39 protein-coding genes are annotated in these 46,532 nt (G+C 60.9%); 20 read left to right on the forward strand and 19 right to left on the reverse strand.

The features are described 5' to 3' along the window. Positions 1-199: 199 nt before the first annotated feature. The 8 genes from Q3C01_RS36445 to Q3C01_RS36480 all read right to left on the reverse strand — a co-directional run bounded on the left by Q3C01_RS36445 (position 200) and on the right by Q3C01_RS36480 (position 8,748). Positions 200-1,375 (reverse strand): Gfo/Idh/MocA family protein, encoded by a 1,176-nt coding sequence (locus Q3C01_RS36445; protein ID WP_458150111.1) that lies wholly within the window; start codon positions 1,373-1,375, stop codon positions 200-202. Positions 1,376-1,388: 13 nt separating this feature from the next. Next, complete coding sequence (locus tag Q3C01_RS36450) at positions 1,389-2,444, reverse strand: sugar phosphate isomerase/epimerase family protein (RefSeq protein WP_458150112.1); 1,056 nt, start codon at positions 2,442-2,444, stop codon at positions 1,389-1,391. A gap of 150 nt (positions 2,445-2,594) precedes the next feature. After that, positions 2,595-3,755, reverse strand: coding sequence for a Gfo/Idh/MocA family protein (locus Q3C01_RS36455; protein WP_458150114.1), 1,161 nt, complete (start codon positions 3,753-3,755; stop codon positions 2,595-2,597). A 14-nt stretch (positions 3,756-3,769) separates the two neighbouring features. Further along, a complete protein-coding gene (locus Q3C01_RS36460; protein ID WP_458150115.1) occupies positions 3,770-4,531 on the reverse strand; it encodes a sugar phosphate isomerase/epimerase family protein in 762 nt (253 codons plus the stop codon). Between the two features lie 27 nt (positions 4,532-4,558). Then, entirely contained in the window at positions 4,559-5,644 is a 1,086-nt protein-coding gene (locus Q3C01_RS36465) for an ABC transporter ATP-binding protein (protein WP_458150116.1), read from the reverse strand. A 6-nt stretch (positions 5,645-5,650) separates the two neighbouring features. Next, positions 5,651-6,535 (reverse strand): carbohydrate ABC transporter permease, encoded by an 885-nt coding sequence (locus Q3C01_RS36470; protein WP_458150150.1) that lies wholly within the window; start codon positions 6,533-6,535, stop codon positions 5,651-5,653. A 5-nt stretch (positions 6,536-6,540) separates the two neighbouring features. Next, positions 6,541-7,419, reverse strand: coding sequence for a carbohydrate ABC transporter permease (locus Q3C01_RS36475; RefSeq protein WP_458150117.1), 879 nt, complete (start codon positions 7,417-7,419; stop codon positions 6,541-6,543). Between the two features lie 75 nt (positions 7,420-7,494). Then, positions 7,495-8,748, reverse strand: a complete 1,254-nt coding sequence (locus Q3C01_RS36480) for an ABC transporter substrate-binding protein (RefSeq protein WP_458150119.1) — start codon at positions 8,746-8,748, stop codon at positions 7,495-7,497. 176 nt (positions 8,749-8,924) lie between these two features. Between Q3C01_RS36480 and Q3C01_RS36485 the strand changes: the two genes are divergently transcribed. The 11 genes from Q3C01_RS36485 to Q3C01_RS36535 all read left to right on the forward strand — a co-directional run bounded on the left by Q3C01_RS36485 (position 8,925) and on the right by Q3C01_RS36535 (position 20,550). Then, on the forward strand, positions 8,925-9,989 hold the full coding sequence (locus Q3C01_RS36485) for a LacI family DNA-binding transcriptional regulator (protein WP_458150120.1): 1,065 nt from the start codon (positions 8,925-8,927) through the stop codon (positions 9,987-9,989). Positions 9,990-10,232: 243 nt separating this feature from the next. Then, positions 10,233-10,952: an FCD domain-containing protein gene (locus Q3C01_RS36490; protein ID WP_458150121.1), complete on the forward strand. Its 720-nt coding sequence runs from the start codon at positions 10,233-10,235 to the stop codon at positions 10,950-10,952. A gap of 83 nt (positions 10,953-11,035) precedes the next feature. Then, on the forward strand, positions 11,036-11,791 hold the full coding sequence (locus Q3C01_RS36495; RefSeq protein WP_458150122.1) for an HpcH/HpaI aldolase family protein: 756 nt from the start codon (positions 11,036-11,038) through the stop codon (positions 11,789-11,791). Further along, positions 11,788-12,837 (forward strand): NAD(P)-dependent oxidoreductase, encoded by a 1,050-nt coding sequence (locus tag Q3C01_RS36500; RefSeq protein ID WP_458150123.1) that lies wholly within the window; start codon positions 11,788-11,790, stop codon positions 12,835-12,837. The genes Q3C01_RS36495 and Q3C01_RS36500 overlap by 4 nt, the downstream gene beginning before the upstream one ends. Positions 12,838-12,905: 68 nt before the next feature. Then, complete coding sequence (locus Q3C01_RS36505; protein WP_458150124.1) at positions 12,906-14,354, forward strand: extracellular solute-binding protein; 1,449 nt, start codon at positions 12,906-12,908, stop codon at positions 14,352-14,354. Between the two features lie 102 nt (positions 14,355-14,456). Then, on the forward strand, positions 14,457-15,335 hold the full coding sequence (locus Q3C01_RS36510) for a carbohydrate ABC transporter permease (protein ID WP_458150125.1): 879 nt from the start codon (positions 14,457-14,459) through the stop codon (positions 15,333-15,335). Then, entirely contained in the window at positions 15,332-16,171 is an 840-nt protein-coding gene (locus Q3C01_RS36515; RefSeq protein WP_458150126.1) for a carbohydrate ABC transporter permease, read from the forward strand. The genes Q3C01_RS36510 and Q3C01_RS36515 overlap by 4 nt, the downstream gene beginning before the upstream one ends. A 3-nt stretch (positions 16,172-16,174) precedes the next feature. Beyond that, positions 16,175-17,248, forward strand: coding sequence for an ABC transporter ATP-binding protein (locus tag Q3C01_RS36520; RefSeq protein WP_458150127.1), 1,074 nt, complete (start codon positions 16,175-16,177; stop codon positions 17,246-17,248). A gap of 10 nt (positions 17,249-17,258) precedes the next feature. Then, a complete protein-coding gene (locus Q3C01_RS36525; RefSeq protein ID WP_458150128.1) occupies positions 17,259-19,223 on the forward strand; it encodes a D-apionate lactonase family protein in 1,965 nt (654 codons plus the stop codon). Positions 19,224-19,394: 171 nt separating this feature from the next. Next, positions 19,395-19,532 carry a hypothetical protein gene (locus Q3C01_RS36530; protein WP_458150129.1) on the forward strand — a complete coding sequence of 46 codons (138 nt, stop codon included), beginning with the start codon at positions 19,395-19,397 and terminating at the stop codon, positions 19,530-19,532. A gap of 856 nt (positions 19,533-20,388) precedes the next feature. Further along, entirely contained in the window at positions 20,389-20,550 is a 162-nt protein-coding gene (locus Q3C01_RS36535; RefSeq protein WP_458150130.1) for a hypothetical protein, read from the forward strand. 206 nt (positions 20,551-20,756) lie between these two features. Here Q3C01_RS36535 and Q3C01_RS36540 read toward each other — a convergent pair whose 3' ends face one another. From Q3C01_RS36540 to Q3C01_RS36565, 6 genes are read right to left on the reverse strand one after another with little or no spacing between them, the layout of a single operon-like run. Then, positions 20,757-21,974, reverse strand: coding sequence for an acyl-CoA dehydrogenase family protein (locus tag Q3C01_RS36540; RefSeq protein WP_458150131.1), 1,218 nt, complete (start codon positions 21,972-21,974; stop codon positions 20,757-20,759). A gap of 30 nt (positions 21,975-22,004) precedes the next feature. Next, positions 22,005-22,433, reverse strand: coding sequence for a phasin family protein (locus tag Q3C01_RS36545; RefSeq protein ID WP_458150132.1), 429 nt, complete (start codon positions 22,431-22,433; stop codon positions 22,005-22,007). Positions 22,434-22,462: 29 nt separating this feature from the next. Continuing rightward, the gene (gene phaZ, locus Q3C01_RS36550) at positions 22,463-23,473 is read right to left on the reverse strand and encodes a poly(3-hydroxyalkanoate) depolymerase (RefSeq protein WP_458150133.1); all 1,011 of its coding nucleotides are present in this window, start codon (positions 23,471-23,473) and stop codon (positions 22,463-22,465) included. Continuing rightward, the gene (locus Q3C01_RS36555; protein ID WP_458150134.1) at positions 23,400-25,100 is read right to left on the reverse strand and encodes an alpha/beta fold hydrolase; all 1,701 of its coding nucleotides are present in this window, start codon (positions 25,098-25,100) and stop codon (positions 23,400-23,402) included. The genes phaZ and Q3C01_RS36555 overlap by 74 nt, the downstream gene beginning before the upstream one ends. Further along, a complete protein-coding gene (locus tag Q3C01_RS36560) occupies positions 25,097-25,576 on the reverse strand; it encodes a MaoC family dehydratase (RefSeq protein ID WP_458150135.1) in 480 nt (159 codons plus the stop codon). The genes Q3C01_RS36555 and Q3C01_RS36560 overlap by 4 nt, the downstream gene beginning before the upstream one ends. Positions 25,577-25,609: 33 nt before the next feature. Next, on the reverse strand, positions 25,610-27,262 hold the full coding sequence (locus Q3C01_RS36565; protein ID WP_458150136.1) for a fatty acid--CoA ligase: 1,653 nt from the start codon (positions 27,260-27,262) through the stop codon (positions 25,610-25,612). 375 nt (positions 27,263-27,637) lie between these two features. Between Q3C01_RS36565 and Q3C01_RS36570 the strand changes: the two genes are divergently transcribed. Beyond that, positions 27,638-28,705 carry an AraC family transcriptional regulator gene (locus tag Q3C01_RS36570; RefSeq protein WP_458150137.1) on the forward strand — a complete coding sequence of 356 codons (1,068 nt, stop codon included), beginning with the start codon at positions 27,638-27,640 and terminating at the stop codon, positions 28,703-28,705. Positions 28,706-29,193: 488 nt separating this feature from the next. Here Q3C01_RS36570 and Q3C01_RS36575 read toward each other — a convergent pair whose 3' ends face one another. Further along, positions 29,194-29,403, reverse strand: coding sequence for a hypothetical protein (locus Q3C01_RS36575; protein ID WP_458150138.1), 210 nt, complete (start codon positions 29,401-29,403; stop codon positions 29,194-29,196). Positions 29,404-30,183: 780 nt separating this feature from the next. Between Q3C01_RS36575 and Q3C01_RS36580 the strand changes: the two genes are divergently transcribed. Continuing rightward, complete coding sequence (locus Q3C01_RS36580) at positions 30,184-30,543, forward strand: hypothetical protein (RefSeq protein ID WP_458150139.1); 360 nt, start codon at positions 30,184-30,186, stop codon at positions 30,541-30,543. 81 nt (positions 30,544-30,624) lie between these two features. Here the strand turns inward: Q3C01_RS36580 and Q3C01_RS36585 are convergent, their stop codons facing one another. Further along, positions 30,625-32,109 (reverse strand): dihydrolipoyl dehydrogenase family protein, encoded by a 1,485-nt coding sequence (locus Q3C01_RS36585; RefSeq protein WP_458150140.1) that lies wholly within the window; start codon positions 32,107-32,109, stop codon positions 30,625-30,627. Positions 32,110-32,377: 268 nt separating this feature from the next. On the opposite strand from Q3C01_RS36585, the gene Q3C01_RS36590 reads away from it, so the two are divergent. The 3 genes from Q3C01_RS36590 to Q3C01_RS36600 all read left to right on the forward strand — a co-directional run bounded on the left by Q3C01_RS36590 (position 32,378) and on the right by Q3C01_RS36600 (position 39,435). After that, complete coding sequence (locus Q3C01_RS36590) at positions 32,378-32,692, forward strand: hypothetical protein (RefSeq protein ID WP_458150141.1); 315 nt, start codon at positions 32,378-32,380, stop codon at positions 32,690-32,692. Between the two features lie 334 nt (positions 32,693-33,026). Next, positions 33,027-33,659, forward strand: a complete 633-nt coding sequence (locus tag Q3C01_RS36595; RefSeq protein WP_458150142.1) for a response regulator transcription factor — start codon at positions 33,027-33,029, stop codon at positions 33,657-33,659. Positions 33,660-33,903: 244 nt separating this feature from the next. Next, positions 33,904-39,435, forward strand: coding sequence for a trifunctional serine/threonine-protein kinase/ATP-binding protein/sensor histidine kinase (locus Q3C01_RS36600; RefSeq protein ID WP_458150143.1), 5,532 nt, complete (start codon positions 33,904-33,906; stop codon positions 39,433-39,435). A 73-nt stretch (positions 39,436-39,508) separates the two neighbouring features. Here Q3C01_RS36600 and Q3C01_RS36605 read toward each other — a convergent pair whose 3' ends face one another. The 3 genes from Q3C01_RS36605 to Q3C01_RS36615 all read right to left on the reverse strand — a co-directional run bounded on the left by Q3C01_RS36605 (position 39,509) and on the right by Q3C01_RS36615 (position 41,082). Further along, entirely contained in the window at positions 39,509-40,105 is a 597-nt protein-coding gene (locus Q3C01_RS36605; RefSeq protein ID WP_458150144.1) for an HdeD family acid-resistance protein, read from the reverse strand. A 129-nt stretch (positions 40,106-40,234) separates the two neighbouring features. After that, positions 40,235-40,624, reverse strand: a complete 390-nt coding sequence (locus Q3C01_RS36610; RefSeq protein ID WP_458150145.1) for a PRC-barrel domain-containing protein — start codon at positions 40,622-40,624, stop codon at positions 40,235-40,237. Positions 40,625-40,653: 29 nt separating this feature from the next. Continuing rightward, positions 40,654-41,082: a hypothetical protein gene (locus Q3C01_RS36615; RefSeq protein ID WP_458150146.1), complete on the reverse strand. Its 429-nt coding sequence runs from the start codon at positions 41,080-41,082 to the stop codon at positions 40,654-40,656. Positions 41,083-42,138: 1,056 nt separating this feature from the next. Here Q3C01_RS36615 and Q3C01_RS36620 point away from each other — a divergent pair. The 4 genes from Q3C01_RS36620 to Q3C01_RS36635 all read left to right on the forward strand — a co-directional run. Next, positions 42,139-43,320 (forward strand): ATP-binding protein, encoded by a 1,182-nt coding sequence (locus Q3C01_RS36620; protein WP_458150147.1) that lies wholly within the window; start codon positions 42,139-42,141, stop codon positions 43,318-43,320. Continuing rightward, a complete protein-coding gene (locus Q3C01_RS36625) occupies positions 43,317-43,772 on the forward strand; it encodes a response regulator (RefSeq protein WP_458150148.1) in 456 nt (151 codons plus the stop codon). The genes Q3C01_RS36620 and Q3C01_RS36625 overlap by 4 nt, the downstream gene beginning before the upstream one ends. Before the next feature lie 39 nt (positions 43,773-43,811). Then, positions 43,812-45,701 (forward strand): adenylate/guanylate cyclase domain-containing protein, encoded by a 1,890-nt coding sequence (locus tag Q3C01_RS36630; RefSeq protein ID WP_458150149.1) that lies wholly within the window; start codon positions 43,812-43,814, stop codon positions 45,699-45,701. Positions 45,702-46,094: 393 nt separating this feature from the next. Continuing rightward, on the forward strand, positions 46,095-46,532 hold a 438-nt coding region (locus Q3C01_RS36635), incomplete at its 3' end, for a DUF5050 domain-containing protein (RefSeq protein WP_479684018.1).

Raw genomic sequence — 46,532 nt, forward strand, 5'->3', positions numbered from 1 at the left:
CTTTCCTGCAAAATCGAATACTAATCAGGACCAATTCTGCTTATTTCTCAGACCGATCCGTATTCTTCACGGATGACACGATAACCGAGCCCACAGACGCACCGGAACGGATTTTGCCGCAGGGACCTTGCTGCCCTCGGCGCAATGCCCCAATGGCATGAGCCCATTGCATTCCGGATCCTGCGCGACGCGGCGGCAGTTACGTCATCCGAACCCAGGTGCCTTGGCACGCCGAGGACTTTACAGCTGCATCGATGAACTTCACGCCTGCCAAGCCATCCTCAACGGTCGGGAAGATCACGTTGGGATCCAGCTTTTCACCGACCCTGGCCGCGCGGATGGCGCGCGCTGCCTCAGCATAAATTGTTGCGAAACCTTCGAGATAGCCCTCGGGGTGGCCGGAGGGGACGCGGGCGACGCGCGACGCCTCGCTCAAGGCGCCGGCGCCGCCGCGAGTCAGGAGTTGCTTGGGCCGGCCGTAGGGCGTGAACCAGAGATGGTTCGGATTCTCCTGTGCCCATTCGAGGCCACCTTTGCTACCGTAGACGCGCAGCGTCAGGCCGTTCTCATTGCCGACGGCGACCTGACTGGCCCACAGCATTCCCTTGGCACCGCCCTTCCACCTGAGGAGGATCTGGACATCGTCATCAAGGCGCCGCCCCTCGACGAAGGTCGACAGTTGGGCAAGCAATTCGTCGAGTTCGAGTCCGGTGACGAAGCAGGCGAGATTGTATGCGTGGGTCCCGATGTCGCCGATGCACCCGCCAGCGCCGGACCGGGCCGGGTCCGTGCGCCACGCCGCCTGTTTGTGGCTGCTTGCCTCCAATCGCTCAGTCAGCCAATCCTGGAGATACTCGGCCTGGACCAGCCGGATCTCGCCGAGATCGCCATTCACGACCATGGCGCGGGCCTGCCGGACCATGGGATAGCCCGTGTAGTTGTGCGTCACCACGAAGACCCGGCCCGTCTTCCTGACCAGTGCCACCAGCTCCTCGGCCTCGGCGACGGTCGTCGTCAGCGGCTTGTCGCAGATGACGTGGATGCCTGCTTCAAGGAAGGCCTTCGCGACCGGACTGTGCATGTGATTGGGCGTCACGATCGAGACTGCCTCGATGCCGTCCGCTCGCGCGGCTTCGGCCTTGGCCATCTCTTCGAAGGAGCCATAGGCACGATCATCGGCAATGCCGAGCTCCTTCGCCGAGGCCTTGGCTCGAACCGGATCGGACGCGAGCGCGCCGGCAACCAGCTCGAACTGGTCGTCGATGCGAGCGGCAATGCGATGGACTGCGCCGATGAAGGCCCCCTGGCCGCCGCCGACCATTCCTAGTCTGATACGAGCATGAGTGCCGGCTTCATTGCTTGCCTTGATCGACATTTGCTTCTCCCGCTCACGAAAGACCGAGCATCTTGCGGTTCGCTTCGTCGTCGGCGCCGGAGCCTGCATAATCGTCGAAGGTATTCTCTGTAACCCGGATGATATGGCTCTTGATGAACTCGGCCCCCTCGCGCGCGCCTTGCTCGGGATGTTTCATCGCACATTCCCACTCGAGCACTGCCCAGCTGTCGTAATCGTATTGCGTGAGCTTCGAGAAGATGGCGCCGAAATCGACTTGGCCGTCGCCGAGCGATCGGAAGCGGCCGGCACGGTCGACCCAGCTCTGAAACCCGCCATAGACGCCCTGGCGGCCCGTCGGGTTGAACTCGGCGTCCTTGACGTGGAATGCCTTGATGCGCTGATGGTAGATGTCGATGTAGTCGAGATAGTCGAGCTGCTGCAGCACGAAGTGCGAGGGGTCGTAGAGCAGGTTCGCGCGCTTGTGGCCCTTCACTCGGTCGAGAAACATCTCATAGGAGATGCCGTCGTGAAGGTCCTCGCCGGGATGGATCTCATAGGCGAGATCGACACCGTGCTCATCGGCATAGTCAAGGATCGGCCGCCAGCGCCTGGCGAGCTCGTCGAAGGCGGTCTCGATGAGGCCCGCCGGACGCTGCGGCCAGGGATAGACATAGGGCCAGGCAAGTGCACCCGAGAAGGTCGCTTGTGCAGTGATCCCGAGTCGTCTGGACGCCAGGATCGCGCGCTTGACCTGGTCGACGGCCCACTCCGTGCGGGCCTTGGCGTTGCCACGCACCTCCGGCGCGGCGAAGCCGTCGAATGCCGCATCATAGGCCGGGTGAACGGCGACGAGCTGGCCCTGGAGATGGGTCGAGAGTTCGGTGATCGCAAGCCCGTGGCGGGCGGCGATCCCCTTCACCTCGTCGGCGTAGTCCTGCGACTCCGAGGCTTTCTTCAGGTTGAAGAGCCGCCCATCCCAGCTCGGAATCTGAACCCCCTTGTAGCCGAGCGAGGCTGCCCATCCGCAGATCGAGTCGAAGGAGTTGAACGGCGCCTCATCGGCCGCGAACTGGGCGAGGTATATCGCCGGTCCCTTGATCATCTTCATCGAATGCTTCCTTCTATCCTGGACGCTCCAGCAGCAAGCGCCCGCTGAGCTCGATACCCCACCAAAACTCGCCTTCCCTTGCCGGTTCCAGGAACGGTGCATTTCACCCGAATGCCTAGACCGGCAATCACGTCCCGGGACGGTCCCGCTTCAGAACGTCTCCCCGGCCCACAACGCCATCGCATCGACGTCGGCCAGCGGCGCCGGTCGCTCGACGCGCGAACGCACTGCGATCTCGCCGCCTTCGACGCTGGCCTTGAGGATCGCGTGCTTCACCTCCAGCGCGTGGCTCGCCAGCGCGCCAGAGGAGCGGTGCGGCGTGCCGCGCAGCACTGCGCTTGCGAGCTCGGCGATGCCCAGACAACGATAGTTGGCCTGGTTCGGCATGTGATCGGCCCAATTCGGCGAGCGCCAGTTGGGCTTGCCGAACGGCCGGTCGTCGGCTGTGACCGAGATCCAGTCGCCGCCCTTCTCGGTGTATTGCACTGCGCCGCCGAAGAAGTTGGGGTCGGGCACGCGCAGCGAACCCTCGGTGCCGTAGAGCTCGATCGGCGGATGTCCGTGCTTCCAGACGTCCCAGCTCATCGTGAAGATGATGTCGGCACCAGACTCGAAATGCAGCAACGACATCACCGTCGTCGGCGTTTCCACCGCGATGGTCTTGCCGTTCATCGGCCCCTTCGAGCTGACGAGCCGCGTGGCGAAGCCGGCGCTCGCACGTCCCTGCACGAGCGCAACGGGCCCCAACAGGTTTATCAGTGCCGCAAGGTAATACGGACCCATGTCAAGGATCGGCCCGCCGCCCCGTTTGAAGAAAAACGTCGGATCGGGATGCCAGTGTTCCATGCCATGCGACATGAGAAAGCAGGTGCCATAGAGCACTTTGCCGATCCGCCCCGCATCCACGAATTCGCGTGCCATACGCCCGCCGCCGCCAAGGAAAGTATCCGGCGCGCAGCCGAGCTTCAGGCCGCGACGCGCCGCCTCCGCCACCAGCGTCGCGGCATCGTTGGCCTCGATCGTAATCGGCTTCTCGCCGAATACGTGCTTGTCTGCAGTCAACGCAGCGTGGCTTATCGCAAAATGCGCCTCCGGCGTGGTCAGATTAACGATGATCTGGATATCGGGACGCGCCAGCAGTGCGTCGATCGACAACGCCTCGATCTCGAACTTCGCCGCCTGGGCCTGTGCGGCCTCCGGCCGCTGATCCGCGCAGGCGACCAGCCTGAGATCGCGGAATTTCGACATGTTGTGCATGTAGATCGTCGAGATGTTGCCGCATCCGACGATGCCGACACCGAGCCTGCTCATGATCCGATCCCCCGTCACGTCCACGACGACACGGTCTCGCGCGCGCGGTGCGCGAAGCGGGCGACGTCGTTCGGTTTGTCGTGTTCAGCGACGAACAGAGAGACCCCGGCCTCCTTCATCGCCGCGAGCAGCGCCGGCCAATTCATGGTGCCGTGGCCGGGATCGGCCCAGCCATCCTCATCAGCGCATTCTCCCGATGGCGCGAGATCCTTGATGTGGCAGGCGACCAGACGCTGAGCATGCTTCTTGATCTCGGCGACGGGATCGCCGCCACCGCGCACGATCCATGCGAGATCGGCCTCCCAGGCGAGGTCGGGTGCCTCCTCGAACATGCACTCGAGATAGGTCTTGCCGCTCCGGGTACGGCCATACTCCCAATGATGGTTGTGCCAGCCGAATTTGAGCCCCTCGCCGGTCACCATCCTTCCGATCTCGGCAAGTTCGCGCCCGATGGCGCGCCAATGCTTTTCGTCGCCCTCGCGCTCGCCCAATGGCGGGGCTGGCGCGAAGATGGTCTCGATGCCAATCTCGTTGCACATCCTCGCCGTGCCGACCGCATCCTCGCGCAAGCGGTCGAGACCGACATGAGCGCTCGGGGCAGTCATGCCGTGGCGCCCGAGCAGCCGCTTCAGCGTCTCGGGATCGTTGAACAGCGCGCCCCAGGGCTCGACCATCGCGTAGCCGAGCCTGGACAGCAGCGCGAATTGCGCTTCGAGCGGGCTAATGGAGCGGGCGGAATAGAGCTGGATGGAGAATCTGTCGATGGGCTTGGTCATGTCTCGCTTTCGGCTGGGATGGGGGATCTAGAGGCGCTGTCCGCTCGTCTCATCAAACAGCGACAGGGCTTCGGCGGGGAAGCGGACGGCAAGCGTGTCCCCCACACGCACTTGCGCGTCGGCGTCATGGCGGAAAGAGAAGGGAGTGCCGTCGGCGAGGCGACACCAGATCAGCGTGTCGGCGCCCATCGGCTCAATCATCTCGACGCGCGCGGACACGGAGGATGGATCGCCGGACGCAGTCAACTCGATATGCTCGGGCCGGATGCCGAGAACGACCGGCGCGTCGGTCGGCTGGCTGCGGAAGACATAGCCGTGCAGGCCGAGCCGGTTTACGCCGGCGATGAATCCGAGCTCGCTGCCGCGCGCGAGACGACCAGGAATGAAGTTCATCGCGGGCGAGCCTACGAACGAAGCGACGAAGCGATTGACCGGCTCGCGATAGATCTTCCTCGGTGTGTCGAGCTGCTGGATCACGCCGCCCTGCATGACCGCGATGCGGTCCGCAAGCGTCAGCGCCTCGATCTGGTCGTGCGTCACATAGATCATGGTGGCGCCCAGCCGTGCATGAAGCCGCTTGATCTCGACCCTGAGCTCGGCGCGCAGCTGGGCATCCAGATTGGAGAGCGGCTCGTCGAACAGATAGACTCCGGCATGGCGCACCAGCGCCCGTCCAATCGCGACACGCTGGCGCTGGCCGCCGGAAAGCTCGCCGGGACGGCGGTCGAGGAGACTGGTAAGTCGCAGCATCTGTGCTGCCTCACTGAGGCGACGCTCGATCTCGCCCTGCGGCGTGCCGGCGACCTTTAGCCCGAACGACATGTTGCCTCGCACGCTCATGCGCGGATAGAGCGCGTAGCTCTGGAACACCATCGCGATGCCACGATCCTTCGGTTCTGCCCAGGTGACATCGCGGCCCCCGATATGGATCTCGCCACCCTTGACGTCGATGAGCCCGGCGATCGCGTTGAGCAATGTCGACTTGCCGCAGCCGGACGGCCCAAGCAGCACGAGGAACTCGGACGCCTCGACGTGGAGATTGAGATTCTCCAGCACCTTCAGGCCGCCAAAACCGATCTGCAGACTCCTGATGTCGACGTCCGATTTCTGCATGCTGCGTCAGCCCTTCACAGCGCCGGCGGCGATGCCGCGCACGAACCAGCGGCCGGAGCCGAAATAGACAGCGAGCGGCAACAGCGCAGTCAGCAGCGTCGCTGCCATGTCGACATTGTAGGCGCGCTCGCCTTGCGTCGAATTGACGATGTTGTTGAGCTGCACCGTCATCGGCAGATTGTCGCGGCCCGCGAAGACGAGCCCCAGAATGAAATCGTTCCAGATGCCGGTGGTCTGCAAGATCACCGCGACCACAATCATGGGCGTGGCCATCGGCATCATGATCCGCCCATAGATCTGGTAGAAGCCGGCGCCGTCGACGCGCGCGGCCTTGAACAACTCGACCGGCAGCGATGCGAAATAGTTGCGGAACAACAGCGTCATGGTAGGAAGGCCGAAGATCGTGTGGACGATCACGATGGTCAGGAGCGACTGCCCGAGCCCGGTGAAGGAGAACACGCGTACCAAGGGGTAGATGAACACCTGATAGGGAATGAAGGCGACCACCATCATCGCGCCGAACAGAAGGTTGGCGCCGCGCACACGCCATAGCGACAGCGCATAGCCGGTGAGCGAGCCAACCAGAATGGAGACGCCGACGGACGGCACCAGAATGCGCAACGAGTTGAAAAAGCCGATCTTGATGCCCTGGCAGGTCAGCCCGGTGCAGGCCGAGGTCCAAGCCTTGATCCACGCGTCGACGCCGGGAGCTGCGGGCAAGCCCAACAGATTCCCCTGCCGGATCTCCGCCATCGGCTTCAGCGAGGTTACGACCATCACATAGAGCGGCAGCAGGAAGTAGAGCGCGGTGATGAGGATGAAGGCATAGAGGCCCCAGCGCGCCGGACTCATGCGCCTCGGCCGCCGTGCGGCGGGCAACGCCTGCGCCACCGCGGTCATCGCATCTCTCCCTTGCGCGCGCGCCAGTAAAGATAGGGCGCGACCACCGCGATCACCGTGATCAGCATGGTGGTGGCCGCAGCCGTCGCAAGGCCGATATTGGCGCGCTCGAACAGATGATCCATGACGAATTTAGCGGGCACCTCCGAGGCGATGCCGGGCCCGCCATTGGTCATGGATACCGAGAGGTCATAGAGGCGCACCACGCCCGTCGACAGCAGCACCGCGGCGGTCGCAAAGCTCGCACCCATCATCGGAATGATGATCGACACATAGACCCGCCATTTTGGCAGACCGTCGACCCGCGCCGCCTTCCAGATCTCATCATCGACGCCGCGCAGGCCGGCGAGCATGATCGCCATCACCAGCCCCGAAGCCTGCCAGACGCCCGCGATGACCAGGCAGTAGATTGCGGTCTCCGGCCGCACAATCCAGTCGAAGGTCGCGCCTTCGAAGCCCCAGCTGCGCAGCACATGCTGAATGCCGAGCGTTGGGTTGAACAACCATTGCCAGACCAGACCCGTGACGATGAAGGACATCGAATAGGGATAGAGATAGATCGATCGGATCGTGTCCTCGGCCCTCACCCGCTGATCGATCGCAACCGCCAGCAGGAAGCCGACCACAAGCGCGAGCGAAACCAGCAGCACACCGTAGATAACGATGTTGTGGACCGAGGTGATCCAGCGATCGTTGCCAAGCAACATCTCGTATTGCCGAAGCCCGACGAAATTGTTGTTCGGAAGCATGCGCGAATTGGTCAGCGATATCCACACGGTCCAACTGGTGGCACCGATATAGACGACGAGCATCACCATCAGCGCCGGCAAGAGCGCGGAGAGCGCGGACAGTCGGGAGTTCAGCGAAAGACGCATCGCATCGCCGGATTGAAGAGAGATCGACAGGAAGGAAAGGCGGCCGACGGTTCGTCAGCCGCCTTTTGTGATGCATCACTCCTGGGACTTCAGCACCGCGGCGACCTTGGCGGTGAATTCATCGGCGCTCATGTTGGTGTTCCAATATTGCGAGATGGCATCCTGGAGCGCGCCGATCAGCGCCGGCGGCGCCAGCATGTCGCCGGACGGCATTTGCTGGGCCTTGTCTGCGACGTAGCGCATGCCTTTTTGGGCGCAAGCGTCCAGTGCTGACGTATCGACATCGTTACGCACCGGGATCGAGCCCTTCTTCAGCGCGAACTGGATCTGGGTCTCTGGCGCCAACATCAGTCTCGCCAAGGTCATCTGCGCCTTGGTGGTGGATGGGTCCTTCGCCTTCGGGAATACGAACACGTCACCGCCCATCACATAACCGCCGCTGCCATTAGACAGCACCGTGCAGCCATAGTCCTTGTCGGCGACCTTGCCCGCCGCGACGAATTCGCCCTTGGCCCAGTCGCCCATAATCTGCATTCCGGCCTTGCCCTGGATGACGAGGTTGGTCGCGTCATTCCAGTTGCGGCCGGGCGCGCCGGCATCGACATAGTCCTTGAGCTTCTTGTAGGTGACGGCGACCGCCTTGAACTCGGCGCTCCGCGCCAGCGACACGTCATGCTTGCCGAGAATGCCGGTCCACATCTGTGCGCCGCCGACGCCGATCATGACCGAGTTGAACAGGTTTTGTTCCCAGTTCTTCTGTCCCGAGAAGGCCAGCGGGATCACCTTGCCCTCGGCCTTAAGCTTGTCGAGAATGGCTAGAGCGTCATTCCAGGTCTTCGGCTCGGCGGCGCCGACGGAGGCGAGCACAGCCTTGTTGTACCAGAGCCAATTCTGACCGTGGATGTTGATCGGTACAGCGTACATCTTGCCGTTGCGGGTCGCCGCGGCAACGATCGCGGCGGGCATCACGCCTTTCCAGTTGCCTTCGGTTGCGACCGCGTCGACATCGGCGAGCAGATCGCCCTCCACCAGCTCGTCGAACTGCTTGCCGGTGTTGAGCTGCATCGCGGTCGGAGGATTGCCGGCGACAGTGCGGCTGATCGCAGCATTCCGCGCATTGGCGGCGCCAGCCACAGCGCTGTCAATCCATGTCCCGCCGGCCTTGGTGAACTGATCGGCAAACACCTTCACCGCGGCGGCTTCGCCGCCCGAGGTCCACCAGTGGATGACCTCGGCCTTCATCTCTTCTGCGGAGACAGGCACCGAGGCCAATGTCACGGAAAAGACCGTGGCGACAATCGCCACCGATGCGAACAGCGTGCGCTTCATCATTCCCTCCCGGATGTGCCTTTTGCAGGCTGTTTATTCGGCTTGCGGCCCTTGTGGGCTCGTTCTTGCTTGATCGGATGTAATCGATTACATCGTATCGTATCAGAACTCCTAGATTTTGCAAGCACCCTCATGACCGTGAAATTGCGAACCTCCATATGGCAAAACGAAGCAGAGTGACGCGTCCAAAGGCGGCCAAGATCGCCGACGTCGCGCGGCTGGCGGGAGTTTCGGTTGCGACCGTCAGCCGGACGCTGGCGCGTCCCGAGGTTGTGATTGAGGAAACCCGCACACGCGTGCTCGCTGCGGTGCGCGAGACCGGCTACACACCGAACATTTCTGCAAGGAACCTGCGTGTCCGGAAAACCATGGTAGTCCTGGTGGCGGTGCCTGACATCGCCAACCCGTTCTTTGGCGAGGTTTTGCAGGGCATCGACGACACCCTGTCGACTGCCGGCTACGGACTCATCATCGCCAACCTGGCAGGATCGCCGGAGAAGGAGGCGCGCTATGTCGACCTGGTCTGCGCCGGTCAGGCCGACGGCGTGCTGCTCTTGTGCGGCCATATGATGCGCAGCCCCGACCGCGACCTGCGCGACGCGCGCGTACCGCTTGTTGCCGCTTGCGAGTACATTTCCGGCGAAAGCTTCCCCCAAGTCACAATCGACAATGTCGGCACGGCCCGCGAGGCGGTGCGACACCTGATCGAGCTGGGACACACGAGTATCGCCTATCTGTCTGGACCGAAATCCAACATCCTGGAGCAGCAGCGTCTCGAAGGCTATCGGCTGGCCTTGCACGAAGCGGGGATTGCTGCTTCCGCAGGCTTGATCCTGCCCGGCGATTTCACTTTCCGCACCGGCGTCGAGGCCGGCCGAACGCTGCTGGCGCTCAAGCCCGCGGCACGTCCGACCGCGCTGTTTGCAGCCAATGACGAGATGGCGATCGGCCTGATCAAGACCGTGTACGCGGCCGGCCTGCAGGTTCCGGACGATCTCTCCGTCGTCGGCTTTGACGGCATTGCTTATGCTGACTATTGCGAGCCGACCTTGACGACCATCGTCCAGCCCCGCCGTGACCTCGGGGCCACCGCCGCAGCCGAACTCATCGCGCTGATGACGATCGGCAAAACGGGCCTACGGAAGGACATCAAGCTTCCCGCCACGCTGATACTACGCGACAGCACGAGCGCGCCGCGGAAGAATCTCGGCCACTCATCCCGGGCCGCGAGGTCCGGTTAGGACGACCAGCAGCTTGGTCAGGATGCGCGATTGGTAACGCAACCCGCCCGACGCTCTGGTTCGATTAGTCCGCTTTGCGGAAGGCTGCCGATCCGCGTGTAGCGCATCGCATTGAAGGCTTGCTGTCGACCTTTGCTGCGCTTGAGATCTAGAGCCATCTCCTCGGAGACCCTTCGTCAATCATGGCCTTGTTGACAGCGGCAACAGCAGGACCTAGCCTGCTCTGGTATACTAGGTATACCAATGTCCCCTCAGCTCAAGCGATCGCGTCTCTTTGAGCAGGTTGTCGACATCCTCGAGCAGAGGATACGCGATCGGGATTTGGTGGCTGGTGCCGAGCTGCCATCGGAACGTCAGCTCATGACGGAATTCGGCGTTGGCCGGACAGCCATCCGCGAGGCACTGTTTCATCTGCAACGCGCGGGGCTTGTTGATCTCCGCGCAGGTTCGCGAGCGCGGGTCACAGCGCCGAATGCCGAAGTCGTTATGACGTCACTGTCGAGCAGCGCCAAATATCTGCTTTCCGATGACGACGGCATCCGTCATTTCCAAGATGCGCGTGCCCTCTTTGAGACCGGCCTGGCACGGGATGCTGCACGCAACGCCACAGCAAAGGATATCCGCTACCTGAACGATGCGCTTGACGCGAACTACAAGTCCATTGGCGACGTCGAACGCTTTGAGGACTCGGACATAACATTTCACTACGCGATCGCTACGATCCCCAAGAATCCCATCTACGTAGTCATGCACCGAGCTATCATCGATTGGCTCGTTGACCAGAGACGTGTGACGCTCAGCTATCCCGGCCAGAACCGGGTCGCCTTCGATGCGCATGTCGCGATCTTCGAAGCGATCAAGGCGCACGATCCGGAACTTGCCGATGCCCGCATGCGCTCGCACCTCGATCAGGTGGGCAAGCTCTACTGGAAAGTCCGCAGGGCACATGAACAAGAACGCTGACTGGGTTTGATCTCAACTTCAAGGGGTCGAACAACAGACGCCAAACGGGAGGATGAACAATGGCTCGTGCCGGACTCAAACAAATGACCCGCACGCCAGAGGCCAAGCTTGGTCATTTCATCGTCGAGTTTGCCACTCCGGGAATTGGCCATATCCTCAAACAAGCGGGTTGCGATTTCGCGCTTTTCGACCTTGAGCATTCGGGCTTCGGCTTCGAGACCGTCAAGAGTGCTGCACGCTATTTTGAAGCCGCAGGGTTGCCGGCCATCGTCCGCGTGCCTTCAAAGGAATATCACCACATCGCGCGCGCCTGCGACGCGGGTGCGGAAGGGATCATGATCCCGATGGTTAGCACTGCCGCGGAAGCGGAGGGCGTCGTTGGTTGCATGAAATATTATCCGGACGGGCGACGTGGCGTTGCCTTGAGTATTGCGCATGATGCCTATGGGCAGGGCCCGGTGCCAGAGAAGCTTGCGGCTGCCAACGAGCAGACAACGCTGTTCTGCCAGATCGAGACTGCTGAAGGTGCCGAAAATGCCGACGGGATAGCCGCCGTCGATGGCGTCGACTGCCTGTGGATCGGCCATTTCGATTTGTCAGTATCGCTCGGCATTCCCGGCCAGTTCGACCATCCGAAATTTCTGAAAGCGGTCGAGCAGACGATTGCGGCTGCCAAGAAGCACAAGAAGGCACTGGGCCGCCTTGTACCGACCACCGATGTCGGCATAGCGCTCTACAAGCAGGGCTTCGATTTTTGCTGCTATTCGGGTGACGTGTGGGTGCTTCGGGATGCGCTGACCGCCGCAATCACCACCTTGCGGAAGGGATGCACGACATGAACGCGCCATTTCGTGTTGCCCTTTCAGGTGATTTCAGGAAGGCCGACGGCTCGGCCGTCTACCCCGATTTCGATCTGAAGCCTCTGCTGGAGGCCCCAGGCGTGGAAATGGTCTATTTGGATAACGCCAACCCTCTGCGCAGCAGAGATCTTGAGGGCTTCGACGCACTTATCCTGCTGGCTCACCGCTTTGCGCCCGAAAGCGCCCCCAAAAACGGCAGGCTGAGCATCATAGCCCGCTTTGGCGTCGGCTATGACACGGTCGATGTGCCAACCTGTACCGCCGCGGACATCGCATTGGCGATCACGCCGGACGGCGTGCGCCGCCCTGTCGCGGTGTCGATCATGACCTTCATTCTGGCACTCGCCGGAAAGCTGATGGTGAAGGATAAGCTGACCCGGCAAGGACCGCTGGGTTTTGCCGCCCGTGGCGAGCATATGGGCTTTGGCCTGGTCGGCAAGGTGCTCGGTTCGATCGGTATCGGCAATATCGGGGCCGAACTGTTCCGGCTCGCCAAGCCGTTCGACATGAGGTTCATCGCTCATGATCCACTTGTGGATACCAAGCTGGCCGCCGCGCTGGGAGTCGAACTCGTCGGTCTCGACGACCTCTTCGCCCGGGCCGACGTCGTTACGGTGAACTGCCCACTAACGGCCGAGACGCGCCATCTCGTGAACGCCGACCGGCTCGCTCTGATGAAGAACACCGCGCTCTTCATCAACACCGCGCGCGGACCAATCGTCGATCAAAAGGCGCTCACAGACGCTCTGGCGACAGGGCGGATCGCAGGCGCCGCCCTCGATGTATTCGAGCAGGAGCCGACCGATCCATCCGATCCGCTGTTCGCGCTCGACAATGTCATCGTGACGCCTCATGCGCTTTGCTGGACCGATCAGTGCTTCGCCGGAAATGGTGCAGCCGACGTCAGGGCTGTACTCGACATTCAACACGGGCGGATCCCGAGCGGTATCGTCAATCGCGCGGTACTCGAGAAACCTACTTTCCGACGCAAACTGGAGGAGTACCGCCGCCAATTTGCCCATTGAGAATTCCTCGCCGCTGACGAGCGAGGGACATTTGAAAGGCTCTGCCATTCAAGGAACGGGAGGATACAATGATCAATAGACGTGATTTCGGAAAGATTGGTCTAGTCGCCGGCCTCACCGCAACAATGGGAAGGCCGGCATGGGCCGAGTCAGCCGCCGACACCGCCGTCAAGGCCGCGCAGCAATACAAGGGGCGCACGATCACGATCGTCTGGGAGGCAGGGCTTCAGTCGCTCGATCCCACTCACTTCTCGGGTCCGAAGTGGAACGAGCTGACCGGGATGGACGTGAAGGTGGTCGAGGTCGCGACTGCCGAGATGTTCACCAAGATCATGCAGGACTACAAGTCAGGAGCCGGCGCATACGACGCGCTCAACGTCATACCTGCCTGGATGCCCGATCTTGCCCAGGCCGGCGCGCTCGAGATACTCGACCCCTATGTCGAGAAATACGGCTACGCTCCCGAGCTACAGACGATTGCGCCGACCTATCGCGACAACCAGATGAAGGTTGGCGGCAAGATCTACGGCTTCCCCGATGATGGCGACGTTTTCCTGATGTACTATCGGCGCGACCTCTTCGAGGATCCAGCCGTGCAGAAGGCCTTCAAGGAGAAGACCGGCAAGGACCTCGCGGTGCCGAAGACATGGGCGGATTTCGATGTCGTCGGAGCTGGTCTTACGGACGTCCTAAAGGACAAGGGTATCTACGGCGCCGCCTTCTTCCGGCAGCCTCCTTATGCGATGTACATGTTCGAGGAGCGCTTCCGCAATGAGGGCGGCAAGTTCTTCGACGCTGACACCATGAAGGCCACGATCAATTCCGATGTCGGCGTCAAGGTCTTCGCCGACATGCGCAACGAGAACAAGTTCATGCCGCCAGGCGTGGAGCAGTTCGGCTTTGTGGAGAATCTCGCGACTTTCCTGCAGGGCCAATCGGCCATGACCATCTCCTGGCCACCCTATGGGCGCTGGGCCGAGGGTTATGGTACGGACCAGGAGGCACTGAACTGGGTCCCGAAGACAACTATCGCAGGCAAGGTGGGCTACGCCCTACCGCCGGGAGGACATCCCGAGCTCGCTGCAGGCTTTGCGTTGTCGATTTCGTCCACCTCGAAAAACAAGGACGCCGCCTATCTGTTCATCCAGTGGCTCAATAGCGAAGCTGTGAGCCGCCAGCGCGTTCAGCTTCCCTATACGCTACGCGACCCGTTCCGCGACGCGCACTATGCGGATCCTGGCTATCTCGCCTTGTGGCCAAATGCCAAGGACTATCTGGCGGCCTTGAAACAGGCCTCGCAGACGGGTCTTCTCGATCTGTCGCTTCTGCAAACCGACAAATATGAGGAGGTCTTGCGCCAGGCGATTTCAAAGCTGTGGGCAGGCGACGATCCGAAGACGATCCTCGACGCGGCAGCAGCCCAGTGGAACGACATTACGCAGAAGATCGGCGTCGACAAGCAGAAGCCGGTCTATGCGGCTTGGGCCGCTGAGTCCGGCGCCTATCCGAAAACATAGGCACGCCCCTCCCTCTCCCCTCTCCCGCTTTCGAGCGGGAGAGGCTCCGCCCGCTGTCGACGACGGCACGAGACCAAAGCGGAACGTATCCCGAATTCAACCATGGCCGCCATCACCCATCCCGACCGCAACTTCAAATACTGGCTGATCTCGCCGGCCGTCTTCCTGCTCTTGCTGGTCGGCCTGTTCCCACTGATCTTCTCGCTTGTGGTGAGCTTCATGCGCGTCACCATGCTGGAGACCGACACATCCTTTGCCGGATTGGTGAACTACGTCCAGCTCTTTCACGACGCGAGACTATGGCAGTCGCTCCTCCACACATTGCTTATCATGGTCATAGCCCTGCCCATCGAGTTGCTTCTCGGCCTCGCCATGGCCTACCTGTTCCTCGACCGCATGCCCGGGCGACAGCTTCTGGTTTCGCTGCTGGTGCTGCCGACAATCATCTCACCGATCGTCGCCGGCGCCACATGGCGGCTCCTGTTCGATAACCGCTATGGTCCGATCAACCAGATCATTGGCTGGTTCGCTGGCCACCCTGTGGCGGCCCTGTGGACGGTCAATCCCGGACTCGTCTATCCCGCCATCATCTTCTGCGAGATCTGGCAGTGGACACCGTTCATGTTCCTGATCTTGCTCGCCGCCCTTTCCAATGTCGACCGCTCATTAACCGAAGCGGCTGAGATCGACGGAGCGCGGTTCTGGCGCAGCTTCCGCTATGTTGTCCTCCCGGCAATCTTTCCGGTCATGTCGATCGCCATTCTGATCCGTGGCCTCGACCTCTTCCGCATCTTCGACATCATCTGGGCGCTCACGGCGGGCGGTCCCGGCACGATGACCGAGACCATTTCCGTCTATACCTATATCCAGGGATTCAGGCAGTTCGAGTCGAGCTACACGGCGGCGATCGCCTTCCTTGTCATCGCGCTTCTCACCGTCATCGTGACCTGGGCCATTCGGCGCATGGGGCTGGCAAAATGAAAGGCGCACCGCTCCATCGCCGCAAGGAGACGAAGCTCGTCTTGCGCTATCTCATGGCGACGTTCCTCGTCGTTATATTTGTCTTTCCGATCTACTGGCTGTTTGCCATTTCGTTCAAGACTCCAGGCGAGATCTTTGCTTTTCCACCGGTGTGGTATCCGAAGAGCATCCAGTTCAACAATTATGCGGTGCTGTTCAAGGATGGCGATGCCAAAACGGTCGGCAACAGCCTGGTACTCTCTTCGGTATCAACCTTCTTCGCCATGATCTTCGGCACCATCGCCGCCTACTCACTGGCGCGCTTCAAGACGGGCGGCGAAAACCTCGGCGTTTGGATTATATCGCAGCGCATGATGCCTCCCGTGGCCATCGCATTTCCGATCTTCCTCTTCTATGTCTGGCTCGGCTGGGTCGATACCTACATCGGGCTTATCATCCTCTATACGGCGTTCAGCCTCCCCTATGTGATCTGGATGATGCGGGGCTATATCGAAGAAATTCCGCTGGAGCTCGAAGAGAGCGCCCTCATCGACGGCTGCAATCGTTGGGAGGTTCTGTGGAAGGTGGTATTCCCGATGGCGCGCTCCGGACTGTTCGCTACCGCGGTCTTCACCTTCGTCTTTTCCTGGAACGACTTTCTGTTTGCACTGGTGCTCACCCGCACCGAGGTCACGACCTACACGGTCCAGGTCACGCATTACTTCGGCGGCCAGTCGAATTTCTGGTCCAAGATCGCCGCGATGTCGGTGCTTGGGACCATTCCCGTATTCATCACCGTCGCAACGCTGCAGCGCTATCTCGTCCGCGGCATATCAATGGGCGCAGTCAAGGGTTAGCTCGTGTCGGACCTGAAGATTACCGGACTCCACAAGCACTACGGCACATACCACGCCGTCAAGGGAATCGATCTTGAGGTACCCTCGGGCGAATTCACGGTCCTGGTAGGTCCATCGGGATGCGGCAAATCAACCCTGCTTCGTACCATCGCAGGACTTGAGGAGGCGAGCGCCGGCACAGTCGAAATCGGCGGACAGAACGTCACGTGGGCACGCCCGCGCGATCGCGACATCGCGATGGTGTTCCAGAACTACGCCCTCTATCCCTATCTCAACGTTTATGAAAACATTGCATTTGGCTTGCGTGCGAGGAAAGTTGCGTACGCCCAGATCGACAAACGTGTGAAGCGCGCCGCCGACATGCTCGGCATTGCGCAACTTCTCCAGCGATTTCCACGTGAGCTTTCTGGCGGTCAACGCCAGCGCGTCGCGATCGGCCGCGCGATCGTGCGGGACGCACTGCTCTTTCTATTCGATGAACCGCTGAGCAATCTCGATGCCCAGCTTCGCGACGATATGCGGGTTGAAATCAAGCGGCTCCATCAGGAACTCGGCCGCACCATCATTTACGTGACTCACGACCAGATCGAGGCGATGACGCTCGCTGACCGCATCGCGCTGCTGCGCGACGGCAGGATTGAACAGCTCGGCACGCCGCTCGATTTGTTCGAGCGGCCGGCAACGCGCTTCGTGGCCGGCTTCCTCGGCAGCCCGAAGATGAACTTCCTGCCCGCCACCATCGAGACCGGAGAGGTAACCCTTCGCGACGGAACCAAGCTGACCCTGCCTACCGGACGCAAGGCGCCAAACGGCCAAGCGATTATTTTGGGACTCAGACCCCAGCACATTGCCAAAGCCAGCGCGAGCGCTGCGCCAGGTCACGTGCAGTTGCCATCGACTATAGAACTCGTCCAACCAACAGGCTCCCGGGTGCAGGTTAGCATGCCGCTCGGGGGAATCAGCATCACCGCGGAATTCGCGGCTCACGAAGTCACCGCGCCGGGCGAACAGGTTCGTATCGACATCGATATGAACCGCGCCGTTCTGATCGATCCACAAACTGACAAGGTCATTTGAGGGAGCCACCATGGCCCAGAGGAAGCCGAGCCGCGCAATCAAGCTCTTCGGAACCGAAGCTCCCGAAGGCAAACGTCGCGAATTGACCGCAGGTCCCATCTCGGCTGTCTTCGACAGCGGTGCGTTGCGCTACATCCGCTATTACGGTGAAGAGATCCTGCGAGGAATTTCCTATATCGCGCGCGACAAGGACTGGGGCACCTATGCTCCGGCAGTCGAGGACCTGAAAATCCGCCAGAACAAGGATGGGTTTGCCATCGCCTATCAAGCCATTTGCAAGGACCAAGATCAGGCGATCCGGTATTCCGCCAAGATCGACGCAAACAGCAATGGCACACTGACGTTCTCGGCCGAAGGAACGCCCCTTTCCGACTTCCTCACCAATCGGACAGGGTTCGTGGTGCTGCATCCGCTCGCGGGAACGGTGGGGCGCGCGGTTGAAGTCGTCCACACGAATGGAAAGAAAGAGCGGCGCAAATTCCCGAAGCTCATCAGCCCCGGTCAGCCCATTTTCGAAATCCGGTCACTCAAGCACGAGCCGCTGTCCGGCGTTGCCGTCACCGTTCTGATGGAGGGAAACAAGTTTGAGATGGAGGACCATCGAAACTGGATGGATGCCTCCTACAAGACCTATGTGTGCTCCCTCCTCGATCCCTGGCCGTACATGCTGGAGAAAGGCAAGAGCTTCAGCCAGTCAATCACCCTCACCGTCTCAGGCAAACCGCCGAAATCGAGGCCGAGGACCTCCGCTGCCGATACGACGATAACTCTCGCGGGCACGAAAGGCCGTATTCCGCAAATCGGCCTCGGCGTGCCGATGGGGGAAGCCGCGGCGGCGCTCGAGGCCGTGGACCTGATTGCTGCGGCGAAGCCTCAGTCACTCGTTTGCCAGATCGACGGACGCGAGCGAGGACAGGAAGAAGCTGCTGCCTGTTACCGCGATCTGTCAAGGCAAACGGGAGCGCCGGTCACACTCGAGATCATTCTGCCGGCCAGGGAGCCGGCCGATAAGGAAATGGCTGCGATCGCGCGCGCAGTGAATGCCGCGGGGCTCACACCTGCGTCCGTTGTTGTCACCCAGATGCACGATCTCAAATCGTTTCAGCCAAACACACCGAGGCCCTGGGGGCCCACCTACGAGGAAATGGCGACGGCGGGGCGAGCCTGCTTCCCCGGCGCCACGCTTGGCGGTGGAATGCTCTCCTATTTTACCGAATTAAACCGCAAACCCGTCCCCCAGGGCGTGTTTGACTTCATCACACATACCGGCTGCCCCATTGTCCATGCCCCAGACGACATCTCGGTCATGGAGACTCTTGAGACTCTTCCGTGGATCTTCGATTCGGCACGCGCCATGGTCGGCAAGACGCCCTATCACATTGGCCCGACCAGTATTCCATGTCGTGACAACCCCTATGGCGCAGCGGTTGCGCCAAACCCCGACAACAGGCGGATTTGTCTCTCCGATATTGATCCGCGCCAGCGCGGACTCTTTGCCGCCGCATGGAGCCTCGGCTACCTGTCGGCGGCCGCGAGAGCCGGTGTCGACGCCGTGGCCCTCGGCTCTGCCACTGGCGCGCAAGGGATGATCTATCGCAAATTGGCCCATGCCCAACCGTGGTACGACGGTGGTGGCGCCAGACTGCTCCCTATCTATCATGTGATTGCAGGTCTTGCCGGTGCGAGCGGCGCAAGGCGCATCGATACGAATTCGTCTGCACCTCTAAAGCTTGCCGCTCTTGCTCATCGCAACAAGGCCGGCGGAGTGCTTTGGCTTGCGAACCTGTCAAGTGAGACTCAGCGCCTGAAGGTCAGGGGCTTCGATGGCCCTGCCAGATTGGATGTTCTCGCTCCAGAAAGCTTTGAAGCGGCCGCTCGCGATCCCGCCTGGCTCGAGAGTGGCGGCACCTTCGTCCGCAAGGTGGGAAGCTTTGAACTTCCGTCATATGGGGTTGCTCGAATCAAGAGCGACTGATCTCCCATGGCGCTCCAGCGCGTGCCGACCGTCGCGGGTGTCGCGCGACGGCCAGCGAGGAAGTACAGCCTCGTAAGATAGGCCCGCCAGTGAACCGCCTGTGTTGAGATCGATCAATGTAGGAACCGGCGTCCGGCGCTCAACTCCTCCGGAGCACCAGGAGCACGCGCCATGGGCACAAAAAATATCATTGCTCTCATTGTGATCGCCATAGTCATCGTCGGGGGCGCAGTCGCGCTCCGCTACGTCGATACGGGACAGGGTGCCAGGACGAGCCCGGGCATATCGGCCAAAACGGCATCAGACTGAGCAACATCGGCACGGTCCTACGCCCGTCAGCAAGGAGGCCGCCAGCGTGAACCTGTAGGCCCCAAAAGTGGCGGGCAGCCCCGACCGACATCAACCGGCACGCACGAAAATGTGCTGATACCCGGGCTCTGAAGATCTATCGAAAGTGCATATGTCCTGCGTAGGGCCCGGGGCAACAGGGCTAGTTCGATGTTGGATATTGCAATGGGAATTCTCGTTGCGGTGAGCGTCGGCATTTTCCTGGCGCACGCGGTTGACGCCTATTACGAATAGAAAACGCGGGACCGACGCCGCTCTGTTCTTGTGCTGCGGTTATCCACAGCTTATCCACAGGCTGAGCGAACAGATGTGCAATGAATCGCGAACAGACTGGCGGCTCGGCACACGCCCCCGCCGAAGATGTGCCGAGCCTAGCCATGCCAGTGCGCTGATCGATCCGACCGGCTGGGACGAATGATGGCGACAATGTGGCTGCGTCGCTAGAGCTCAAATGCAACACTGTCGAGGGAAATAAGAAGGCCGTCAGGTTCCGCCGGGCCTCAGCTGGCGGCGTGCGCTGCCAGCCGCTGGCAGTTACGGGTGCGATGTCGGCGCCGGCGCTTCATGGCTCCCCCCTGTACATGCGTTCCCGCACGTGTGGAAAAGTGTAACCCCTAAAAGTTTGGTTTGTTTGCCAAAAATGGCGCGAGAGACGGGGCTCGAACCCGCGATCTCCAGCGTGACAGGCCTGGATTCCGCGAGCAGCTTCAACGCCCTCTGATAGGCGGTCGCCGAGGCCGGCGCCAGCGGAGCCGCCTCAACGTCCGGCGTACTTGGGCCGCCACGGCCGTCGCCAAACGACTGGCAGGCGATGTGCTTGTACCTGCACTACCATCGATTCCAGTTGCGGAACGATCAAGCAGAGTGGATCGCTGACCTGCTGCTCGGCGTCAGATTCGAAGACGACGGCCGAATCCGGGAATGGCAACCCCAGGAGCTGCGCGCGATGACAGGTCGCGTGCAGGCCGTCATGGCTTAGGTGCTGCGATGGATTCCAGCACCACCAACCACATCGGATAAAATAGCTCTGCTCCCCCGCGGCCGCCTCAAGGACGCCAGGAGATGGTTCGCCCATCGCGGATGGGCCGTGCTGCCCCAGGGTCGCAGGGGGCAAGCCATCCGTTCATCATCGCCTCCCCGTCGCGTTGATCTTCCCTCGCCCTGATGGAACTCCGTTGCGTCGCCTCAGACGAAGGCACTCAACCCGGTGATCGACTTGCCGACGATCAACGTGTTCATCTCCCTGGTGCCTTCATAGGAATAGATCGCCTCGGCGTCGGCCACGAAACGGCCGATGTGATTTTCGAGCAGGATGCCGTTACCGCCGAGCAGTTCGCGCGCGTAGCCAACGGTCTCGCGGCACTTGACGGTGCAGAATGCCTTCGCCAAGGATGCATGCTCGTCGCGCATCACGCCTTCGTCCTGGAGCTGGGCGAGACGCAGCATCATCGCCTGGGTGGACGTGACGTTGCCGAGCATGCGCACCAGGAGATCCTGCACGAGCTGGAATCCACCGATCGGCCTTCCGAACTGCCTCCGTTCGGTCGCATAGCGCAGCGCGTGCTCGTAGGCGCCCATCTGGCAGCCTACGGCGAACCATGCCACTCCGGTGCGGGTCATCCGCAAGACCTTGGCGGTGTCCTTGAACGAGTTGCCATTCTGGAGACGATCCGCCTCCGGTACGCGGCAATCCTTCAGGGTGATCAGCCCGTTCTGCACGACACGAAGCGCCATCTTGGTCCTGATCTTCTCGACGGAAAAGCCTGGGTTGTCCTTCCCGACGACAAAGCCCTTGACCTGGTTCGAACCCTCCTCGCGCGCCCAGATTACATTGATGTCGGCAAAGGTGGCGTTGCCGATCCACTTCTTCTGGCCATTGAGTATCCAGACGTCGCCCTCGCGCCGGCAGGTCGTCAGCATGCCGCCCGATGTGGCGGAGCCGACCAAAGGCTCCGTCAGCCCGAACGAGCCGATCTTCTCGAAGCGCATCATGGGTGGAAGCCAGCGCTGCTTCTGCGCCTCGTCGCCGCACAGATAGATCGAGCCCGCCGACAATCCGGTGTGCACGCCCCAGAAGGTCGCGAGCGACGCGTCCACCCGCGCCAGCTCCATCGCAACGAAGCCGTTCAACAACCAGTTGCCGCCCACCGCGCCGTAACCCTGGTAGCCGACGCCGCCGATGCCGATTTCGGCCATCTTCGGAATGATTGCGAACGGGAATTCGTCGCGGCCCCAGTACTCCTCGATCACGGGCGCGACGACACCTTCGGTGAAGTCGCGAACGCGCCGCAGCAGCGCGCGTTCGCGATCGTTCAGCACGTTTGCAATTCCATAGAAATCGCCGTTGACCGGCGGCGGTACGTAGTCCGACCGTCCCGTCTGGGTCGCCTGCGGGTTCGCCATCGTTCTCTCCCTCGTGCGTGGATCGCGGCGTCAGGCCGATTTGTTCGGACGAACGCTGGCGCGGATCTCCTCGAGACTCTCCTTCACGCGATGCTGGATGATCTTCACCGCCTCCGCGGTCGATTGCCTTGCGGTCGATGCGCTCTCCTGTGCGCCTTGCACAGTGATCTGGAATACCTTTCGCGCGAATTCGGCCTGCAACGCGATGTTCTCGTGGACCCTGCCGAAGGGCTTGTACTCGCGCGCAAGTGTTGCGGCCTCTTTCAGACCAGCTTCCAGAATCTCGCGCTGCTTCCGTGCCACCGATTGTGCGCCCTGCGCGGCAACCTTCGCGCTTTCACCGAGGGCATCGATGTTTTTCTTCTGGGCCTGCAGCAATTCATCCACCTTCAGCTTCGGCAAGCCGAGATCGCCGCCGAACTTCCTCAACATGTCGATGTATGAGGTCGTGTCCGTCATGATAACCTTCCTTGTTGCTGTGCTCAGAACTAGTGGCGTTCGCCTTCGGACGTTGGAGTGAGATCGCTGGCGCGACTGGCCGTTCGCAACATCAGGGAGGATGACTTAGCCTGCGGGCGCTCGTCGGCAAGGAATTCCTCGATCAACTCGGCAGTTTCCGCCGGCCGGGTCACCATGAACAGGTGTCCGTCATCGATCATGCGCAGTTCGGCATTCGGGATCAGGCCTGCAAGGATATGACCGTTGATCGAGGGGACCAGCGGATCGTCGCTGCCCATCAGCACGAGCGTCTGCTGTCGCAGCGACCATAGCCATGGCAGGCTGGTCCAGCCGGCCAAGGCGAGGAGCTGGTACAGATAGCCGAGATTTCGCGCGCCATGCATTGCGTCTGCATGCCGGCCGATGAGTGACGGGTCGTAGCGAAATGCGCCGCCATAGATGTCCGCCGCGATCCTGTTCATGTAGTCCTTGTCGGTATAGCGCCGCGGCGTTGCCATCTTCCACAACACCGCTGGACTTGCCGGCACCATGGTGAAACCGGGCGCCGTCGCGGCCAGCACCAGCCGCCGGCACAGCTTCGGATATTGATGCGCGAATTGCTGCGCGATCCCGCCACCCCACGACACGCCGGCGGCGTCGACCTCGGCGTAACCCAGCTCCGCAACAAGACCAGCGGCCAGCCGGGCCAGCGTCGAGGGGCGATACGGAAGAAGTGGCCTCGGCGAGGCGCCGACGCCGGGCACGTCGAATATGATCGCCGTCGTGCTCGTGAGTGCCTCGAGAAACGGCTTCGCCAGCTCCCAGTTGGCACCGATCCCGTTGAACAGCAACAGCGGCGGTTTCCGCTCGCCGCCGTGCCTGATGGCGACCCGGAGCGACTGCTCATAGATCACAATTTGCCGCACACTGATCTCGCCCGGCTTGCCCGTAGCGGTCTGCGTCGCCGGCTGCGTGTTCGTCGTGGCGTCATTCAAAGACGTAAGTCCCCGGAGCTGGAGCGAGGACTGGATGATGCTGGTTGCCGGGCGATGCTGGCGCATCGACTTCCTCGCCCGACCGCGCGTGAAGCCAATCCCGCCAGTCGAGCCACCAGCTTCCCTTCCGCTTCTCGGAAGCAGCCAGGAACGCGTCCGGTCCGGCTGGATTGACGGGGCCGATCATGAAGGAGGCCTTTGGATTCGCCGGCGGATTGAGAAGGCTCTGCAGGTGACCGCTGTTCGAAAGCACGAAGGTCGTGCCAGCGCCCATGATCTGCGCCGTCCTGTGCACGCCTTTCCAGGGCGTAATGTGGTCCGTGACACCTGCAACGACGTAGCAGTCAGCCTTGACCTTGCTCATGTCGATTGCCGCGTCGTTCAGCGCGAGCTTTCCCGCGTTGACGAACGGATTCGTGAAATAGAGATCGAGGTAATCGCCGTGGAGGCGGGCCGGAAGCCGGGTCGTATCGGCATTCCAGTACAGGATATCGAAAGCCGGAGGCTGATTGCCGAGCAGGTAATTGTTGACCCAATAGTTCCAGATCAGATCGTTCGGCCGCATCCACGCGAACATCCGCGCCAGCTCGTGACCGTCGACCATGCCGCGGAGTCGCGAGGCCTCCTTGGCAGCGTGCATGGTTTCCGGGGTCATCAGGCAGCCGAACGCGCTCTCATCGGCCGTGTTCGGGTCAAGCAGGCAGACCGCCAAGACCATGTTCCTGACCTTCTCAGCGGGGCCGCCCAGCGTTGCGAAATATGCCGTCGAGGTGATTCCACCGGAGCAGGAGCCCATCATGGAGATGTCGTCGCTGCCGGTGATCTCGCGCGCAGCGTCGACGGCTTCGTCCAGCGCCGCGACGTACCTGTCGAGGCCCCATTCACGGTTGGCCGCGGTCGGGTTGCGCCAGCTCACGCAGAAGACCTGTATGCCACTCTCGAGCAGAAAGCGGACCATGCTCTTGTCGGGCGAGAGATCGAGCGCATAGTACTTGTTGATCTGTGGCGGCGTGATGAGCAGCGGCCGCTTCCAGACCTTCGGCGTCGTCGGAGTATACTGGATGAGCTCCAGCAGCTCGTTGCGAAAGATCACTGCACCCGGCGTGGTCGCGAGGTTCTCGCCAACCTTGAACGCGTCGCGATCGACCATCGACGGCATGCCGCCGTTCCGGGCGAGGTCGTCGACATAGTTCTTCAGTCCATGCCAGACGCTGCGACCACCAGTGTCCACGAATTTGCGGATCGCCGCCGGGTTAGTCAGAATCGCATTGGTGGGAGCGACCGCGTCGATCAGGATTTCCGTGACCAGATGCGCGCGGGCCTTGTCGATATCGCTCAGGCTCGTCTTGTCGACGAAACCGCTGACCGCGTCGCCCCAAGCGAGATAGGCCTTGAGCATTCCGCTGTGCAGCGCGCTCTCCTTCCAGGTAGCATCGGAAAATCGCCGGTCGCCGGCCTGCGGCGTACGCTCCGACTTGCCGACGAGGATAGAGCCAAGCTCGCCGAGGAAGGACAACCATTGCTCGGTCGCGACCTTCGGCTCGTTGACGATCGCCTTGAACACGACGCCTGCGCTGTCGACGAGATCCTGGCCCCGGATGCCGACGAGGGGATTGAGCGCCAGTGTATTCCGGGACGCGTCTTCCGATATCCCCTCGTTGAGCGGAATTTGTTGGCGGTTCTCGGCGTTCATTGTCGTTGTGCTCCCGCTGCGGGGATCAGGAGCGCGAGCGTCTCGGCGATCAAGGCGGGTTTCTCCGATCCCTCCACTTCCAGCGTGTTCTGGGTCTTCATGATCACCTGTCCGCCGTCTTTCGGCTCTACGCCGGCGAGCACGACGCGCAATCTCACGCGCGCGCCGGCCGGTACCGGCGCGAGAAAGCGGACCTTGTCGATCCCGTAGTTCAGCCCGGCCGCAGCGTCGCGCGGGATGACGCCGATCTCCATGGCGAGCGGAGCGACCATCGCGAGCGTTAAATAGCCATGGGCGATCGGACCGCGAAAAGGACTCTCCCGCTTCGCTCTCTCGACATCGACGTGAATCCACTGGCGATCGCCCGTACAGGACGCAAAGGTGTCGATGCGCGCCTGGTCGATCGCTACCCAGTCGGAAAGGCCAAGCTCCTGGCCAACTCGTTCGCTGAGCCCAGCAAGAGTGAGATTGCTCACGTTTTCCTCCCCGTTCGTGGCTGTGGCGGACGGCTACACGTTGCCGTACCGCTTCCGCAGCTCCTGCTTGTTGATCTTGCCAACACTCGTCTTCGGAATATTCTCGATGAAAATGATCTTCTCCGGGATGCCATATTTCGAAATGACACCCTTGTCCGCGAACACCTTGAGATGGTCCTTGATGGCGGTGTCGCTGACGCCGTTCGTCTCGGACTCCTGCTTGACCACGAGCGCCAGCGGCCGCTCGCCCCACTTCTCGTCCTTGACGCCGATGACAGCAGCATCGGCAACGCCGGGGCATTGCGAGATCAGGTCCTCGATCTGCAATGACGACACCCATTCGCCGCCGGTCTTGATGACGTCCTTGATGCGGTCGGTGATATGCACGTAGCCGTCCGGGCTCACCACCGCGATATCGCTGGTGTGCAGATAGCCTCCGGCCCAGAGCTGTTCTGATCCTTCGGGATTGTTGAAGTAGCCTTGCGTGAGCCAGGGTGCGCGCAAGACGATCTCACCGGCGGACTTGCCGTCATGCGGCACGTCGTTCATGTCGTCGTCGACAATGTGCAAGTCCACCAGCGGCCCGGCCATGCCGGCTCGCGTGCGAAACTCGACCTCGCCGTCTGAATCGCCCGTGAGGTCCTTCGATCTGACGTGGGAAACCGCGGCAAGCGGGCCGGTCTCCGACATCCCGTAGCCGGCAAAGATGTCAATGCCTGCGGCCAGGGCCTGCTTGGCGAGAGCCTTGGGCAAGGCGGAGCCTCCGATCACCATCTTGAGGCCATTCAGATCGACTTTCGCCTTGTCGGCGGCGTCCAGCAGCATCCGGAGGATGGTCGGCACCCCATGGGTGAAGGTCACGCCCTCGCCTTTGATCAGCTTGATCAGCATCGCCGGCTCGTAGCGTCCGGGATAAACCTGCTTCGCTCCGGCGAGCGTCGCCGACCATGGGAAGCCCCAGGCGTGAACGTGGAACATCGGCGTGATCGGCATGTAGACGTCGTCACGCGAGAAGCGGCCCTGCGAGCCCGCTATCCCGAACAGGGCGAGTCCCGCCAGCGAGTGGAGCACAAGCTGGCGGTGACTGTAATAGACTCCCTTGGGCAGACCGGTCGTGCCGGTCGTATAGAAGGTGGTCGCCTGCGTGTTCTCATCGAAGTCAGGAAACTCGTAGTCGGGCGAGGCCGCAGCAAGCAGGCTCTCGTATTCGCCGATGAAGGACAGGCTGCCTGTCTGCGGTGCCGGCGCGTCCGACATCACGATCAGCCGTTTGACCTTCGGCAATTGGGACTTTAGCCCTTCCAGCAAGCCGACGAACTCTTCGTTCACGAGAAGCGTCGACGAACCTGCGTGATCGATCGTGTAGGCGATCTGCTCGGGCGACAGCCGGACATTCACCGTTTGCAGCACGCACCCCATCATGGGGATCGCGAAGAACGCCTCGAGAAACCGGTGGCTATCCCAATCAAGGACGCCGACAGTGTCACCGGGCTCGACCCCCGCCTTGCTCAAGGCCGATGCCAGGCGGCCGATGCGCTCTCTGGTCTGGCGATAGGTGAAGCGGCTGAGATCGCGATAAACGATCTCCTGATCCGGCGCCTGAACGCGCGGCGTGTGCCACAACTGCTTCAAGATAAGAGGAAATTGATAGGCAGATTTGGCGGTCTGAATCAGCCTTCCGACCATGGCGGCCTCCCTCGACGTCTCGCTCCCCCGCGGGCCAGCGTCCGCGCTTCTGAGCGAGCGGATCGCCTGGTCTGCCGGCGTGCCTCACGACGGTCCCGCCGCGCGACGCGAACGCAAGCCTCGCGCGCGGCCCCGTGCTTGTGAAGGTCCGGAACGGACAACGCCCGGTCCGGGCCGGACAGCCTGCGCCTCAAACCGTCAGCCGGTCTTGAACGAAATTGCTGCGACCTGAGTCAGCAGGAAGTCTTACGGCACTGCACAATAGGCGACGAGCGCCTTTGAACCACCGCAAGACTGCTGTTCTGTTTCGACAGCAATGCAGCATATGCTTGTGGTCGATCCAGGTTGGCTGGCGCGTTTCACAGGCAGGTTCAATTGGGCGATTCCAGGCAGCCCGGCAAGACGATCTATGCGAGGGGAGCGCCGGTCGTCGGACTAAACGAACGCGTCTACGAGTCGACCAAACTCGCGGCCCTGTTCGACGAGCTTGTCAGACAGGGGCACCCGGCCAACGAGATCTTAAGAAACGTCTCTCTCAGGGAACACGACGTGCACTCTCCGAAGACGAGGATTTCGCTCGCGCAATTGATGACGGTTTGCGAGAACGCCATTCGACTCTCGAGCGACCCGCACCTGCCCTATCGCATCGGCTCGTCCATCCATATCTCCACCTACGGCATGTACGGATTTGCTATTCTTTGCTGTCCCGACTTTCGCGACGCCATGGCCTTTGCGTGGCGTTATCACTCGCTTGCCGCGCCGCTTGCAGCGATCGAGTTCAGGGAAGAGAAAGGGTTCGGAAGCTGGACCATTGAACCCAATGCGCGCGCAGCAATCGATCCACGGGTCTACCGCTTCATCACCGAGATGCAGATCGGTATCCACATCTCGTTGATGCGCGACGTCATGGGCGCCGCATTCGCGCCCGATCACGTCAGCCTGACCTATTCTGAAGCCGATGGTTTCGGGCTGCCCGCGGATCTGATCGGATGTCAGGTACATTTCGAGCGCGGGCTCAACTGCATCGTTTTTCGTTCGGACTGGCTGGACCAGGCTGCACGTCTCGGAAACAAGACGACCTATCCGATGGTCGTTGCACTTTGCGATAATCTGCTGGACGAACTGAAATTACGAGTTGGGATCGCCGGGGAGATCCGCGCACTTCTGCTGCGGGATATCGCCAACCCTCCAACCCTTGCCGATGTGACGAAAGTGCTCGACGTCAGCGACCGCTCGCTGCGGCGTCAGCTTCGGCAGCAAGGCATCTCTTTTCGCGGCCTCCTGGATGAGCTCCGGACACTCATGGCGCTGAAATATCTGCGCACGACCAAGCTCGCCAACGAGGACATTGCGCTGGCGCTGGGCTTCAGCGACGCCGCAAATTTTCGCCGTGCATTTCGCCGCTGGACGAAGAGGTCACCCAGCGAGTTCAGAACCGAATAGTCTACCAGTCGCGCAAAACGGCGCTTTCAGCTCGCTGTTTGGCGTATGAGCTAAAATCCGCACTTGACGGATCTTAACCACCCCAGCCCGCAAAGGGATTGTGACCTAGTTCTGGTTGGTCATTGTAAGGGTCCGGTTGAGAGATCGCCCGCGGCGGGGGTGAATAGGCCCACCCCGAAACGGGACCCATGATCAAGCCGTGGGTGGAACGAACCACGGCATGCTGCCGGTGTGCATGACGCGCCGTAGCGGCGGTGACAGGGGCACACAGAGCAATCAAAAGGCTCAAGGCCAGAACAAAACGCATGGCATTTCTCCAATCGACCTGTCACAACTAGCGAAGTGAGATCCGGACTGCGTCGCCGCAACGTGTAACTCCTTCACGACTAGTCACATCGGCGGCATCACGCACGACAGGCCGCTTTTGCAGCTCCGCACTTGGTAACAGAGGAATAAGAAGCTCGTGACTGCGCTGGCCACGATCGGCCCTACAACTCAGGTTCGGAGACCGTCGCAGAACGGGCCAAAGCTTTGGTCGCGTCAGCGACCGACGCCCTCTCGGCTCGCCGCTCGTAGTCGTCGGCAAGGGCCTTCAGCTGAGCCACAACCACTTCGTCGGTCATGGTTTGGGCAGCGCGAAGCAGCGTCCGTGCTGTCTGCAAGTACTGCTTACCCCGCTGTGAGATCTGGAAATTCATATTGCCCTCGCGCGATTCTGCGGCAGTTCGTTCAAGGCGATTTGGAACCAGGTCAGCCAATTGCGATCACTTTCGCGGCGAGTTCTGAAGCGATCGACGCACGCCCTGGAACAAAGAGGGGTCCGCCACGAGTAGTACCGGACGAGACCAAACTTGCCGTCACAGACTGCGCATCGCGTGGCTTTGCCGTGTCCAAGACTTTCGGTGCGGTTGGGCATTGTCGTCTCCTCTTGGCTTTATCGTAGCTATTTGCCGATCTTCCCTCTCTAACTGTTACTCGCAGCGAGCCCGCGTTCTTCCAACGCATGCACCCTAAGACAATCGGGATGAACGGCTCAATCGAACCTAGGTAGAGATCCGCCATCTGAAGTGATCACGGAACCATACGAAGGTCTGGGAGCGCTCTCCCCCAGTCGTAGAGGTGAACTTCACCCGCCGCACCAGAAGACCGCCGAATGCTCTGTTGATCTTGCTTGATCCGAAATGCGCTGAACCCGCCTTCTCGTTTGCAGCAATTTGGCGCGATTTGCCCGGCTTTACTTGCGACGGCAGCACCTGCGCGCCAAATCAAGCACGGTGAAACAATGGAATGATGCCGCCGATGTGACCAACCGTGAAATCACTACGGACTGGGGTAGTTCGGTTCACACATCACATATGAAACGAGCCAGCGAACGCCCGTCGACGCATTCAACTTTGAAGCAACTCTGGACAAGCATTCTGTGTCGCGCTTCCGGTAATGGGCTTGGTCTCTGGGTGACGACAACTTGGGAGAACTGGATGAGCAAGCTTCTAACTTATGCGGCAGCCGCGGGCTGTCTTGTGTCTTTTGCGTCCGCGGCAGAGGCCCGCTCCGCGTACGATGGATCCTGGGACCTTGTCTTTGTGACGCAAAGAGGCGCTTGCGATGCGACCTACAACTTCTCCGTCAACATCAACGACGGAATTGTCACGCATCCGAATCTCGTCAGGTTCAGAGGCTACGTCGCGCGATCGGGAGCGGTTCGCGCTTCGGTGACGGTTCAGGACAAATATGCCTCGGGCTCCGGAAGGCTGTCGGGTGCTTCCGGCCGAGGGTCCTGGAGTGGCTATTCGGGAAGCGCGCGCTGCTCCGGCTATTGGACCGCGCAGCGAAACTAGCCTGCACCGTGGAAGCGCGGGTATCTTCGGCCCGAACTGTCGAACGGATTCGGGCCGATTTCCCTTCAGCTCATCCTGACATCATCGATTGGTCGTCTCAAGTTGACGAGCTTCGACCTCAGTACCGGATCCTGATCGCGGCTCTACAGCCTGCGCGCCGTCCAATTGATTGGCCTGCCAGCCAACGTTCAGGCCAAGCTGTCCTGCCGCCATCACCGCGGCGCGAGCCAGGATCCCTCCGTAGGTCGGATAGGCTAGCGGGATCTGGGCCAGATCGTCGACGCGCATACCGGCGGCGATGGCGATTGCCGCCACCTCGGCGATATCCACCGCACGCTCGCCGATCACGTGACACCCGATCACCTTGCAGGTCTCGCGATCAGTGATCAGCTTGCAAAAGCCAAATGTGCGCCCGTCGATGAGTGTCCGCGTGGTCACATCAAAATGAACGATTGAGGTCACGATATTGTGCGACTCGCGCGCCTTTGCCTCGGTAAGGCCGGCCTGTGCATATTCCGGCTCCGTGAAACTGCCCATCGGGCTCACCTGATCGACGAGCGGCATCGTCGGCCCCTTCACGGCATTGGTCGCTGCCACCCAGCCGCCCTGGATGGCCTGGGGAACGAGCATGAGATGCCCGGTGATATCGCCGGCCGCAAAAATATGCGGCGCCGATGTGCGCAGATATTCATCGACCTTCACGAACTTTCGCTGGTTGAGTTCGATTCCGGCTGCCGCGACGTTCAGCTCGCTGGTCTCGGCCACCCACCCTACCGCCACGACCACGAGTGTGGCTTCGGCATCGAACCGCTGTCCGTCCTTTGTGAAGATCATCCGCACGCCGGTAGCCGTCTTTTCGAACGCCTCGATCGAACCAAAAGCTTCGTGGACAGCAATTCCCGATTGGCGCAGGGCGACGGTGGCTGCTGCCGATATGTCGGCATCCTCGGTCGCCAGGATTCGCGGGCCAGCTTCGAACAGCTGAACTCGCGAACCAAACGCGTTGAAGATCGATGCAACCTGCATCCCCGTCGCACCTGCGCCAATGATCAGCATGGACGGCGGGACCGACGTCAGGGCCCATGCGTCGCTGTGCGTGCTCGTCAGCTCGAATCCCGGGATGGGGAGCCGCCGACTCACGCCACCCGTACAGATGACGATCTTGTCGCCGTGCAGCCGAAGGCCACTGCGGGTCTCGACCGTATGCGGGTCGACGAAGCGCGCCATCCCGGCGCGCTCGTGGATGGTTACTCCCTGGGAATCGATTTGGCGGCGCAACGAGGAATTCGTGCGTACGTCCCTGACGATCTCGCGAGCGCGCCCAAGAAGCCGGGAATAGTCCAGAACCGGTTCGCTGATAGTGATGCCGTATTGCCCCAATTGCCGCGCATCGCGCAGCAGCCTGCCAGCATGGGCCAGGGCCCGGACGGGAACAGGGCCGTCGTTGGCGGCCATGCCGCCGAATGCCGCGCTCGTCACCAGCGCAGTCCGCGCCCCCAAATCTGCAGCACGAAGCGCAGCAGCAACGCCAGCCGGCCCAGCGCCAACAACAAGCACGTCAGTCATTTGATTGTCTCCATAGCAGGCAAGAGCAGCCGGCACTTTCCGGCAAGACCTGACATCTTGCTTGCACTGGTTTGCTGCGGCCGGGATGATCTTGCGTCCTCTCGCGCATTGTGGCGGCAAGTGTTCCACCACGCACTAGCGCCGCGGCTGCCAACGCCGCGGCTTTCCCGCAAATCCGTTCAAATTCCCGCAAGCCAATTCGCGAAGCCAACTACGCGGGACGATACGGATTGTCGCAACATCTTTGCCGACATGCGGACCTACGCTCATGATGAGACTGGCTGCCCTGCTTGCTTCTGTCGCTATCAACGCTTCGACGATTCCGGCAGTCGCGTCGGAATGCGCCTCAAGTAGAGATGTCGACGTTTCTCGCGCCCGCTGGGCAGCAGTGCGCTCGCAGCCGACAAAGCCCGACGATCAAGCGAGCTGCCGCGCCTATGCCGCCTCATTCTATGAATCGGTGAAGCTCCGCCAGGAGGCCGCCTTGTGCAGCCGCGACACAGACCAGGCGCGGAACCTGACCATTCTCGATTCAGAGATCGACGCCTTCAACAACTTGCTGGCAACGAGATGCGGCACCTAGGCATCTCCAGCGGTTGCAGATGGTGACACATCGCGAGAATCCTGTTCGATTGATTGCACCGCGTACAGAGAACTTCGCAGGCGCTGCCAGATCCGCCAATTCATCGCGATCATGCTCAAAAGAATGGTGGATGGATCGCCACGCGCCAATTCGTGGCAAGAGCGTGGTCCAGTCACACCTTGGTGTCAGCGCCGGGAAGCCATGAGGTCCGCGACCGCTGGACGCGATTCGACGCAAGGCCGTGTATTCACGGCAGTTTTCGCTGGCATTCATACCTTCGTGTGATGATAATGCCGCCGATTGCGTGTTATGATCTTGCTGGCTGGAACGTGGCATGCCTTTGGCACCGGACGAGCCGCCCGTCGTACACATCGTCGATGACGACGATTCTCTGCGCGAGGGGCTCGCCAGCCTGCTGCGCTCGGTCGGCCTGAGGGCATTGACCTATAGCTCTACGCAGGAGTTTTTGCAGACGGATTGTCTGGACGCTCCCGGATGCATTGTTCTCGACATCCGCCTGCCGGGAATGAGCGGATTGGACTTTCACGAGCAGCTTGCCGGTCTGGGCATACGCCTGCCCGTGATCCTGATGACCGGGCATGGCGATATTCCAATGTCGGTTCGGGCGATGAAGGCTGGTGCGGTGGATTTCCTCCCGAAGCCTTTCCGCGATCAGGACATGATCGATGCTGTTACGGTGGCGATCAACCGGGACCGGATGCAGCGTGAGAAAGACGGCCAGTCGCTGGCCATTGCCGATCGCTACGCAACGCTTTCCCCGCGCGAGCGCGAGGTCATGGCGTTGGTGACGGCAGGCAAGCTGAACAAGCAGGTCGCGGGAGATCTCGGGCTCAGCGAAGTGACGGTGAAGATACATCGTGGCGCGGCGATGCGAAAAATGGGAGCCCGTTCCCTGGCTGACCTGGTTCGCATGGCGGATGCCTTGAAGGACACCAAAGCACGGTGAGGCACATCGTGAACCTCGGAAGATTTGCAGGCCAACGCGAGTCAAGTCGCCGCGGGGGCTTGAATGGAAACACCGCACTTGATTGCCATTGTTGACGATGATGACCAGCCTGGCCGACGCCGAGGCGATTGCCGTGACGCCATCGCATTGCTAGTCTACGAAGCGTCGATCGTCCGACAATCTGGAAAACACTGGATATCTCGCCTGAAGGCCCGAACGAGACCCAGTTGGCCGAGTCCGACAAGTGCTGTATGCGTTGAACAGCGATCCGGATGGTAGCTCTCAGGTTTTGTGGGAGGATGGCGAGCGCGTCTTCTGCCGAGGGTTGCGCGTCGGCGATGACGGCAACCGGAGCTCCGTGCTGGTCGTTTTGCCTGCAGCCGAGCACCCGTCGCGCTCGAGCCTCGATCGCCTTGCTCACGAATACGCCTTGAAGGATGAGCTCGATCCGACGTGGGCGGCGCAACCGCTTGAGCTCACGAACGACGGCTCCCGGCCTGTGCTGGTGCTTGAGGACACGGGCGGCGAGGCGCTCCACCAACTCTTGGGCGCGCCGATGGATGTGGAAGGCTTCTTACGGCAGGCCATCGGTATTGCCACGGCTCTGGGCAAACTCCATCAGCGCGGCCTCGTCCACAAGGACATCAAGCCGGCCAACGTACTGATCAACCGCACGACCGGCGCGGTACGGCTCACCGGGTTTGGGATCGCCTCGCGTCTCTCCCGCGAACGACAGGCCGCCGAGCCTCCCGAGACGCTCGCTGGTACACTGGCCTACATGGCACCCGAGCAGACCGGACGAATGAACCGTTCGATCGACTCCCGCAGCGACCTCTACGCGCTCGGCGTCACCTTCTACCAAATGCTCACCGGCTCCTTGCCGTTCACCGCCGCTGATCCCATGGACTGGGTGCATTGCCACCTCGCCAGGACGCCCTTGGCACCCGCTGATCGATTGAAGGAGGTCCCCGGCGTCGTTTCGGCGATCATCATGAAGCTGCTCGGCAAGACGGCCGAGGACCGCTATCAGACTGCAGCCGGTCTCGAGCGCGATCTTCGCAGGTGTCTGACCGAATGGGAGGCGCAGCGCCGGATCGACGACTTCCCGCTTGGTGAATATGACACGCCCGACCGGCTCCTAATCCCCGAGAAGCTTTACGGGCGGCAACGCGAGGTCGAGATATTGCTCACCTCGTTCGATCGCATTGTGGGCGGCGGCGCCCCGGAACTGGTCCTGGTCTCCGGCTACTCCGGGATCGGAAAATCCTCAGTTGTCAACGAGTTGCACAAGGTACTCGTGCCGCCCCGCGGGCTTTTCGGCTCTGGCAAATTCGATCAGTACAAGCGCGACATTCCGTATGCCACGCTCGCGCAGGCCTTTCAGAACCTTATCCGCCCCCTCCTGAGCAAGAGCGAAGCGGAACTGAGCAAATGGCGCGATGCACTTCGCGATGCGCTGGGCTCGAACGGCAGGCTCATTGCAAACCTAGTTCCTGAATTGCAGCTCATCATCGGAGAAGCGCCGCCGGTTCCCGACCTACCGCCGCAGGACGCCCAGCGGCGGTTCCAGCTCGTCTTTCGACGGTTTATCGGAGTGTTCGCAAAGCCTGAGCATCCGCTTGCCCTGTTCCTCGATGATCTGCAATGGCTCGATTCGGCAACGCTCGATCTGATCGAGGATCTTCTGACCCAATCGGATGTGCGTCACCTGCTGCTGATCGGGGCGTACCGGGACAACGAAGTCAATTCCTCTCACCCGCTGATGCGCAAGCTCGATGCGATCCGGAAAGTCGGAGCGCCTGTGCAGGAGATCGTCCTTGCGCCGCTTGGCCGCCAAGACCTGACGCAATTGATCGAGGACGCGCTTCGCTCCGAGCCGGAACGGGCCGGTGCACTGGCAGAGCTGATCCAGGACAAGACGCAGGGCAATCCATTTTTCGCCATTCAGTTTATTGGTTCACTTGTCGAGGAGGATTTGCTCACATTAGATTATCACGAAGGCCAATGGTCATGGGATGTCAGCAGGATCCGCGCCAGAGGTTACACCGACAACGTGGTGGATCTCATGGTCGGCAAATTGAGTCGCCTGCCGGCCGAGACGCAGCGCGCATTGCAGCTACTCGCGTGCATGGGCAACAGCGCCGAGTTCGACTTCCTTGAGATGGCGTCAGAGCATTCGAACGAAGAAATGCATCGCCGGCTTTGGGAAGCGCTGCAAGCGGGCCTCATCTTCCGCACCGACCAGTCCTACACCTTTCTTCACGACCGGGTGCAGGAGGCGGCCTACTCCCTGATCCCGGAAAACGTACGCGCCGAGACGCATCTGCGAATAGGAAACCTGCTTGCAACACGCATCGCCCCGGAAAAGCAGGAGGAGACGGTATTCGAAATCGTCAATCAGCTGAACCGCGGATCCGCCTTGATCACGTCAGCCGAGGAGCGCAAGCGCCTCGCCGCCTTGAACCTCATGGCCGGCACACGCGCCAAGAGCGCGACGGCGTATGCCTCGGCGCTTTCGTATCTCCGAATTGCCCGTGCGTTGTTGACCGAAGCGAGTTGGGAGGATGAGTACGAGCTGATTTTCTCTGTGGAATTCAACACGGCCGAGTGTGAATGGCTGACTGCCAACATGGTGCCAGCGGAGAATCGGCTTTTGCTGCTGGCGCAACGTGCCAAAGCCGCGCACGATGTCGCTGTCGTCACACGCTTGCGCATTTCGCTCTACATTACCTTGGACCGCACCGTTCGCGCAATCGAAGTCGGAGTGGAGCAGCTTCGAAGGTTTGGAATCGAATGGTCAACTGATCCCACTGAGGAGGAGATTCACGCGGAATACGGTCGCTTGCGGCAGCGCGTTGGGGAGCGTCCCATTGAGATGCTTGTCGATCTGCCGGCAATGAAAGACCCGGACTTGCTCGCGCCTATGGAGATTCTGCTCGCCATCCTCGCCCCCACCGTGCTTGCCGATAAGCAGCAGCTCCACGACCTTACCGTCCTCCGCATGGCCAACCTGAGCCTGGAGCATGGTCACTGCGATGGATCGCCCCTGGCGTTTGCCCACGTGAGCCATGTGATTGGTCCTCGTTTCGGCCACCACCGTGACGGCTTCCGGTTTGGCCACCTGGGCGCGTCGCTCGCTGAACGCGACGATTTCGCGCGCTTCCGCGGTAAGGTCACTTGTGTTGTCGGCTACACCGTCTTGCCTTGGACCCATCCCATCCAGACCGCTTCCGCGACGATCCAGCGCTCGCTAGGTCTGTGTCAGGAGGCCGGCGACCTGATGTTTACGAGCTTTTGCCAGGCCCACTCGATCTCGTTAGGCCTCGCGTCAGGAACTCAGCTGGAAGACCTGGAGGCGGAAGCCGAACGTTATCTCGAGTCCACTCGCCGGGCGCACTTCGGCCTCATCACGGATATTCTCACGACCCAGCTCGCACTCATTCGGACGCTCCGCGGCGTGACGCCGAAATTCGGCCAGCTCAGCGATGGGCACTCGGACGAGCTCCAGATGGAGCAGCATTTATCCGGCAACCCGGCGCTAGAATCAGCCGCGTGGTTTCACTGGATACGAAAAATGCAGGCGCGCTATCTTGCGGGGGACCATGCGGCCGCCGCGGATGCTTCGTCGCACGCGCAGCTTTGGAGACCTCGCGCATATTGGGAAACGGCCGAATCCTGCTTCTATGTCGCGCTTTCCAGCGCGGCGTCGTGGGATTCCGCTCCTCCCGAGAGGAAACAGCAGCATTTCGAGACCCTGATAGCTCAACACAAGCAGCTCGACTTTTGGACGCAGAGCTGTCCTGAGAATTTCGAAGACCGTGTGGCACTCGTGGCTGCGGAGATCGCGCGCATCGAAGGCCGCGAGCTTGACGCGATGCGCCTCTATGAGCAGGCCATCCGCGCGGCCCGCGACAACGGGTTCGTTCACAACGAGGCGCTCGCCAATGAGCTGGCCGCGCGTTTCTACGCTGGGCGCGGCTTCGAGACCAGTTCCCAGGCGCATCTGCGAAACGCGCGACAGAGCTATCTGCGGTGGGGAGCAGACGGAAAGGTGCAGCAACTCGATCAGCTCGATCCGTGGCTGAGACAGGACGAGCGCGCGCCGGGCCCAACGGGCACAATTGAAACCGCGGTTGAACATCTGGACCTCGCCACCGTTCTCAAAGTTTCGCAGGCCGTATCGGGCGACATCGTCCTGGAAAACCTGCTCGAGACTCTCATGCGTACCGCAATCGAGCAGTCAGGTGCCGTCCGCGGGCTGCTCATTCTTGCGCGCGAGACCGGACCGCGGATCGTGGCCGAAGCTACGACCGGCGACACCATCGTCGTACAGTTGCGCGATGAGCCGTTGGCCGTAACCTCGCTTCCAGAGTCGGTCGTCCACTATGTCCTGCGTACCCGAGAGAGCGTCATTCTTGACGATGCAGCGGCCAGCGCCCTGTTCGCAGCCGATCCCTACGTCCGTCAACGCCAGGCCCGTTCGGTTCTTTGCATGCCGTTGCTCTACCAGGGCCAATTGATGGGTCTCCTCTACCTCGAGAACAATCTAACTCCTCGTATTTTTGCGCCCGCCCGGATCACGGTATTGAAGCTGCTGGCGGCGCAGGCCGCGATCTCGCTGGAGAATACCCGTCTATACCGCGATCTGGCAGAGCGCGAAGCGAAGATCCGGCGGCTCCTCGACGCCAACATCATCGGAATCATCATTTGGGACTTCGAAGGTCAAATCCTAGAAGCCAATGACATATTTCTCCGCATGCTGGGATTCGACCGTGATGATCTCGTTGGGGGCCGCATACGCTGGACGGACTTGACGCCGCCAGAATGGCACGACCAAGCTGCGCAGGCGCGACAAGAAATAAGGACAACTGGAACCGCACGGCCGTTTGAGCGGGAATATTTCCGCAAGGATGGCAGCCGTGTGCCTGTGCTGATCGGCGCGGCAAGCCTTGAGGCAGACCGGAATCAGGGGATCGCTTTTGTGCTCGACTTGAGCGAACGCAGACAGGCAGAATCCGAATCGCGTGAGAGCGAGCGGCGCTACCGCGAGGCACAGATGGAACTCGCGCACGCCAATCGCGTGGCGACGATGGGGCAACTTACGGCGTCAATTGCTCACGAAGTCAATCAGCCGATCGCGGCCACAAAGGTCAACGCGCAAGCGGCCCTGCGCTGGTTAAATCGTGATGCGCCGGATTTGGAGGAGGCGCGCCAGTTACTGGCCAGGATCGTGAAGGACGGCGACCGAGCCGGCAATGTCGTCAGCCGAATTCGCAACCTCGCAAAAAGGGCGCAGCCGCGAATGGAACCACTTCATATGAATGAAGTGATTGGCGAGGTAATCGAGCTGACGCGGAGCGAAGCCATGAAATGCGATGTCTCCGTACAAACGCAATTTGCCGAAAACTTGTCGGCTGTAACGGGGGATCAGACCCAACTTCAGCAAGTGATCCTCAACTTGATCTTGAACGCGGTCCAAGCAATGAGTGAGAGCGACCTGGACGTACGCGAGTTGCAGATCAGCGCTGAGGCGAACCAGCCAGATGGTGTGATCGTCTCTATCCGGGATTCGGGGCCGGGAATACGCCAGGAAACCCTCGAGCATATTTTCGATCCGTTTTACACGACCAAGCAGGCCGGCATGGGAATGGGATTGGCAATCTGCCGTTCAATTGTCGAAGCACACGGCGGGCGAATATGGGCGACGGCGAACATCCCGCGGGGCGCTGCATTTCATTTCACGCTCCCTGCCGCTTCTGAATGGATCGCGCCGTAATAGTGTCGCCTACCTGGAGCGATGAATTCACCATGTGCTGGCGAATTCATCGATGGCGACTGTCCGACTGCCGTCAGGCGCGCTTGTACTGCTTTAGTCTGAAGGCAAGCGCGACATAGAGGCAGCCGAAGAAGATCGCGTACCAGGCGATCGTCCAGACCAGCCCCAACGCGCCAGCACCAGGTTGGGCCAACAGGACGGCGCCAAAGGCGATCGACAGCACGCCGTTAAGAATGAGCAGCCATTCATGCTGCAGCACCTTGCGTAGCGCGATTGCGCCCCAGATCTGCAGGGCGCCGATGATAATCGCCCAGACCGCGATGAACATCAGCAGCACCAGCGTCGTCGCGCCGGTGTAGTAAAATGTCACGACACCGGCGAGGATGCCAGCGAGGCCGCTCAAGCCCAGCCACCAGCGCGGACCCGCGTCGCCACCGGATGCATTGAAAGCCGCCCAGATTGCGATAACGCCGTCCATGAGGGCGTAAGCTCCCCACAGCAAGGTCAACGTGACCAGCGTAAGGCCAGGCCAGGAGAACGCCAGAACGCCAAAAGCAATGGCGGCAATCCCGCGCAACAGCAAGAGCCACCAATTGTCGGCCAGCGAACGCATTACTTCGGACCCGGAACGGCCCAGCTTTAGTCCAGCCTGGGCATGTGTATCAGCCATTCTGATTCTCCGTCTGGTTTACCTTGGTGTGGGGAGAGCGGAGACGATGGTCGCTCCGCCAGCTGGTATCATCTCAGTCGATCCCGGAGGCATTGCCAGAATGCAGTCGCCTCCGGGATCTTCGTCCGGCTAGTTGGCGTAATCGAACTCTGGCGCTGCCTTCAACGCCTCCCTTGTGGCGCCAGGCAGAACCAGCTTGTCGCCGTTCAGCTGGAACTGGGAAACCGGAATGGCGACGTTGTGCTTGGCCACGGCGAGGAAACCGCCGGCGTTGATGATGGCGTACGACACCGATTTGTCGGTCGTGACGATGATGTCGTCGACCGATCCGACGCGCTCATCCGTGTTGTTGTAGACGGGATGGCCGAGGATTTGCCGCTTGGCGCTCCAGCCGACCGCGACATCACGCAGCTCGCCGTAACTCACGCCGAGGAGAGTGGATCCGGCAACCTGCGCATACGACATCGCGGGCGCGCTCAACGCGACGCCCGCAACCATGGCGAAGTGGAAGAGTTTCATGACATTCTCCAAGCTTGGACGATAATGGCTTAAGCCTGTTTCGCCAGCTCGGCCTGGACGCGGCCGTCAATCGCGTCGAGAACCGCGAGGTTCGCTTGCTCAATCGACGCGAGGGCGTAGTCGATCGCAAAACTCGCTTCCCATTCCAGCCGGTCGGCGCGGTGGTCAGCACGCTTCACATCGTGATTGTGTTTGGCCTCAGTGACGTTCGCCTTGAGCGCGGCGATGTCGGCAGCGACCTTCGTCTTCACGACATTCCAGTCCCGCGCGGCGTTGTCGTTGGCGGATTTGATCTTCTGATTGACCTTCTCGACGGCCGTCGTCGCATCGGCACGCGCCTTCTGCTTGCGAACCTCGATCTTGTCGTGCGCTTCCTTCTGCGCCGCCGCGAAAGCTTCTTCAGCATGCTTCGCGCGAACCGACAGGTCGGCGAGTTGTTCTGAGAGTGGCTTGGTCATGATTTTCTCCATCGGTAACTCGTTGAGCGGCGACATCACCGCACGAGGTTGAGAGTGTGCGAAGGAAACTGCACCGCGCTGCGCAACACCGCTTGTACGATCTTGCCTTCCTTAGGAGGGAGTTTTCCAATCTTCAGGGGTCGGCAAAGCAGCAGCAGGAGTTGACGGACCTCGTGACCAAAAGACCGTCGTGGGCTGCAAACCGTTAGTCGAGCTTCAGCCCGAGCGATTTGACTACCGGAGCCCAGAGTGCAACGTCGGCGGCAAGGGACTGGCGGACTTTGAATCGAGGACGGGTTCGAAGCCTCCCTCGATTAACGACAGCTGGTTGGCGGGCTCCGCAAGCGCTGTGCGGGTGGCCTGCAAGACGACCGTGCCGAGCAGAGGCTTCATCTTCTCGGCCCAAGGGCGAGCGATGGCGTCGAACGCACCACCCGACGGAAAAGGGACCACGAGCCGGATTGGCCGCATCGGATAGTTTCCGCGACGGCGGTGCGCGAAATGGCTGGGAGCACGGCGGCACTCGCCGCCAGATGCAAGGAAATTGCGGCACGGAAGTTTCATGACGGCCCCGAAAGCGTTGCCGCGCATGCGCGCGTGGACGCACAATTGGTGGCAGATCTCGAGAACGCTACACGATTGCAGAGTGCCTGCAGGCGCGTCCTCCTGGCCCTTCTACAACGTGCAGGTTCAATTGAATGTGCCTTGCACCAGGACCAATCCTTCTCCCCCAAGTTGACCCGCAACGACCATAGCAGCGCTAGGAATCGGCCGTCAGCTATTTCCGCGGCATCATTGGATCCCTGGCATGCCAATGGCGAGGCGTGCGCGTTTTCGCTGCGCTGAGGGCGTCCTCCTTCAAAACGGACAAGACTAGGCAAGCCCGTTCTATCGTCGTCGTGCCGCCTGGTGTCTTTCATAGCTGAGACCTAGTGCACGGCCGGCGCTCTGATTGGGGACCGACCTGGCGGCACATCACGCGCTGGTACGGTAACGATGCGACCCCTGATGCGACGATCAACCACGTCCTTCCACCATTTGTCGGGGTGACCGCACATGGCGTATTGGGATAGCGAATTCCAGCGAGTCCAGTCACCGATCCTGCGCTACGGGTTTGCGTTCGCTTCTGTGGCGGTCGCGACTGCCGTCGCGCTCGCGATTCAGGAGTACCAGTTCCGTGATATAGAACTACCTCTCCTCGTCCTCGTCATCGGTCTTGTCACCTGGTACGCGGGAAATGGGCCTGCCTTGGTGTGCGTTCTGTTGTCCACGGCGGTGTTCAGCTATCTTTTCGTAGAACCCATCTACAGCTTCTACGTTTCCGCGCGAGACCTCCCTTACTTTCTGTTGTTTCTGCTCGCGGCACTCGTAGTTGCCTCCTTCAGTTCCGTTCGCCGTCGGATCGAGGACAATCTCCGCCACGCACGCGATCGACTTCAAGATGAGCTCCAGCAGCGTCAGCAGCGCGATGCTGAAATACGCGAACTCAATGAGGAACTGACCGAGCGCGCTGCGGAGCTGGCAGCAGCCAACAAAGAACTCGAGTCGTTTGCCTATTCGGTATCGCACGACTTGCGTGCACCACTCCGTCATCTCGTCGGCTACTCGGAAATGTTGCAAAAGCACGCATCGGGTTCGCTGGACGAAAAGAGTCAACGATATGTGCAGACAATTCTCGAATCAGCAAAGAGAATGGGTAACCTGATCGATGATCTGCTGGCATTCTCCAGGATCGGGCGCGCCGAAACCAAAACGACGGCAGTGGACCTGCAGCAGCTGGTCGCGGATGTGACTTCCGAGATCGGGGCGCAGGCGAACGGACAGGATATCTCCTGGAACATTGGTCCGCTTCCGGTCTGCTATGGAGACCGCGCCCTACTAAGGGTGGTTCTCGTTAATCTGCTTTCAAATGCCGTCAAGTTCTCCGGCACACGTCGCCCCGCCAAAGTCGAGATCGGTGCCGTGGATGAACATGGAGAAAAGTCAGAGATCTTCGTGAGGGACAACGGTGTTGGCTTCGACATGCAGTATGTCGACAAGCTGTTCGGCGTATTTCAGCGATTGCATCGGGCTGACGAGTTCGAAGGCACCGGGATAGGACTGGCGACCGTCCAACGCATCGTTCATCGCCATGGCGGGACGGTGCGAGCCGAAGGGACGGAAGATCAAGGAGCCACCTTTTACTTCTCTTTACCTAAATCCAGACAGCCCGTGGAAAGGACGGTGAGCGTGCCATGAGTCAATTCGGACGTATTCTGGTCGTTGAGGACGATCCAAGGGATGTTGAGCTTACTCTTACAGCCCTTGGCGAGTACATGCTCGCGAACGAGGTCGTCGTTGCCCGCGACGGCAAAGAGGCTCTTGACTATCTGTATTGTCGAGAACAATTCGCCATGCGCCCCGAAGAAAGCCCGGCCGTCATTCTGCTGGATCTAAAGCTGCCTAAGGTGAATGGATTGGAGGTCTTGCAGCAAATCAGATCGGATGATCGGCTCAAGATGATTCCCGTGGTCGTACTGACGTCATCCCACGAAGAAAGGGATAAGTTGGCGAGCTACAGGCTCGGATTAAATGCCTACGTCGTAAAGCCGGTCGATTTTCACGAGTTCATCAACGCCGTCAAAGAGCTGGGCTTGTTCTGGGCAGTGATAAATCAACCGCCCCCAGGAAGCGCGAAGAAGGTGCTATGAGTTCGCCTATCGGGACCCCGTCGCTAGAGGATAAGCCCAATGATGCATCAACGCGCGGATTCCGTTCGTCCGGCCACGGCGCCGGGGCAGAATGCGAGCGGCCAGCCCGACCGGAGAGGCGCAACTCGTGCTAGGAGAAGCACCTTGAGTGGAGAGCGGGTCGAGCGTCGCCTTGCGGCCATTCTTGCGGCGGATGTCGCGGGCTATTCGCGATTGATGGGTCTGGATGAAGAAGGCACATTGGCCGCACTCAAGGACCACAGACGCGCGGTCGTCGATCCCAAGATCGCGGAACACCGCGGGCGCATCGTCAAGACGACGGGCGACGGCATGCTTGTCGAGTTTGCCAGTATCGTCGACGGCGTCCGCTGCGCCGTCGACGTCCAGCGGCAAATGGCCCAGCGCAATTTCCAGGTTCCGCCAGCGCGGCGCATTGAGTTTCGGATTGGTTTGAACGTGGGTGACATCATCATCGATGACAAAGACATCTATGGTGACGGCGTCAACATCGCGGCGCGCTTGGAAGCCCTGGCGGAGCCGGGGGGAATCTGTGTCAGCCGCATCGTGCGTGATGAGGTGCGCGACAAGCTCCATTTTTCGTTCGAGGACATGGGCGAACACCAGGTCAAGAACATTGCCCGGCCCGTGCCGATCCATCGCGTTCGGTTCGATACGCCGGCCAACGAGGTCATCACGGCGGCGCTCACCACGACCCGATCGGCACGACTACCGCGGCAGAAACCGTCGATCGCAGTGTTGCCCTTTGCGAGCATGAGCGGGGACGTGGAACAGGAGTATTTCTCGGAGGGCATCACCGAGGACATCATCACCAACCTGTCGCACTGCCATTCATTTTTTGTGATCTCGCGCAGCACTTCCTTCACCTACAAGGGTTCGGGAGTGGACGTCGGCAAAGTGGCCCGCGAGCTCGGCGTGCGCTACGTGCTCGAAGGCAGCGTGCGGCGTGCCGCCAATCGTCTCCGCATCTCCGCACAGCTGATCGAGGCGGCGACTGGTCACCACTTGTGGGCGGATCGCTACGATCGCGAACTGGCGGATGTCTTTGCCCTCCAGGACGAGATCGCCCGGAGCATTGCCGCCGCGATCGAGACTGGCATTATCGCAGCCGAGATCCGGCAAGCGCAGCGCAAGGAACCAGGTCAGCTCGATGCCTGGGACCGGACCGTACGAGCCCATTGGCACATCTGTCGCTTCACGCGTGAGCATCTGGCCGAGGCGCGCCGCCTGGTGACTGAAGCCATCTTGCTGGACCAGGCAAATTCGATGGCATATGCGTCTCTCGCCTTTGCTCGGCATTTCGAGGCGTTGTTCGGCTGGGGCGACGGGCCAATCGAGTCCCGTAACCGGTTCGGCGAAGCGGCGCGGAAAGCGGTCGCCGCGGATGACCGTAACCCAACGGCGCACACGGCGCTGGCGATTTTCGAGCTATTTTCAGGTCGTCACGAAGAGGCCCAACGATGCCTCGGTCGTGCCCTTAAGCTCAATCCGAATTCAGAGTTCGCCCGCGGATATCTTGGTGTAAGTTACGCGTTCGGCGGCGATTATGACGCTGCCTTGCAGCATCTGGAGGAGGCGATCTGCCTCAGCCCGCGAGGCTTGCTGGTGGTCATCTGGCATCTCTGCAAGGGCTGGGCCGCATTGCTGGCCGGGCGATACGAAGAGGCGGTCGAGTTCGCTGAACTCGCCCGTGAAGCAAATCGCGTGTTTCCCGACATTTACGCGGACCTGGCTGCTGCCCATGGACATCTGGGGAATCGTACAGCCGCTCGCTCCGCGTTGGATCAGTTGCTGTATCGTATGCCTGGTGTAACACCGAGCGATGAACGCCTGGTTCGGCCGTTCGGACGAGAGGCCGATCGGGAGCGGTTCCTCGAAGGCCTACGCAAAGCATGGCTGACGCTTTCCTAGTCTGGTCCTTGAAAAGTCCGCCACTTTGCGGAGAGGAGCCACAAACCGTCCGCGCTCGCGCCCGTCGTCGATATGCCAGTGGCCTCAAGGTCAATCTTCTCATTGACCTCAAAACGGGCACCCCCTTGGACCTCACGGAGCCCTCCACTATCCGCACCCGTGCCGACAAGAGTTCGCCAGCGCGACCCACGCAGCGAAATCCCTTCCTATTTGGTTTTCTCCTCAAGAGTCGGAACGAGTGACGCGCAGGCTCGATCGCTCCCTTACCCGGAGAATGAGCAAGACCATTCCGGGAGCGGCAATCTCATTCAAGAAGCACGGCCGGACTTGCCTCACAGTCGCTGCTGAAGCCTGACCGAGTTCCGGTCCGTGCCGACAGCAGAGAGATGACGCATGCCCAAAACGATACTGAAATCGCCACCACTTGCGGACGTGACAACGGCTCACCCTCGCCTCTTTGTCCTCGAGCTCAATGCCGGCGCCATTCATTCGATGAATACCGACGGCACCGATCGCAAGACCATCGTCACCGGCGCCCACCTTCCAGACGGGATCGTCGTTGATGTCGAGGCGGGCCATATCTACTGGACCAACATGGGTATTCCCAACCTCGACGATGGATCGATCGAGCGCGCCGATCTCGACGGCCGGAACCGCAAGATGATCGTGCCGCAGGGACATACCCATACGCCGAAACAGGTCATTCTCGATAAGAAGGCCGGCAAGCTGTACTGGTGCGACCGCGAGGGCATGCGCGTCATGCGCGCCAATCTGGATGGCTCGCAGATCGAAACACTGATCGAAGCGGGGCGCGGCGACGCGGATAGCCGC

Source organism: Bradyrhizobium sp. UFLA05-109 (assembly GCF_054185165.1).

Bases quoted from the DNA above. Each gene is read 5' to 3' on its own strand.
- Q3C01_RS36445 (WP_458150111.1), bottom strand. From the start codon at position 1,375: ATGTCGATCAAGGCAAGCAATGAAGCCGGCACTCATGCTCGTATCAGA.
- Q3C01_RS36450 (WP_458150112.1), bottom strand. From the start codon at position 2,444: ATGAAGATGATCAAGGGACCGGCGATATACCTCGCCCAGTTCGCGGCC.
- Q3C01_RS36455 (WP_458150114.1), bottom strand. From the start codon at position 3,755: ATGAGCAGGCTCGGTGTCGGCATCGTCGGATGCGGCAACATCTCGACG.
- Q3C01_RS36460 (WP_458150115.1), bottom strand. From the start codon at position 4,531: ATGACCAAGCCCATCGACAGATTCTCCATCCAGCTCTATTCCGCCCGC.
- Q3C01_RS36465 (WP_458150116.1), bottom strand. From the start codon at position 5,644: ATGCAGAAATCGGACGTCGACATCAGGAGTCTGCAGATCGGTTTTGGC.
- Q3C01_RS36475 (WP_458150117.1), bottom strand. From the start codon at position 7,419: ATGCGTCTTTCGCTGAACTCCCGACTGTCCGCGCTCTCCGCGCTCTTG.
- Q3C01_RS36480 (WP_458150119.1), bottom strand. From the start codon at position 8,748: ATGAAGCGCACGCTGTTCGCATCGGTGGCGATTGTCGCCACGGTCTTT.
- Q3C01_RS36490 (WP_458150121.1), top strand. From the start codon at position 10,233: ATGTCCCCTCAGCTCAAGCGATCGCGTCTCTTTGAGCAGGTTGTCGAC.
- Q3C01_RS36495 (WP_458150122.1), top strand. From the start codon at position 11,036: ATGACCCGCACGCCAGAGGCCAAGCTTGGTCATTTCATCGTCGAGTTT.
- Q3C01_RS36500 (WP_458150123.1), top strand. From the start codon at position 11,788: ATGAACGCGCCATTTCGTGTTGCCCTTTCAGGTGATTTCAGGAAGGCC.
- Q3C01_RS36505 (WP_458150124.1), top strand. From the start codon at position 12,906: ATGATCAATAGACGTGATTTCGGAAAGATTGGTCTAGTCGCCGGCCTC.
- Q3C01_RS36510 (WP_458150125.1), top strand. From the start codon at position 14,457: ATGGCCGCCATCACCCATCCCGACCGCAACTTCAAATACTGGCTGATC.
- Q3C01_RS36515 (WP_458150126.1), top strand. From the start codon at position 15,332: ATGAAAGGCGCACCGCTCCATCGCCGCAAGGAGACGAAGCTCGTCTTG.
- Q3C01_RS36525 (WP_458150128.1), top strand. From the start codon at position 17,259: ATGGCCCAGAGGAAGCCGAGCCGCGCAATCAAGCTCTTCGGAACCGAA.
- Q3C01_RS36530 (WP_458150129.1), top strand. From the start codon at position 19,395: ATGGGCACAAAAAATATCATTGCTCTCATTGTGATCGCCATAGTCATC.
- Q3C01_RS36540 (WP_458150131.1), bottom strand. From the start codon at position 21,974: ATGGCGAACCCGCAGGCGACCCAGACGGGACGGTCGGACTACGTACCG.
- Q3C01_RS36545 (WP_458150132.1), bottom strand. From the start codon at position 22,433: ATGACGGACACGACCTCATACATCGACATGTTGAGGAAGTTCGGCGGC.
- phaZ (WP_458150133.1), bottom strand. From the start codon at position 23,473: ATGCGCCAGCATCGCCCGGCAACCAGCATCATCCAGTCCTCGCTCCAG.
- Q3C01_RS36555 (WP_458150134.1), bottom strand. From the start codon at position 25,100: ATGAACGCCGAGAACCGCCAACAAATTCCGCTCAACGAGGGGATATCG.
- Q3C01_RS36565 (WP_458150136.1), bottom strand. From the start codon at position 27,262: ATGGTCGGAAGGCTGATTCAGACCGCCAAATCTGCCTATCAATTTCCT.
- Q3C01_RS36575 (WP_458150138.1), bottom strand. From the start codon at position 29,403: ATGAATTTCCAGATCTCACAGCGGGGTAAGCAGTACTTGCAGACAGCA.
- Q3C01_RS36580 (WP_458150139.1), top strand. From the start codon at position 30,184: ATGAGCAAGCTTCTAACTTATGCGGCAGCCGCGGGCTGTCTTGTGTCT.
- Q3C01_RS36585 (WP_458150140.1), bottom strand. From the start codon at position 32,109: ATGACTGACGTGCTTGTTGTTGGCGCTGGGCCGGCTGGCGTTGCTGCT.
- Q3C01_RS36590 (WP_458150141.1), top strand. From the start codon at position 32,378: ATGATGAGACTGGCTGCCCTGCTTGCTTCTGTCGCTATCAACGCTTCG.
- Q3C01_RS36595 (WP_458150142.1), top strand. From the start codon at position 33,027: ATGCCTTTGGCACCGGACGAGCCGCCCGTCGTACACATCGTCGATGAC.
- Q3C01_RS36605 (WP_458150144.1), bottom strand. From the start codon at position 40,105: ATGGCTGATACACATGCCCAGGCTGGACTAAAGCTGGGCCGTTCCGGG.
- Q3C01_RS36610 (WP_458150145.1), bottom strand. From the start codon at position 40,624: ATGAAACTCTTCCACTTCGCCATGGTTGCGGGCGTCGCGTTGAGCGCG.
- Q3C01_RS36615 (WP_458150146.1), bottom strand. From the start codon at position 41,082: ATGACCAAGCCACTCTCAGAACAACTCGCCGACCTGTCGGTTCGCGCG.
- Q3C01_RS36620 (WP_458150147.1), top strand. From the start codon at position 42,139: ATGGCGTATTGGGATAGCGAATTCCAGCGAGTCCAGTCACCGATCCTG.
- Q3C01_RS36625 (WP_458150148.1), top strand. From the start codon at position 43,317: ATGAGTCAATTCGGACGTATTCTGGTCGTTGAGGACGATCCAAGGGAT.
- Q3C01_RS36630 (WP_458150149.1), top strand. From the start codon at position 43,812: ATGATGCATCAACGCGCGGATTCCGTTCGTCCGGCCACGGCGCCGGGG.